The following is a 57671-nucleotide window of genomic DNA, read 5'->3' on the forward strand; positions in this document are numbered from 1 at the left end:
TGTCCTGATGTTCCACCGTGCCGCTCAGCACGTAGGTCAGGATTTCCATGTCTTTATGCGGGTGAGTACCGAAACCCTGCCCTGCATCGATCATATCTTCGTTGATCACCCGCAGCGCCTTCCACTTCGAACACCATGATCAGGGAGCCGGTTTTCACTTTGTCGCCGGTCGCGATCTTGATCTCTTTCACGGTACCCGCGAACGGCGCTGGCACTTCCATGGAGGCCTTGTCGCCTTCCACGGTGATCAGAGACTGCTCGGCGGCAACCTTGTCGCCCACCTTAACCATCACCTCGGTCACTTCGACTTCGTCACCGCCGATATCCGGCACGGCGACGTCTTTGGCCGCAGAGGCCGCAGGCGCTGCAGCGGCGGCAGGAGCTTCAGCCGCAGCCGGGGCCGCAGCAGAAGCGGCGCCAGCCACTTCGAACACCATGATCAGGGAACCGGTTTTCACTTTGTCGCCGGTCGCGATCTTGATCTCTTTCACGGTGCCCGCGAACGGCGCAGGGACTTCCATGGAAGCCTTGTCGCCTTCCACAGTGATCAGGGACTGCTCGGCTTCCACCTTGTCGCCCACTTTCACCAGGATCTCGGTCACTTCGACTTCGTCGGCGCCGATGTCCGGCACAGCAACGTCTTTGGCCGCAGCGGCAGCCGGGGCAGCTGCTGCTGCCGCCGGTTTTTCTTCCGCTTTCGCCGCCGGTGCAGCTTCCGCTGCGCCTGCCGCTTCGAAGATCATGATCAGTTTGCCGGTTTCGGTTTTATCGCCGACCGCCACTTTAATCTCTTTCACCACGCCCGCCTGAGGGGATGGCACTTCCATGGAGGCCTTGTCGCCTTCCACGGTGATCAGCGATTGTTCCGCTTCAACTTTATCGCCGACCTTCACCAGAATCTCGGTGATTTCGACTTCATCTGCACCGATGTCCGGTACGTTGATTTCGATAGACATTATTCAGTACCTCTTAGGCCAGACGCGGGTTAACTTTTTCCGGGTTGATGTCGAATTTCTTGATTGCATCAGCAACCACAGAAGCTTCGATCTCACCGCGTTTAGCCAGTTCACCCAGAGCAGCAACCACCACGTAGGACGCATCGACTTCGAAGTGGTGACGCAGGTTTTCGCGGCTGTCCGAACGACCGAAGCCGTCGGTGCCCAGTACGCGATAATCGCTGGCCGGCACATAAGTACGAACCTGTTCAGCGAACAGTTTCATGTAGTCGGTAGACGCTACCGCTGGCGCGTCGCTCATCACCTGAGCGATGTACGGCACGCGTGGCGTTTCGGTTGGGTGCAGCATGTTCCAGCGCTCGCAATCCTGGCCGTCGCGCGCCAGTTCGGTGAACGAGGTCACGCTGTAGGTGTCGGAACCCACGCCGTAGTCCTTCGCCAGGATCTGCGCAGCTTCGCGCACGTGGCGCAGGATAGCGCCGGAGCCCAGCAGCTGTACCTTGCCTTTGCTGCCTTCCAGCGTTTCCAGCTTGTAGATACCCTTGCGGATACCTTCTTCCGCACCCTGCGGCATCGCAGGCATGTGGTAGTTTTCGTTCAGCGTGGTCAGGTAGTAGTACACGTTTTCTGGGTTGTCGCCATACATGCGCACCAGACCGTCGTGCATGATCACCGCCACTTCGTACGCGTAAGCCGGATCGTAAGAGATGCAGTTAGGGATGGTCAGAGACTGAATGTGACTGTGGCCATCTTCGTGCTGCAGACCTTCGCCGTTCAGGGTAGTACGGCCCGAGGTCCCGCCGATCAGGAAGCCACGCGCCTGTTGGTCGCCCGCTGCCCAGCACAGGTCGCCGATACGTTGGAAACCGAACATCGAGTAGTAGATGTAGAACGGAATCATCGGCAGATCGTTGGTGCTGTAGGAAGTCGCTGCGGCCAGCCAGGAAGAGGCTGCGCCCAGTTCGTTGATGCCTTCCTGCAGGATTTGACCTTTCTCGTCTTCTTTGTAGTAAGCAACCTGCTCACGGTCCTGCGGGGTGTACTGCTGGCCGTTCGGGCTGTAGATACCGATCTGACGGAACAGACCTTCCATACCGAAGGTACGCGCTTCGTCGGCGATGATTGGCACCAGGCGATCTTTGATCGACTTGTTCTTCAGCATCACGTTCAGGGCACGCACGAAGGCGATAGTGGTGGAGATCTCTTTGTTCTGCTCTTCCAGCAGCGAGCTGAAATCTTCCAGCGCCGGCATTTCCAGCTTCTGGGTGAACTCCGGCAGACGGGTTGGCACGTAGCCTTTCAGCGCCTGGCGACGTTCGTGCAGGTATTTGTACTCTTCGGACTCTTTCTCGAAGGTGATGTACGGCAGTTTTTCGATGTCAGCATCGGCAACCGGCACATTGAAACGATCGCGGAAGTGGTGAACCCCTTCCATGTTCATTTTCTTCACCTGGTGAGCGATGTTTTTACCTTCCGCGGTTTCACCCATGCCGTAACCTTTGATGGTGTGGGCCAGGATAACGGTCGGTTTGCCTTTGGTGTCCTGCGCTTTTTTCAGTGCAGCGAAGATTTTCTTCGGATCGTGACCACCACGGTTCAGCGCCCAGATTTCGTCGTCGGTCATGTCTTTGACCAGCGCCGCGGTTTCCGGGTAACGGCCGAAGAAGTGCTCGCGCACGTAAGCGCCGTCTTTGGATTTGAAGGTCTGGTAGTCGCCGTCCAGGGTCTCGTTCATCAGCTGAACCAGTTTACCGCTGGTGTCTTTGCGCAGCAGCTCGTCCCAACGGCCGCCCCAGATCACTTTCAGCACCTGCCAGCCTGCGCCGGAGAAGATACCTTCCAGTTCGTTGATGATCTTGCCGTTACCGGTGACCGGGCCGTCCAGGCGCTGCAGGTTGCAGTTGATGACGAACACCAGGTTGTCCAGCTTCTCGCGAGTCGCGATGGTGATGGCGCCTTTGGATTCCGGCTCATCCATTTCACCGTCGCCCAGGAAGGCGTAAACGGTCTGCTCAGAGGTGTCTTTCAGGCCACGGTGTTCCAGGTATTTCAGGAACTTCGCCTGATAGATGGCGCTGATTGGGCCCAGGCCCATGGATACGGTCGGGAACTGCCAGAATTCCGGCATCAGCTTAGGATGCGGGTAAGAGGACAGGCCGTTGCCGTGCACTTCCTGACGGAAGTTGTTCATCTGTTCTTCGGTCAGGCGGCCTTCAAGGAAGGCACGCGCGTAAACGCCCGGAGAGATGTGGCCCTGGAAGTACACCAGGTCGCCGCCGTCTTTCTCGTTGCGTGCGCGGAAGAAGTGGTTAAAGCAGACTTCATAGAAGGTCGCGGAAGACTGGAAGGAAGCCATGTGGCCGCCCAGCTCCAGGTCTTTTTTGGATGCGCGCAGAACGGTCATGATCGCGTTCCAACGGATCGCAGAGCGAATGCGGCGTTCCAGATCCAGGTTGCCTGGGTAGGCCGGTTCGTCTTCTACCGCGATGGTGTTGACGTAGTTGTGCGCTGCAGCACCGGCCGCAACGTTAACGCCGCCTTTGCGGGCTTCTCCCAATACCTGATCAATCAGAAACTGAGCTCGCTCAACACCCTCTTCACGGATGACCGATTCGATCGCCTGCAGCCAGTCGCGGGTTTCGATCGGATCCACGTCATTGTTTAAACGTTCTGACATGGTGGTATTCCTTATCTGTCTAATGGTTTGTTTGGAGCCTGTCTTCCTGTGCTCTGTGCAAAAACACACGAAGACAGGCCCATCAGTTTAGTTGCCGCTTAAGTACTTAACTAAGTACCTCGAACTTAACCCCCGCAGGCTGGTGTACCCTGAAGAGGACAGCTCTTAATCCTTGCGTTGCTGGAGACGCCGTAGCGATCTCTCGCGCCGAGTATGCTCCCGGCTGAGATCCAGCAAGATTTCCTCGATAAACGCCAAGTGGCGATGCGAGGCTTCACGGGCCTTTTCCGGCTCGCGTGCCACAATCGCCTCAAAAATTCCGGCGCGGTGGCTGCTCACTTTTGCCAACATCTCACGGCGCGAGTAGAGCAATTCAAAGTTCTGACGCACGTTCTGTTCCAGCATCGGCCCCATGCAGCGTAGCAGGTGAAGTAACACAACGTTGTGAGCGGCTTCAGTCACGGCGATTTGATACTGCATGACCGCATCGGCCTCGGCGTCGAGATCGCCGCTGTCTTGAGCCTGTTGAATCACGATGTGGCAATCGCGGATGCGCGCCAGATCTTCATCGGTGCCGCGCAGCGCCGCGTAATAGGCGGCAATGCCTTCCAGCGCGTGACGGGTTTCCAACAGATCGAACTGTGATTCGGGATGGTCGGCCAGCAGCTCGGCCAGCGGATCGCTGAAGCTCTGCCACAGATTAGTTTGCACGAAGGTGCCGCCGCCCTGACGGCGCAGGAGCAGCCCTTTCGCTTCAAGGCGCTGAATGGCCTCTCTCAGAGAAGGACGGGAGACATCAAATTGTTTCGCCAGCTCGCGCTCCGGAGGCAATTTTTCGCCTGGGCGCAGTGTCCCCTCGAGGATCAGGTATTCGAGCTGTTGCTCGATAACATCTGACAACTTGGGTTGGCGGATTTTGCTGTAGGCCATGAGTGAATTCTTCTCTGCGAATGGCGCGGAGTCAATTGGTAATACCAATTTCAAAAACGTGACGGTAAAGTAACAAAGTATTCACCTCCTGTCCATACGGGCCTTGATCGAAATCAGGTTACCCGCACATTTTAACACCCCGCTGAAAACCCCGCTGCAAACCGGTAACGCCGTGATGGTATTACCATTTACGCGATGGGTTTGGGATTTAACTTTTACCAAACCTTACGCAAGGCAGAGTGCAAACTTTTTGCCCGAGTTTTATTGCATGGTTATGACGCTTTAATGAATGGCTATTTGGCGAGCAGCGCAACGGCGGTTCGTTCATTATTTGAACGCACCCCACCGTTCAGATCTACGTTATTTTTGCGCATTATGTGATTTGTTGCTTATTTCATGCACTGAATCCCCCCCGCCGTCACACAACCCGCATTTTGTTTCCTAAACTGCTGCAATCTTAATCACTCACACGACAAAGCAGGTGCAAACCGACGCGCATAACATTATTCTCTGCCAAACGGTAGCGGCGCCGTGGAATTAATAGCTATAACGCCGTAAATAAAACAAAACACACATCGTAACCACTGCTTTACAGGCAGATGGGCATTCACAACGACAGAGGGTTAGATTGATGGATGGTCAACAGCAGGGTGACCAGCTGAAACGCGGCCTGAAAAACCGCCATATTCAGCTCATCGCCTTAGGTGGCGCAATCGGTACCGGGTTATTTCTCGGTATCGCTCAAACAATAAAAATGGCCGGCCCGTCAGTGCTTCTCGGCTACGCCATCGGCGGCTTCATCGCGTTTCTGATCATGCGCCAGCTGGGGGAAATGGTGGTGGAAGAGCCGGTCGCCGGTTCCTTCAGCCACTTCGCCTACAAATACTGGGGCAACTTCGCCGGCTTCGCCTCCGGCTGGAACTACTGGGTGCTGTATGTCCTGGTGGCGATGGCGGAGCTGACCGCGGTCGGCATCTACGTGCAGTACTGGTGGCCGGAGATCCCGACCTGGGTCTCCGCCGCGGTATTCTTCCTGGCGATCAACGCCATCAACCTCGCCAACGTTAAAGTTTACGGCGAGATGGAGTTCTGGTTCGCCATCATCAAGGTGGTGGCGATTATCGGCATGATCGTGTTCGGCGCCTACCTGCTGTTCAGCGGCATGGGCGGCCCGGAAGCCACCGTCACCAACCTGTGGGCGCAGGGCGGGTTCTTCCCGAACGGCGTCATGGGCCTGGTGATGGCGATGGCGGTGATCATGTTCTCCTTCGGCGGCCTCGAACTGGTTGGCATCACCGCCGCCGAAGCCGACAACCCGCAAAAGAGCATTCCGAAAGCCACCAATCAGGTGATCTACCGCATCCTGATCTTCTATATCGGTTCGCTGGCCATTCTGCTGTCGCTGTACCCGTGGGGCAAAGTGGTCGAAGGCGGCAGCCCGTTCGTGCTGATCTTCCACGCGCTGAACAGCAACCTGGTGGCGACCGTGCTGAACGTCGTGGTGCTCACCGCCGCGCTGTCGGTGTACAACAGCTGCGTCTACTGCAACAGCCGCATGCTGTACGGTCTGGCGCAGCAGGGCAACGGCCCGAAAAGCCTGCTGAAGGTCGACGGCCGCGGCGTGCCGGTGGTGGCCATCGGCATCTCCGCCCTCGCCACCGCGCTGTGCGTGCTGATTAACTACCTGATCCCGGGCCGTGCCTTCGAACTGCTGATGGCGTTGGTGGTGTCGGCGCTGGTGATCAACTGGGCGATGATCAGCCTGGCGCACCTGAAGTTCCGCGCCGCCAAAAACCGCGAAGGCGTGGTGCCGAAGTTCAAAGCGTTCTGGTACCCGTTCAGCAACTACCTGTGCCTGCTGTTCATGGCCGGCATCCTGGTGATCATGTACCTGACGCCGGGCATTCAAATCTCGGTGCTGCTGATCCCGGTATGGGTGGCGATCCTGGCCGTCGGTTACGCCATCAAACAGCGCAGCCAACGCGTCGACGGCGTCACCAGCCGTTGAATCCCGTGACCGCGCAATAAAATGGCCCGCAGATGCGGGCCATTTTTTTCGTCTGAACGCCGCTTACTTGCGCAGCGCTTTCACCTGCTCGGCGGTGACGTCCGCCGGCAAACCGCCCCAGGTCACCCGCAGGTAATTTACCAGTTCCGCCACGTCGGCATCGCTCAGACGCTCGCCGAAGCCCGGCATGCTCTGCATGCTTTCACCGTTCGGGAACTGCTGGGCCGGCAGGCCGTCCAGCACCGACACGATCAGGTTCTTGCCGTCCGCCTGGCGCAGCGTGGCGTTATCGCGCATCGCCGGTGCGACGTGCGGTTTGCCTTCGCCTTCGTGCGCATGACAGCCGGCGCACTGATCCAGATAGGTCATGCGCCCGGCATCGCTGCCCTGCCCCATTTTCACCGGCACCGCCGCTGGCGGCTGCTCGCCCATCAGATACAGCGCCAGCGCCTGATGGTCTTCTGGCGTCAAATGACGGGTGCTGAGATCCACCACCATATGCATCTCACTGAAGGCCGAACCCTGCGGCGCGAGGCCAGTGCCAAGGAAGCGGCTGACGTCCTGCGGTGTCCAGCCGCGCTGCGCCAGGCCGTGCGGCGTAATGTCCGGCGCCATGAAGCGGCCGAGATCGCCGCCCTGCATCGTCTTGCCGAGATCCATCTGCCCCAGCGCGCCGCGCGGCGTGTGGCATTCGCCACAGTGGCCCAGCACGTCGGCTAGATAGCGGCCGCGCTGCCATTGCGACGAGCTGCCCTGCGAGCTGGCCGGCAGCGGATCCTGGCTGCGGAACAGCAGGTTCCAGCCGATCAGCGCCATACGCTGGTTGAACGGGAACGGCATCTCGTTGGCCGGAATGGCCACGTCCACCGCCGGGCGCGTCATCAGGTAAGCGTAGATGTCATCGGCGTCCTGACGCGACATGCCCTTGTACGAGGTGTAAGGCATCGCCGGGTACAGGTGCCGTCCGCCCGGCGCCACGCCCTGCGTCAGCGCCAGGAAGAAGTCGTCCTTGCTCCAGCGCCCGATGCCGTGGTCGCCCGATGGCGTCAGGTTGCTGCCGTAAATCGTGCCGAACGGCGTGTCCAGCGGATAGCCGCCGGCCAACGGCGCCCCGCCGCTGGCGGTATGGCAGGCGGCGCAGTCGGCGGCCTGCGCCAGATAGCGGCCGCGCGCGATCTGTTCGGCGCTGGCGGTCACCTGCCGCACCGGGCCGTCGTAACGGCGGTTTTCCCGCCACCACAGCAGCGCAATCACCACGATCGCCACCAGCACAATCAACACTGCGAGACGTTTTTTCATTGCGCCGTCTCCTTCAGCAGGCCCGGCGTTTTCAGCACCACGTCGCGCACCGCTTCGTAGTAGCGCACGTAGCCGGTGCAGCGGCAGATGTGGCTGTCCAGCGCCTGCTCGATGGCGTTTTCCAGCTGTTCGCGGGCGATCGGCTCACGCTTGAGCTTTTCCACGAAAATGGTGGCGGCGTTGACGAAGCCCGGCGTGCAGTAGCCGCACTGGAAGCTGTAGTGCTCCAGAAACGCCTGCTGGATCGGCGACAGTTCAACCACCTCGCCCTGCTCGTCCACCTTGGCATGGCCTTCGACGGTACGCACTTTCTTGCCGTTGAAGAAATGCGCGCCGGTGATGCAGGTGCGCACCTCTTCGCTAGTGCCACTCGGGTGATCGACGATCGCCACGCAGGCGTGGCAAATGCCCTGCCCGCAGCCGAGGCGCGAACCGGTCAGGTCAAGGTACTCGTGCAGGAAATCGATCATCATCAAGCCTTCCGGCACCTCGATCGGGCCGTACTGCTTTTCGTTGATGGTCAGGGAAATCGGCTGGGTTTTAATGCTCATTGTAATACCTCACGAATATTTTCTGCACGAACGGGCAAATCACGGAAACGGTGGCCGGTGGCGTCGGCGATGGCGTTGACCAGCGCGGCCACGATCGGGATCATCACCACCTCCGCCATGCCTTTCGGCGGATCGGTTTCCGACAGCGCCGGCAGGATGTCGCCGCTCTGCTTCCACACCGCCACGTCGCTAGCGCGCGGCAGGTGGTAACGGTTGAAGTTCCAGGTGCCGTTGCCCGGGCCGTCTTCGTACAGTGGTAAATATTCGTGCAGCGCATGGCCGATCCCCATCGCCAGCCCGCCCTGCAGTTGGCCGGAAACCAGTTCTGGCACGATCAGGTTGCCACACTCCATGATCGAGTGGTGATTCAGCAATTCCACCTGGCCGGTGGCGATATCCACCGCCACTTCCGCCAGCGTGCCAACGGCGCTGTAGTAGGTCACCGCCGCATTGTTGCGCTGGGTCGGCGGATAATAGACCTGCCCGCGCGCCAGCGGTTTGAATTCGCCGCTGGCGTTGCGCAGCGCCATGCCGTCGACCGGCAGGCGCTCGCTTTTGCCGTTCAACGTGAAATCGGCCTCCGCCCACTGCCAGCGGTTGAACACGTGCACCGCCGCGCCGGTGACGCCGCCCATCTGATAAGCCGTCTTGGCCAGCAGCTCGAGGCTCAGCACCGACATGCCCGCCGCCGTCAGGCCGCCTTCGACCCAACGCGCATCTTCGCGCCGCACCACCAGCGGCGCCGCCTGGCCGCCGCCGATACCGGCCTGCCACAGCGCCATCGCCGCCGGCCACAGGCCGTGATCGAAGATCAGGCGCGCCGCTTCGCGGGTGCTGTGCGAGAAGTAATAGGCCGAATTGCTGGCGCTCGACGGCGAACAGTAGCTCGGCGTCCAGTTGGGGTTGGTTTGCAGCTTGTCCTGCTCTTCTTGCGACATCAGGTAAGGATCGCCGCTGGTGACCATCGGCAGTACCGACCAGTCGGTGACCGAGAAGTGCGCTTCGTCGGCCGGTTTGCCCAGCCACTGCGCGCACAGTACCGACTGCGAGGTCGACATGCCGGTGCCCATCTCCGCGCCGCTGTGATGCAGGGTGATGCGCCCGTCTTCGCTCAGCTCCACCCGGGCGAACGAGGTTTCCGCCCCGGTGCCGAAGTCTTTCTGCACGCAGCCGAAGCCAACGCCATAGCGCTTGCCGGGATAGCGGCTCTCAAACTCGGCCTTGCGTTCGGCGCGCTTGAGCCACATCTCATGCTTCGCCGCCTTCACCAGCACTTCATCGGCGCGGATCGCACCGGCCGGGATCGCCCCTTGGGTGTTTTTCATGCCGGATTTCAGCACGTTGCGCAGGCGGAACTCGATCGGGTCGATCTTCAGCTCGGCGGCCAGCTCATCCACCATCATCTCGGTGGCGGCCATGCTCTGCAGCGTGCCGTAACCGCGCGCCGAACCGGCGTCGATGGCACGTGAGGCCAGCCCGACCGACGACAGATCGCTTTTCGGGAAGTAGTAAATCGACTGGGCGGCGGTCGCGCCAACCATCACCACCGAAGGGGTAAAGTTGCTGCGGCCGCCGCCGTCCGCCGTCATGTCACCGAGGAACGACTGCATAACGCCGGTCTGGCGATTCACCGCGATGCGATAGTTCATGTCGAACGCGTGGCGCTTCAGCGCCGTCTGGAACTGCTCGAAGCGGTCATTGGCCAGGCGCACCGGGTGGCCGTCGCCGTACATCGCCGCCACTGCGCCGTAATAGGGGAAGTTGTAGTGATCTTTCGAGCCGTAGCCCACGGTGTAGCACGGGTGCAGGATCAGCTGTTTCACCGGCGGGTTGCGCTTGGCCAGCATGCGCGGCATCTCGTCGGCCACTTCCTGCGGCGACTGGGTCGGCACCACCAGATGCAGGGTTTGCGTCTGCGCGTCGAACCAGCCGTTGGCGTTGTCCGGCTCCAGCGCCGAGGTATCGATCGACTGCGTGGTGTAGCGGCGTGACATCACCAGCCAGTCGGCCGGCGGGTTGGCCATCTCGTCGGCGATCTGGCCCGCATAGCGCATGCCTTCCTGATCCAGCTTGCCGCCCTCGCGCCCTTCCGGCCACACCGGCAGGTGCTTTTTCATCGATACCGGGAAGATTGGCGTGTCCTTCAGGCTGGAGAAGCGATCGTCGTCGAACGGTTGATCGCCCCCCACCCGCACATAGCGGAAGCTGCCCCAGGGATCGCGCTCCAGCGGGCCGGTGACCGCGCCGAATTTGATGGTCTCTTCACGGAATTTCAGCTTGTCCTTGGCAAAGCGGAATCGGGCGAAGTCGTGATAGATCAGGATCGCCACCGCCTGGCCGAGGTAGGCCGGGGTTTTGCCGCTCGGCAGCAGCATGTCGTCACCGTAGAACGCCGGGAAGGCCAGGCCATCGCGCGCCAGATCTTCCGCCGTCACCAGGCGATCCGGCTGCAGGTCGTCCCCCAACAGCGACAGATCGACCCCTTCGAACAGCCGGTCGGCTTTGGTGACGCGCAGAATGAAGGCGTGCGCCTGTTTCTGCGGCCAGTGCGGCATGTCCACCGCGCGGATATCGCGCGCGAACACCTTCTGCCCCATGACCTTGGCGCGGCCATCGATGCGGAAACGGACGCGTTTGGTCTGCGGATCCCAGTTGGGCGACTGGAGGATTTTTTGCTCGAACAGCGCGGCGTAGGCGCGGCTGTACAGGGGGGCGAGATACACAGACACCCCCGCAATCACGGCGCTTTTGATAAAGCGGCGCCGCGACGGGTTGAAATTGCTCATAAATAAGTCCTTCACGTCTTTCTTGTAATTGGTTTTTGTTCGCGGTGTTGTTGCGCAAACGCTGACGACCTTGCCGTAGACGTCATAAGCATATGCTTATAACTAAAATTATGTGATGATTAACAGGCTGTTTTCAACAAAAAAACATTTGCAAAACACAGGTAGTTTGTAGGCTAATAAATAATTTGCGCAAACGCGGACTTCAAGCATGACCACGGGCATTGTCATTACCGCCGCCGGACGCGGGGAGCGCTTTATCCAGGCCGGCGGCCAGGGCAACAAATTGAACGCCGGATTCGCCGATGCAGCGGGCGAGCAGCGATCGCTGTTCGAACACACTCTGCGCCAGGCGCTGGCTTCCGGCCTGCCGGTACAGGTGGTAACCCGGCCGGATAATCTGCCGGTGCTGGCAGCCTGCGCCGCCAAGCAAGTGCCGGTCACCCTGCTCGCCAGCGCGGGCCTCGGCGACTCGATCGCCGCGGGCGTTGCGGCCACGCCGCACTGGCAGGGCTGGCTGATCCACCTGGCCGATATGCCGTTCGTCGGCGCCGACGTTTTCCGACAGGTGGCGGATGCCTTACGGCAACACGCGATCGTGCGCCCCTGCTATGCGCAACAGCCCGGTCACCCGGTCGGCTTTTCCGCCCGATTGCGCAAACCGCTTTGCCAACTGCGCGGCGATAATGGCGCGCGTGAACTGCTGCAAGGCGCGGCGGTACACCTGCTGCCGCTTGAGCACCCCGGCGTCGTGCAGGATATTGATCTTCCATCGCAACTCCCGGCCAGCGAGTAAATTCACCTATGCAACATCTTGATGTCACCGTGGTCAGCCAGGCGATAAGCTGGCTGCAGCAACAGCCGGTCTGGTTATGCACCGTGCTCAGTACCTACGGCTCTTCGCCGCGGTCGCCGGGCGCGTTGATGGCCGCGACCCGAGACGGCCGCTACAGCGGTTCATTGTCGGGCGGGTGCGTGGAGGAGGACTTTCTACGGCGCGTAGCCGCCGGGGAGTATCAGGCGGCCAGCCAGGTGATCCGTTATGGCGAAGGCGGCATGACGCCCAACGTGGCGCTGCCCTGCGGCGGCGTGCTGGACGTGCTGATCGAGTATCTGCCGGCGGGAGAAGCCAGCGTCGCTTATCTGCAACGCATCGCCGGCGCGCTGGAAGGGCATCACGCGTTGATCAAACGCCTGACGCTGCCCCACGCCTGCCACAGCCTTGAGCAGAGCCACTTCACCAGCGCCACCCAGGTCGAACGCCGGCTCGAGCAGATCACCCTGCACATCGCGGCCGCGCCGCGCCTGCTGATCGCCGGGTTGTCCAGCGTGGCGCTGTACTGCGCCGACTTCGCCGTGGCGCTGGGGTTTGAGGTGCTGGTGTGCGAGAGCCGCCCGGAGGCGCTGGATAACTTCGCCGCCGAGCTGAAACCGGGCGTGACGCTGCTGCGCCAGTTTCCGGCCAAGTTCATTGAGGACGGCGGTTGCCACGCCAATACCGCCGTCGTGGCGCTGACCCACGATCCGCGCATGGACGACCTGACGCTGATGGAAGCGATCCACACCCCGGCGTTTTACATCGGCGCCATGGGCTCGCTCAGAAACAGCGCGCGGCGGCGCCAGCGTTTGCAGCAGATTGCCGAATTCACGCCGCAGGAGTTGGAACGCATTCATGCGCCGATCGGCCTGCCGCTGGGCAGCAAAACGCCGGCGGAGATCGCCCTGGCGGTGATGGCGGCGATCGTGCAGCAAAAAAACCGGCTGCCGGCCGCCGACGGGATCAGTGCAGCGGCACCACCGGCACCAGATGTTGCAGCTCCAGATGCAGCTCCTCTTTCCCGCTCAGCGAATAGCTGAATACCGTCATGTCCGGCCCGTCACCGCGGGCCAGCCCCATTTCGGGCAGTACCTGCGTGTAAATTTTAATGATGTGATCATTGAGCGCCACCGGCTTGCCGGAATAGCGAAAACGGCAAAACTCGCCGTGGATCTCCGGCAGCGGCTCCAGCGCCACGCCTTCGCGTAGCGGGTAGTCCGTCGTCACGCCCAGGGTATAATCGACCCTGACCCGCTCGCCGTCCGGCACCAGCTGGGTAAACGAATAGGTTTGTGCCGGGCGCTCACCCAACAAGGTGTAGAACTGCGCCCGAAGCGCGCTGCGCTGCGGCAGGTGCGACTTGTCCAGCTTCTCGATATCCAGATGGTACGCGTAATGTTTGCCGTGAAAGGCATATTGCCCTCTGGCGATGCTGACGCGTTCGACCTGAATATCGCCGGGCTGGCTGGCCGCCAGCGAACGCACCAGATTGCTGAAGTCCTGCTTGCGGGCATGGCGATACACGCTGGGCGATTCGGCGAAGTGCTTTTTGAAACAGCGCGAGAATGTCTGCTGATTATCGAATTGATATTCAACCGAAATGTCTAGAATGCTCTTCTGCGTGAAGCGCAAGGCGAAGGCGGCGAGGTAGAGGCGGCGAGCGCGGATATACGAGGCTAACGATAATCCGGTCTGCTTTTTGAACATGCGCTGCAGGTACCATTTCGTGTAGCCTGACTTGGCAGAAACGATATCCAACGACAGCGGATTGGTCAGGTTATCTTCAATCCAGACCAGCAATTCCTTGATGTGACTTTCCTGCGTTCCCATGTGCTTGCCGAACCTTCTGTTGCCGATATTCCATTAGTCGAATTTTAGTGCTACCCGCGTAGGGTATACAGGTTAAAACTCGACGTCCAGCAAGCTACAGGACTTTACACACTCCCCTTCACCGCCCGCGGGCGGCGAAGGGGGCAGCGATTATTTCAGACAGCTGGAGCACTGACCGGCCTGAATCTTCTGGAAGAAGTCATTGCCTTTGTCATCCACCAGGATAAACGCCGGGAAATCTTCCACTTCGATTTTCCAGATCGCTTCCATGCCCAGCTCAGGGTACTCCACGCACTCCAGGCTCTTGATGCTCTGCTGCGCCAGCACCGCCGCCGGGCCGCCGATGCTGCCGAGGTAAAAGCCGCCGTGCTTGTGGCAGGCATCCGTCACCTGCTGGCTGCGGTTGCCTTTCGCCAGCATGATCATGCTGCCGCCGTGGGATTGCAGCAGATCGACGTAGGAGTCCATACGCCCGGCGGTGGTCGGCCCCAAGGAACCGGACGCATAGCCTTCCGGCGTTTTGGCCGGGCCGGCGTAGTAGATCGGGTGATCCTTGACGTACTGCGGCAGGCCTTCCCCGCGATCCAGGCGCTCTTTCAGCTTGGCGTGCGCGATATCGCGGCCGACGATGATGGTGCCGCTCAACGACAGACGGGTGGAAACCGGGTACTGCGACAGCTGTTTGAGGATCTCGGCCATTGGACGGTTGAGATCGACTTTGATCGCCTCGCCTTCCCCGGCCTGGCGCAGCTCCTGAGGAATGAATTTACCCGGATTGTGCTCCAGTTTTTCCAGCCAGATGCCGTCGCGGTTAATCTTGCCTTTGATGTTGCGGTCCGCCGAGCAGGAGACGCCCATGCCGACCGGGCAGGACGCGCCGTGGCGCGGCAGGCGCACCACGCGGATATCGTGCGCGAAGTATTTACCGCCGAACTGCGCGCCCAGCCCCAGGTTCTGTGCTTCTTGCAGCAGTTCCGCTTCGAGTTCCAGATCGCGGAACGCCTGGCCATGCTCGTTGCCTTCGGTCGGCAGGCCATCGTAATACTTGGTCGAGGCCAGTTTGACGGTTTTCAGCGTCGCTTCCGCCGAGGTGCCGCCGATGACGAACGCCACGTGGTACGGCGGGCAGGCCGCAGTGCCCAGCGTGCGCATCTTGTCGACCAGGTAGTTTTTCAGCTTGCCCGGCGACAGCAGCGCCTTGGTTTCCTGATACAGATAGGTTTTGTTGGCAGAACCACCGCCCTTGGCGATGCACAGGAATTTGTATTCTTCGCCGTCCACGCTGTAGAGATCGATCTGCGCCGGCAGGTTGCTGCCGGTATTGACCTCTTTGTACATATCCAGCGCGGCGTTCTGCGAATAGCGCAGGTTCTCTTCGATGTAGGTGTTGTAGACCCCGCGCGACAGCGCTTCTTCATCGCCGCCGCCGGTCCAGACGCGCTGGCCCTTTTTGCCGACGATGATCGCCGTGCCGGTATCCTGGCAGGTCGGTAAAATACCCTTGGCGGCGATTTCTGAGTTACGCAGAAATTGCAGCGCAACGTACTTGTCGTTTTCGCTGGCGTCCGGATCGTCGAGGATATCGGCCACCTGCTGTTGATGCGCCGGGCGCAGCATGAACGAGGCGTCGTGGAACGCATGCTGGGCAAGCAGGGTTAACGCTTCAGGGGCAACTTTCAGTATTTCCTGGCCTTCAAACTCGCTCACGGAAACGTGGTCGCGGCTCAGCAGATAATATTCGGTATCGTCTTTCTTCAGCGGGAACGGATCTTGATAGTGGAACGGTTTATTCGACATTGATCTCTCACTTGCAACATCAGCTGCGTTAAATTCACACTTGTGGCGCGCGAGGCGGCGCCTTGTCAAAAAACTGCCTCCACCTTACGTATTTTTAATCAGTCAGTTATTGCGCCAAATCGCAAAATAACCGCTCTTTGCGTAAGGGATTACCACAGGCGGCGTTTCAACCTTGCTCGGTGAGAACTGCGGGTACAGGCTCATCATGCACGCTTTATTATCCCGCAGTTAACACATTGATTACAATCCATCGACGGCGATCGCTTTATCAATGTGGCGAAAAAACGCGGATGCGGATTTGCGTTGGAGCATATTGTCAGCCGCCGTGCCATTGCTTAAGCTAGCCGCAATGAACAAACCAAGAATCCCCATCGCGCTGCAACAAGCGGTGATGCGCTGCCTGCGAGAAAAGCTGCAGTTGGCACGCCAGCATTTTGCCGTCGAGTTCCCCGAACCCAGCATCGTCTATCAGCAACGCGGCACCAGCGCGGGCACCGCCTGGCTGCAAAGCTGGGAAATCCGTCTGAACCCGGTGCTGCTGCTGGAAAACCAACAGCCGTTTATCGATGAGGTGGTGCCGCATGAGTTGGCGCACCTGCTGGTGTTTCGCCAATTCGGCCGGGTGGCGCCGCACGGCCGCGAATGGCGCTGGATGATGGAAAGCGTGCTACTGACCCCCGCCAGCCGCACTCACCGTTTCGAAACCGCCTCGGTGCAAAGCAAAACCTTCCCCTACCGCTGCGGCTGCGGGCAGCACCAGCTCACCATTCGCCGCCATAACCGCGTGCTGCGCGGCGAAAGCGAATACCGCTGCCGCCGGTGCGGCGAAAAACTGAAATTTCTTGCTAGCGAGAACCTTTAGTTAAACGATTTATACGTTAAAACAAGCAAATATCGCCATTTGCCACTGCCGGCAAGTTCCGTTACCCTGCCTGCTTTTCCAATTTTGAGCTGTTTTGGAATATGCTTCGCAGAATTTTGTTTATGGCGGTTTTCGCCGCAGGCGCCGTACAGGCGCACGGCATCAATAACTTCTCTCAGGCCAAAGCGGCGGCGGCCAAGATTAATCAGGATGCGCCGGGCAGCTTTTACTGCGGCTGCCGCATCGACTGGCAAGGCAAGAAGGGTATCCCGGATCTCGCCGGCTGCGGCTATCAGGTGCGTAAAAACGCCCAGCGCGCACAGCGCATCGAATGGGAACACGTAGTGCCGGCCTGGCAGTTCGGTCACCAGCTGCAGTGCTGGCAGGACGGCGGGCGCAAAAATTGCAACAAGGACGCCACCTATCGCCAGATAGAAACCGATCTGCACAACCTGCAGCCGGCGATCGGCGAAGTGAACGGCGACCGCAACAACTTCATGTACAGCCAATGGAACGGCGGTGCAGGCCAGTACGGGCAATGCCCAATGAAGGTGGACTTCAAGAATAAACAGGCGGAGCCGCCCGCCCGCGCCCGCGGCGCCATTGCCCGCACCTACTTCTACATGCGCGATCGCTACCAGCTGCGGCTGTCACGCCAGCAAACCCAGCTGTTCGAGGTGTGGAACCGGCAATATCCGGTGAGCCAATGGGAATGTCAGCGTGAAGCACGTATCGCCAAGGTGCAGGGCAACCACAACCCCTATATTCAACAGGCTTGTCAGCAGCGGAAAAGCTAACCTACTATAGCCTTTATCTTTCATGGCGCCGCCAACCCGCGGCGCCGTTTCGTCAGGATCAGACTACCCATGCGCATACCCCGCATTTACCATCCGCAGCCGTTAACCGATCGGGCGGAGATCGCCCTCAGCGAGGACGCCGCCAACCACGTCGGGCGCGTGCTGCGCATGAGCGCCGGCCAGGCGCTGCAGCTGTTCGACGGCAGTAACCAGGTGTTCGACGCCGAGATAGTCCGGGTGGACAAAAAGAGCGTGCTGGTGCGCCTCGGCGACGGCCGCGTGGAGGACATCGAATCGCCGCTCAACCTGCATCTGGGCCAGGTGATCTCGCGCGGCGAGAAGATGGAGTTCACCATCCAGAAATCCATCGAGCTGGGCGTCAACGTCATCACCCCGCTGTTTTCCGAGCGCTGCGGCGTCAAGTTGGACGGCGAGCGTCTGGCGAAGAAAATCCAACAATGGCAAAAAATCGCCATCGCCGCCTGCGAGCAGTGCGGCCGCAACCGCATTCCCGAAATCCGCGAGGCGATGTCGCTGGAGGCCTGGTGCGCCGAGCAGGACGGCAGCCTGAAGCTCAACCTGCATCCGCGCGCCAGCCACAGCATCAACACGCTGCCGCAGCCGGTAGACCGCGTCCGCCTGCTGATCGGCCCGGAAGGCGGTTTGTCCGCCGACGAAATCGCCATGACCACCGACCACGGATTTACTGATATTCTGCTGGGACCACGCGTTCTGCGTACCGAAACCACAGCGCTCACCGCCATTACCGCTCTGCAGGTCCGCTTCGGCGACCTGGGTTAAAGGAGAAAAGATGATTAAGCTCGGCATCGTGATGGATCCTATCGATTCCATCAACATCAAGAAAGACACCAGCTTCGCCATGCTGCTCGAAGCGCAGCGCCGCGGTTACGAATTGCACTACATGGAGATGAACGATCTCTATCTGCACGCCGGCGACGGGCGCGCCCGTACCCGCCTGCTGAGCGTGAAGGAAGACAAGGAGAGCTGGTTCAGCTTCGGCGCCGAGCAGGATCTGGCGCTGCACGATCTGGACGTGATCCTGATGCGCAAGGATCCGCCGTTCGATACCGAATACATCTACGCGACCTACATTCTGGAGCGCGCCGAAGTCAAAGGCACGCTGGTGGTCAACAAGCCGCAAAGCCTGCGCGACTGCAACGAGAAGCTGTTCACCGCCTGGTTCCCTGAGCTGACGCCGGATACGCTGGTTAGCCGCAGCGCCGCACACATCCGCAAATTCCACCAACAGCACGGCGACATCATCCTGAAACCGCTGGACGGCATGGGCGGCGCGTCTATCTTCCGCGTGAAGCAGGACGATCCTAACCTGTCGGTGATCATCGAAACCCTGACCGAACACGGCAGCCGTTTCTGCATGGCGCAGAACTTCCTGCCGGCGATCAAGGACGGCGACAAGCGCATCCTGGTGGTGGACGGCGAGCCGGTGCCTTACTGCCTGGCGCGCATTCCGGCGCAGGGCGAGACCCGCGGCAACCTGGCGGCCGGCGGCCGCGGCGAAGCGCGTCCACTGAGCGAGAGCGACTGGAAAATCGCCCGTACCGTCGCCCCGACGCTGAAAGAGAAAGGGCTGATCTTCGTCGGTCTGGACGTGATCGGCGATCGCCTGACCGAGATCAACGTGACCAGCCCAACCTGCGCACGCGAGATCGAGGCGGCATTCCCTATCTCGATTACCGGCATGCTGATGGACGCGATTGAAAAGCGCCTGGCGGCGAAGTAATGCGTCATGCGGGCGGCATGCTGCCCGCTATCCTGTATCGCGCCTGCCAAAGCCCGCCTTTCCGGCAGCGGCTTGAAAGGCGGCGGGTATAGCCGCATACTGGCGGCTGTTTATTTTCTCACCCATTGATTACCTTATACTAACGCCATGAATTTACAGCACCATTTTCTGATCGCCATGCCAACGCTGCAGGATCCTCGCTTCAAGCGCTCGGTGATTTACATTTGCGAGCACAATGAAGAAGGCGCCATGGGTTTGGTGATCAATAAACCGGTGGAGCAGTTCACGGTAGCCACGGTGCTGAGCAAGCTGAAGATCATGCCGCCTGCGCGCGATCCGGCCATCAGCCTGGACAAGCCGGTGTTCGCCGGCGGCCCCCTGGCGGACGATCGCGGGTTTATCCTGCATACGCCGCGCCACGGCTTCGGCGCCAGCATTCAAATTTCGCCCAACACCATGATCACCACCTCGAAAGACGTGCTGGAAACGCTCGGCACGCCAGAGCAACCGGACGACGTGCTGGTGGCGCTGGGTTATGCGGGCTGGGAAAAGGGCCAGTTGGAGCAGGAAGTATTGGAAAACGCCTGGCTGACCATCGAAGCCAACACCGACATTTTGTTCCGCACGCCGATCGCCAGCCGCTGGCGCGAGGCGGGGAACCTATTGGGTATCGACATTCGCAGCATCGCCAACCACGCAGGACACGCCTGATGAGCAACCGCACCATTATCGCCTTCGACTTCGGCACCAAAAGCATTGGCGCGGCCATCGGCCAGGAGTTGACCGGCAGCGCCCGCGCCCTGCCGGCCTTCAAAGCGCAGGACGGCTCGCCGGACTGGCTGAAAATTGAAAAACTGCTAAAGGAGTGGCAGCCGGATTTGGTGGTGGTCGGCCTGCCGCTGAACATGGACGGCACCGAACAACCCGTTACCGCCCAGGCGCGCAAGTTCGCCAACCGCCTGCACGGCCGCTTCGGCATCCAGATCGATCTGCATGACGAGCGCCTGAGCACCGTGGAAGCGCGCGCCAACCTGTTCGACCGCGGCGGCTTCCGCGCCCTTGATAAAGGCAGCGTGGATTCCGCCTCCGCGGTAGTGATCCTCGAGAGCTGGTTCGAACGGCAGCTGGGCTAAACACCCGTTCCCTCCCCCGCACAGTCCCCCAACACACCGGCGTCAATCCGCTGCTGCAAACCTTGCTCAAAGGTTTGCATGCCGGACTGTGCGCCGGTTTGCAACACGCTCGCCAACTGATGCGTTTTCCCTTCGCGGATCAGGTTGCTGACCGCCGCCGTCGCCGTCAGCACTTCGAAGATCGCCACGCGTCCGCCGCCGGGCCGCCTCATCAGCTTTTGCGCGATCACCGCCTGCAGACTGCCGGCCAGCTGGGCGCGCACATAGGGTTTTTCTTCCGCCGGAAACACGTCCACTAACCGTTCCACTGCCTGCGACGCGCTGCGGGTGTGCAGCGTCGCCAGCACCAGGTGGCCGGTCTCCGCCGCGGTGAGCGCCAGCCGGATGGTGGTGGTATCGCGCAGCTCGCCCAGCAGGATCACATCAGGATCTTCGCGCAGCGCGGCGCGCAACGCCGCATCAAAGCTGTGGCTGTCGCGGCCGATCTCCCGCTGCTGGATCAGCGATCGCCGGCTGCGGTGCAGGAATTCAATCGGATCCTCCAGCGTCAAAATGTGCCGCTGCTGGTGCCGGTTGATCTCGTCGATCATCGCTGCCAGCGTGGTGGACTTGCCGCTGCCGGTGGCGCCGGTGACCAGGAGAAGCCCATCGTCGCGCCGCAGCAGCGCCGGCACGATGGCCGGCGCTGCCAGCTCGGCAAGCGAAGGCGATTGCCCGGCAATACGCCGCAACGCGAGAGAAATCCCCGCGCTTTGTTGAAAAATGTTGGCGCGCAACCGCTCCCCGCCCGGCCTGTGCAACGCCAGATCGACCTGCCCCAGCCGCCGCAGGCTCTCGCGCTGCTGCGCATTCAGCAATCCATCGCAGAGGGCCTGCGCGCCTTGCGCCGTCAGCGTTTGCGCCGCCGCCAGCGGCTGCAGTTCACCGTCGATGCGCAACATCGGCGGATGACCGGCACAAAGGTGCAGATCGGAAGCATTATGCTTTACACTAAGGGCCACGAATTCATCGATATCCATATCACTCTCCCGGGTCAATAATGAGCACTATCCAACAGAACCTGCAGGATGTCAGAAACCGCATCGCGGCCGCCGCGCAAAACTGCGCACGGTCGCCGGAAGAAGTTGCTCTGCTTGCAGTCAGCAAAACCAAACCTGTGGCGGCGATCGAAGAAGCCATCGCCGCCGGCCAGCGCGCCTTCGGCGAGAACTACGTGCAGGAAGGGGTAGACAAGATCCGGCATTTCGCCGAGTCGCCGCAGGGCGGTGAGTTGGTGTGGCACTTTATCGGCCCGCTGCAATCCAATAAGAGTCGGCTGGTGGCGGAACATTTCGCCTGGTGTCATACCGTGGATCGGCTGCGCATCGCCCAGCGCCTGAGCGATCAGCGCCCGGCCGACCTGCCGCCGCTCAACGTGCTGATTCAAATCAACATCAGCGATGAGCAGAGCAAATCCGGCATTGCATTAAGCGAACTGCCAGCGCTGGCCGAGGCGCTCGCTGCGCTGCCGAACCTGACGCTGCGCGGCCTGATGGCCATCCCGGCGCCGGAAGCGGATTACCAGCGGCAGTTGGCGGTATTCAACCAGATGAACGACGCCTTTCTCGCCCTGCGCCAGCGTTATCCGCAGGCCGATACGCTGTCGATGGGCATGACGGACGATATGGCGGCAGCGATTGCCGCAGGCAGCACCCTGGTGCGCATCGGCACCGCAATTTTTGGCGCCCGCGACTACTCGCAGGCCTGACAAACAGACGAGGGATTTGATGCAACATCGCAAGATTACCTTTATCGGCGCCGGCAACATGGCGCGTGCAATCATCGCCGGCCTGGTGGCGGGCGGCTATCCGGCCAAATCCATCAGCGTCTGCGCCCCTTCGGCGAAAAACCGTGACGCGCTGGCGGCGGACTACGGCATCGTCAGCAGCGGCGACAACGTCGCCTGCGCGCGTGAAGCCGAGGTGGTGGTGCTGGCGGTCAAACCGCAGATGATGGCCGACGTGTGTCAGCCGCTGCGCGAACAGGTCGATTTCGGCGGCAAACTGGTGCTGTCGATCGCCGCCGGTATTCAGGTCAGCCGTTTCTATCAGCTGCTCGGCGACCAACTGGACATCGTGCGCATCATGCCCAACACCCCGTCGCTGGTCGGCAAGGGCATGAGCGGGCTGTACGCGCCGGCGCAGGTCAGCCAACAGGATCGCGACTACACCGGCGATTTAATGGCGTCGGTCGGTAAAGTTTGCTGGGTAGATGACGAAAATGGCATCAACGGCGTGATCGCCGCCGCGGGCAGCGCCCCGGCTTATTTCTTCCTGTTTATGGAAGCGATGCAAAAAGAGGCCGAACGCATGGGCTTCGACAGCCAGACCGCGCGCGATCTGGTGCAGCAGGCCGCTTCCGGTGCTGCCGCCTTGGTGGAAGCCAACCCGGATACGCCGCTGGGCACGCTGCGCGAGCAGGTGACTTCCAAAGGCGGCACCACCGCCGAAGCGCTGCGGGTGTTCAACGAACGCCAACTGCCGGAAACCGTGGCGCAAGCGATGCAGGCCGCCGTTTCTCGTGCGCAAGAAATGGAAAAATTATTTTAAATAACCATGAGTTAAGGAGAAGGACCACTTCATGCTAACGCTGACTTTCCTGGTCAAGACCGTTATTGATCTGTACGTGATGGTGCTGTTGCTGCGCATTTGGATGCAATGGACGCGCACCGATTTTTATAACCCGTTCTCGCAGTTTGTGGTGAAGATCACCCAACCGGTGGTCGGCCCGCTGCGCCGCATCATCCCATCGCTGGGGCCTATCGACAGCGCTTCTCTGCTGCTGGCGTTCCTGTTGATGACCATCAAGTACCCGCTGCTGCTACTGATCCAGGGCGGCGCGATATCGCTCAGCCCGTATAACCTGCTGTTCGGCCTGATCTCGCTGGTCAAGTCCGCCGGCTACCTGATCTTCTGGGTGATGATCATTCGTGCGCTGATGAGCTGGGTAAGCCAGGGCCGCAGCCCGATCGACTACGTGATGTACCAGCTGACCGAACCGTTGATGGCGCCGATCCGTCGCATCATTCCGGCGATGGGCGGTATCGACTTTTCCGCCATGGTGGTGATCCTGATCCTCTATCTGATCAACTACCTGGGCATGGATCTGTTCGGCGAGATCTGGTTCCTGCTGTGAGTGCCGTCACTCCGGTGCTGGACGGGCTGGCGATCAGGCTATATATTCAGCCGAAAGCCAGCCGCGACCAAATTATCGGCTTGCATGGCGACGAACTAAAAGTCGCCATCACCGCCCCGCCGGTCGACGGCCAAGCCAACGCCCATTTGATCAAGTTTATCGCCAAGCAGTTCAAAGTGGCGAAAAGCAACGTCACCATCGAGAAAGGCGAACTGGGGCGGCATAAACAGTTACGCATCGTGAATCCGCAACAGATCCCCGCCGTGGTCGCGGCGCTCATCGAATAATTTTCAAGGTAGTCATTATGCAAAAAGTCGTTCTTGCCACCGGTAACCCGGGCAAAGTGCGCGAACTTGCCGACCTGTTGGCCGATTTCGGCCTGGACGTGGTCGCGCAAACCGATCTGGGCGTGGAATCCGCCGAAGAGACCGGCCTGACGTTTATCGAAAACGCCATTCTGAAAGCGCGCCATGCGGCACAGGTCACCGGCCTGCCAGCGATCGCCGACGACTCCGGTCTGGCGGTCGACGCGCTGGGCGGCGCGCCGGGCATCTACTCCGCACGCTACGCCGGTGAAGACGCCGACGATCGGCAGAACCTCGACAAGCTGCTGGCGGCGATGAAAGACGTGGCGCTGGGCAAGCGCGGCGCGCAATTCCACTGCGTGCTGGTCTATCTGCGCCATGCGGCAGACCCGACGCCGCTGGTGTTCCACGGCAGTTGGGCCGGCGAAATCACCGAACAGGCCGCCGGTGAAGGCGGCTTCGGTTACGACCCTGTCTTCTACGTGCCGGAACTGGGGCGCACCGCCGCCGAGCTGAGCCGCGACGAGAAGCGGGCGATTTCGCACCGCGGCAAGGCGCTGAAGCTGATGTTGGAAGCCATGCGCAATGCTTAAGCTGCCCCCGCTGAGTCTCTACATCCACATCCCGTGGTGCGTGCAGAAATGCCCGTATTGCGACTTCAACTCCCATGCGCTGAAGGGTGACGTACCGCATCAGGAGTACGTCGATCATCTGTTGGCGGATCTGGATGCCGACCTGCCGCTGGCCGGCGGCCGGGAAATCAGCACTATCTTTATCGGCGGCGGCACCCCCAGCCTGCTGAGCGCCGAGGCGATGCAGGCCTTGCTGGACGGCGTGCGGGCGCGCATTCGCGTCGCCGACGACGCCGAAATCACCATGGAGGCTAACCCCGGCACCGTGGAAGCCGATCGCTTCAGCGGCTACCAGCGCGCCGGCGTCAACCGCATCTCCATTGGGGTGCAAAGCTTCAGCGCCGAGAAGCTGACCCGCCTGGGGCGCATCCACGGCCCGGAAGAAGCCAAACGCGCGGCGACGCTGGCGACCGGCCTTGGCCTGCGCAGCTTCAACCTCGATCTGATGCACGGCCTGCCGGATCAGTCGCTGGAAGAGGCGCTGGACGATCTGCGCCAGGCGATCGCCCTCAATCCGCCGCACCTGTCGTGGTATCAGCTGACCATCGAGCCGAACACCCTGTTCAGCTCACGCCCGCCGGTCTTGCCGGACGACGACGCGCTGTGGGACATCTTCGAGCGCGGCCACCAGCTGCTGAGCGCCGCCGGATACCAGCAGTATGAAACCTCGGCCTACGCCAAGCCGGGCTACCAATGCCAGCACAATCTCAACTACTGGCGCTTCGGCGACTATCTGGGGATCGGCTGCGGCGCGCACGGCAAGGTGACCTTCAGCGACGGACGCATCCTGCGCACCGCCAAGACCAAGCACCCGCGCGGCTTTATGCGCGGCGACTACATGGACAAGCAGCATGAGGTGGCGGCGGCGGATCGGCCGTTCGAGTTCTTCATGAACCGCTTCCGCCTGCTGGAAGCCGCGCCGCGCGCCGACTTCGTCAACTACACAGGGCTGGCGGAAAGCGTTATTCGCCCGCAGCTGGACGAAGCGCTGGCCAAAGGCTATTTGGAAGAAACCGCGGAGCATTGGCAAATTACCGAGAAGGGCAAGCTGTTCCTCAACTCGCTGCTGGAACTGTTCCTGGCGGACGACGAGTAAAAAAAAAGCGCTGAATGATCAGCGCTTTTTTTCATGTTCAGGCGGCATTATGAGGGCGGTGCGTCACGTCGCCACGCCCCTTCAGCAATCCCTCAACGGAAACATCCTCGTCCAACGCGTCCCAATGGATGCCGCGAGCGCTGAGCTCATACCCCGCCCGCTGTTCTTCCGTCGCGTTCAACAAACGGGGAAACCAGGCCAGCGGCACGCCAATAATTCTGGCGTCACTTAGTTCGACCCACATCGTCGTATCGTCAAAGCTGACGCGTTTAGCCGAAATACTCATGCCAAGCCTCCAAAAACAATGCCTGATAGGTATCAACCAGACCAGCCAACTCTTTTAGCGTTCTGGCGTTAAAGCCATCATTACGCGCCAACTGCACGCCAGGAACCAACCAAAATTTCGCTTCAGCCTCAGCGTCTCTGATATGAACATGCGGCGGCTCAAGCGGGTCACCCTCATTTGAATAAAAAAAGAACCTATAGCCTTTATAACGGAATATCACTGGCATCAATGCAAAATCCTTTTGCCGATTGATTATAGTTTAGCCAGTTTCTCAGATAGCCGTCGTGAGGTCAAAGAACGCACGGCGGCTATGCCTATCCGTTACTTCAACGCCTTCAGCAGATCCTTGCGCTGGGTTTCCAGTGCGGTGACGCGGTTGCACACGTCATGACCGAAGTTCTGGAAGTCCTGCTCCTGGTTGTTCCATTCGTTCTGGATCGCCTTCTGCAAGCCGCCCAGGTTGCCCATGATCGCCTGCAGCGGGTTGCCGCCGCTGTTGGCGGCCTGTTTGACGCCCATCTCGTTCAGGCTGTCCTGCAGCACCCCGCCCATGCTCTGCTGCACGATGTTGCGGCCGTCCTGTTCCACCTGGTCAATCGCCTGGTGGTGGAAGGTCAGACCGTCGCTGCGGTGTTCGATGATGCGGTTCATCTGCTGTTTCAGTTGGCCATTCAGGGTGGTCAGCCGGTTGCGCACGTTACTGTTGCTGCCCAGCTCTTTAACGATCACCTTATCCAGCGCCGAGCGGGCTTTCTCCAGGTGTTTCTGCGCGCCGTCGTCGATCCACGGCAGCTGCTTGCGCAAGGCGCTCTGGTAACTGAAGGCTTTCTGCCGCTGGCTGTCGTTCAAGCTTAGCGCCTGGCCGTTGCGGATCACGTCGCCATCCGGCGATATTTGCAGGTCGCCACTGGCGCCTTTCACCTGCACGCTCTGCGGGCTGATGATCACATCATCCTGGGGTTTAACGCTGCATTGGTACTCAGCGTGGGCCTGTGCGGCAGTCGCCGCCAGCAGCAGTAAGGCTAACCCGGTTTTCTTCAACATAGCTTCTCCTGACTCCCATCCAGATTGGGATTAAAAAATCGAACGACCGATACGTTGAGACAACAGTTCCAGCGCCGCAGTTCCCGCCAGTGAGTTGCCGGAGGCATCCAGCTCCGGCGACCAGACGACGATCGACAGCTCGCCCGGCACGATGGCCACGATGCCGCCGCCCACGCCGGACTTGCCCGGCATCCCCACCCGATAGGCGAATTCGCCGGCGCCGTCGTACATGCCGCTGGTCATCATCAGGGCGTTGATCTGCCGGGCCTGCAGCGGGCTGATCACCGCCTCGCCGCTGAGATCGCGGCCGTGATTGGCCAGATAGACGAAGCTGCGCGCCAGCTCCACGCAGCTCATGCGCAGCGCGCAGTAGTGGAAATAGGTTTGCAGCACGGTAATCACATCGTTCTCGAAGTTGCCGAACGACTTCATCAGATAGGCGATGGCCGCATTGCGATCGGAGTGTTCGAACTCGGAGCGCGCCACCCGCAGGTCATAGGCCAGGTCGTCTTCGCCGGCCAGCTGGCGCACCACCTCCAGCATGCGCTGCTTGGGGGCGCTGAGCCGAGTTTGCAGCATGTCGCACACCACCAGTGCGCCGGGGTTGATAAACGGATTGCGCGGTTTACCCTGCTCCATCTCCAGCTGCAGCAGCGAGTTGAACGGCAGGCCGGAAGGCTCTTTGCCGACGCGCCGCCAGATCTCAGGCTCCTGATAGCGCGTCAGCGCCAGCGTCAGGCTCAGCACTTTGGAGATCGACTGAATGGAGAAGCGCTCCGCGGCGTCGCCGGCCTGGAACAGTTCGCCGTCCACCGTGCAGACGGCGATCGCCAGCCGATCGGCGGGCACTTCCGCCAACGCCGGGATGTAGTCGGCCACTTTCCCCTGGCCAATCAGCGGGCGCACCTGTTGCAGGATCTCCTCCAGCAGCGCGTTATCCAATGTTGTTACCACCTCGGTCACACTCCGGGCAAAACAAAGGCGCCGTTAAGGCACCTTAAATCCATCCCCGTCATACTTGAATCCGCATCTGTGTTGGCTGCGAGCGCTCACCCCAGTCACTTACTGAAGTAAGCTCCTGGGGACTCACACTCTTGCCGCCGTGATGCAAATCCAATTATTTAGGGGGAAATAAGCGGCGCGAAGCCGCGCTCATCGGGCAAGCGCGATCAATCCCACCAGATATCGAACAGATCGCTGACCTTAACGTCGGACAGTTTGCGCGCTTCCAGCCAGTTTTTCACCAGTTCGCGATGCTCGTCGGTGCAGTGGCCGATCTTCTGCAGGCAGATCAGACCTTCCCACTGCAGGTAGCCGCTGCCGTCAAACGCCAGACCGTTCGGCTCGATCACTTCATCGATGAAGGTATCGAGCGTGCTGTCGATATCTTCCACCGACGTGCCTTCGGCGAAGCGCCAGGCTACGGAGAAACCCAGCTCCTGAAATTCTTCAATGTGCAACTTTTTACGTAAACGACGACTGCGGTTCTTAGCCATTATTCTTTCCTCTCAAACATCAAGTCCCAAACGCCATGTCCCAGGCGCTGGCCGCGTAATTCAAATTTCGTCAGTGGGCGCGAATCCGGACGCGGCACATAATCATTATCGCTGGAAAGATTACGGTAGCCTGCGACCCCGTTCATAACCTCTAACATATGTTCCGCATAAGGTTGCCAATCGGTGGCCATGTGGAAGACCCCGCCGGTCTTCAGCTTGCGCAGCACCAGTTCGACAAACGGCGTTTGCACGATGCGGCGCTTGTTGTGGCGCGCCTTGTGCCACGGATCGGGGAAGAACAGCTGCACCATGTCCAGCGAGCCGTCCGGGATCATGTTTTCCAGCACTTCAACCGCATCGTGGCACATCACGCGCAGGTTGCTCAACTTCGCCTCGTGGGCGTCGGCCAGGCAGGCACCCACGCCCGGCGAGTGCACTTCGATCCCTAAAAAGTTCTGCTGCGGGTTGTTGCCCGCCATGGTCACCAGCGAGGCACCCATGCCAAAACCGATCTCCAGCACCGTCGGCGCTTCGCGGCCAAACAGCGCAGCGAGATCGACAGCGTCAGTCTGATACTCCACGCCCATCACCGGCCAATAGTTCTCCAGCGCGTGCTGCTGGCCTTTGGTCAGCCGCCCCTGGCGGCGGACAAAACTGCGGATACGGCGCATCGCGCGGCCGTTCTCATCAAATTCCGGGGAGATGACGTCATTAATCATAGTGCTTTCTGTCTGTTTGGCTGCCAATTAGGGAAACGCGCATTATGCAAAGATACATTGGTTTAGCAAGTGTTCATCTTCTGTACCCGCCGTGCGGCGTCGGAAAGTTCCGGTTTACAGCATCATGACTCTATGCTGCAATCTCGCTTCATTTTCTGCCGGATAACGACGCTGCTCATGATGCAAGCACAACAATTCGCACAGGTGGTGCTTGACTGGTACCAGCGCTACGGCCGCAAGACCCTGCCATGGCAGCTGGAGAAAACCGCCTATCAAGTATGGCTCTCCGAGGTGATGTTGCAACAGACCCAGGTTGCCACCGTCATTCCTTATTTTCAGCGCTTTATGGCCCGTTTTCCTAACGTGCGCGCGCTGGCGGAGGCCCCGCTGGACGAAGTGCTGCATCTGTGGACCGGTCTCGGCTATTACGCCCGCGCCCGTAACCTGCACAAGGCGGCGCAGACCATTGTCTCACAGCACGGCGGCGAGTTCCCGACAACCTTCGCAGAAATCGCCGATTTGCCGGGCGTTGGCCGCTCTACCGCCGGCGCGGTGCTGTCGTTGGCGCTGGGCCAACACTATCCGATCCTCGACGGCAACGTGAAGCGCGTGCTGGCCCGCTGCTACGCGGTGGAAGGCTGGCCGGGCAAGAAAGAGGTCGAAAACCGGCTGTGGAAAATCAGCGAAGAAGTCACCCCGGCCCAGGGCGTCGGCCAGTTCAACCAGGCGATGATGGATCTGGGTGCCATGGTCTGCACCCGCTCCAAGCCCAAGTGTGAACTCTGCCCGCTCAACGTCGGCTGCCTGTCTTACGCCAATCACAGCTGGGCCAACTATCCCGGCAAGAAACCCAAGCAGACCCTGCCGGAAAAAACCGCCTACTTCTTATTGCTGCAGCACGGCAACCGCGTGTGGCTGGAGCAGCGCCCGGCGGTGGGCCTGTGGGGCGGCCTGCTCTGCTTCCCGCAGTTCAGCGCGCGCGTGGATTTGGAACTCTGGCTGCAGCAGCGCGGTCTGAAAGGCAAGCGCCTGGAACAGCTGACCGCGTTTCGCCACACGTTCAGCCATTTCCATCTCGATATTGTGCCGATGTGGCTGTCGCTCGACGCGGCGGGCAGCGGCATGGATGAGGGCGCGGGTCTCTGGTATAACTTAGCGCAGCCGCCGTCGGTCGGGCTGGCAGCGCCGGTAGATCGCCTGTTGCAACAGCTGGCGAAGCAGCCCCCGATCCAACAAAACTTATATGGCGATAGCGCCATCGATGAGGAATTAGCATGAGCCGCACCATTTTTTGTACTTTCCTGCAGCGCGACGCCGAAGGCCAGGACTTCCAGCTTTATCCCGGCGACGTCGGCAAGCGCATCTACAACGAGATCTCCAAGGAAGCCTGGGGCGAGTGGATGAAGAAGCAGACCATGCTGATCAACGAGAAGAAGCTGAACATGATGAACGTGGATGACCGCAAGCTGCTGGAAGAGGAAATGATCAAGTTCCTGTTCGAAGGGCACGACGTACACATCGAAGGCTATACGCCGCCGAGCGAATAATGCTGTTGGGGCCAGGCGCTGGCCCGCTTCAATCCTCTTATACTTCTTCCAAACGGCTTTAAGATGAAGAAAATTTTAGCTTTGCTCGTAATAGCGCCTTTGCTGATCTCCTGTTCCGGCAAAAAAAGTGAAGAAATCAACGAAGCCTGGATCAAAGATACCAACGGCTTCGACATTCTGATGGGCCAATTTGCCCACAACATCGAGAACATCTGGGGTCTGAATGAAGTTCTGATCGCCGGGCCGAAAGACTACGTTAAATATACCGACCAATACCAAACCCGCAGCCACATCAACTTCGACACCGGCGCCATTACCATCGAGACCATCGCCACCACCGATCCGGCTGCGCACCTGCGCCAGGCGATCATCAGCACGCTGCTGATGGGTGACGATCCGGGTTCGATCGACCTCTATTCCGACGCCAACGATATCCAGATCAGCAAAGAGCCGTTCCTGTACGGCCAGGTGCTGGATAACAAAGGGGCGCCGATCCGCTGGGAATGGCGCGCGGCGCACTTCGCCGATTACCTGCTGCAAACCAAGCTGCAAAAACGCACCTCCGGCCTGCACGTGATCTACTCGGTCACCATCCAGCTGGTGCCGAACCACCTGGACAAACGTGCGCACAAATACCTGCCGATGGTGCGCAAGGCGTCGGAAAAATACGGCGTGGACGAGTCGCTGATCCTGGCTATCATGCAGACCGAATCGAGCTTCAACCCGTATGCGGTGAGCGGTTCGGACGCGCTGGGCCTGATGCAGGTGGTGCAGCACACCGCCGGTAAGGATGTGTTCCAGATGCGCGGCAAATGGGGCACCCCGAGCCGCAGCTACCTGTTCGATCCGGAGAACAACATCGACACCGGCACCGCCTATCTGGCTATCCTGCAGAACAACTACCTGGGCGGCATTCAGAACCCGACCTCGCGCCGCTATGCGGTGATCACCGCTTACAACGGCGGCGCAGGCAGCGTGCTGCGGGTGTTCTCCAGCGACAGAACGCGTGCGGTGGGCATCATCAACGGCATGCAGCCGGGCGACGTGTACCAAACGCTGACCACCAAGCACCCGGCCGCCGAGTCGCGCCGCTATCTGGTGAAAGTAAATACCGCGCAGAAGAGCTACCGCAGAAAGTAACGCTTCCCGCGTGGATAAATGAGAAGGGCCGGTGCGAGCCGGCCCTTTTTCTATGGCTTGATCATATAGCCGAAGATGCGCTTCCAGCCGTGATCTTTTTTCTCGATGTAGACCCCCTGCAGCTCCGGCGAGAAGCCCGGCAGGCGGTTGATGCCCTCTTCCAACGCCAGGAAATAGCGCTGCACCGCGCCGCCCCACACTTCGCCCGGCACCACGCACAGCACGCCCGGCGGGTACGGCAAGGCCCCCTCCGCCGCGATGCGCCCTTCCGCCTGGCCGATCGGCACCAGCTCGACGTTGTCGCGGATAAACTCCACGTTGGCATCCTGCGGGTTCATCACCACCGGCGGGAAATGATCCTGGCGGAACATCTCTTTTTGCAGCTGCTTGACGTCGAAGCTGACGTACAGATCGTGCATCTCCTGGCACAGCCGGCGAATGCTGTAGCCACGATAGCGCTGCTCGTTCTTGCGGTACACCGTTGGCAGCACCACGCTCAGCGGCGCGTCTTCTGCAACATAGCGCTCGAACTGCGCCAGCATCTCCACCAGCTGTTCCATCTTGGCCGGGTTTTCCGCCGGAGTCAGCAGGAACAGGATCGAGTTGAGATCGCACTTCTCCGGCACGATGCCGTTCTCGCGCAGGAAGTTGGCCAGAATGGTGGCCGGCACGCCGAACTCGGTGTATTGGCCAGTCGCGGCGTCAATCCCCGGCGTGGTCAGCAGCAACTTGCACGGATCCACCAGATACTGATCCTGGGCATAGCCTTCGAAGCCGTGCCACGTTTCCCCCGGTACGAAGGTGAAGAAACGCGCGTCGTTGGCAATCAGATCGGTATCGTAATCCTGCCAGTCCTTGCCCGCCACCTGCAGCGGAATAAACGGCTTCAGCTGCGAGCAGCGCGTGAGCAGCTGTTTACGCGTCTCGATGCCCAGCTTGACGCAGTCCATCCACATGCGACGTCCGGCGGCGCCGGCATGCATCTTGGCGTTGACGTCCAGCGCGGCGAACAGCGGATAGAACGGGCTGGTCGACGCATGCAGCATGAACGCATTGTTCAGATGCTTATGGTTGCAGTGGCGCTTCTGCCCTTTGATATGGTCGTCTTTCTTGTGGATCTGCGAGGTCTGCGAGAACCCCGCCTGCTGTTTATGCACCGACTGGGTGACAAAAATGCCCGGATCGTGCTCGTCCAGCTCCAGCAGCAGCGGCGAGCACTCTTTCAGCATCGGAATAAAGCCTTCGTAGCCCACCCAGGCGGAGTCGAACAGGATGTAATCGCACAGGTGGCCGATGGTGTCGATCACCTGGCGAGCGTTGTAAATCGTGCCGTCGTAGGTACCGAGCTGAATGATCGCCAGCCGGAACGGCCGTGCCGCTGCGGCTTTCTCCGGCGCCACTTCGCGGATCTGCTCGCGCAGGTAGCGTTCGTCGAAGCAGTGCGCATCGATACCGCCGATAAAGCCGAACGGGTTGCGGGCGGTTTCCAGATAGACCGGCGTGGCCCCAGCCTGGATCAGCGCCCCGTGGTGGTTGGATTTGTGGTTGTTGCGATCGAACAGCACCAGATCGCCACGAGTCAGCAGCGCGTTGGTCACCACCTTGTTGGCCGCCGAGGTGCCGTTGAGCACGAAGTAGGTTTTATCGGCGTTGAACACCCGCGCCGCGTGCTTTTGCGCATCCTTGGCCGATCCTTCGTGGATCAGCAGATCGCCCAGCTTGACGTCGGCGTTGCACATATCGGAACGGAACAGGGTTTCACCGTAGAAATCGAAGAACTGCCGGCCGGCCGGGTGTTTGCGGAAGAACTCTCCGCCCTGATGCCCCGGGCACGCAAAGGTCGAGTTTTCCATTTCGACGTAGGTCTTCAGCGTTTTGAAGAACGGCGGCAGCAGCACCTGCTCGTAGGCGTCGGCGGCGGCCTCCAGCTGCGCCATGTAGAATGGCTTGCTGGCGCCGGCCAGCAGCGCGAAGACCCCGCTGACAAACGGCAGATAATCCGGGGAAAGATGCTCGTCCCCTTCCACCGCCACGAAGGTCGGAATATCGAACCCCGTCGCCTGCAAGCGCGCCAGAATGCCGGCGTCCACGTCAGCGACCGACACCACCACCGCCGCCACGTCGGTGTAGTCCGTCTGCTCTACGCGCACGATCTGGCGCAGCGTCTCAATGGTGGCGACCAGGCTGGCGCTGGTCGCGATTTTCAATTCTTTCATCATGCTGACTCTCAAACGGTGAAGGATGAGGGTGTGCCACCGGCACGGTAATGAGATAACGCGGTTATCCCGGTAAAAGCGATACCCGGGCACGGCAGCATAAGCGGCGTGCGTGACCGGCTCATGATCGGGGGATCATCAGGCGGCTATCGGGGGAACTGGTCTTGGCAGCATCCGACAGGCATCAGTAAAATCAGGGCAGAAGCGCTGGCTTTACGCATGCCTAACAGCGAGCATCAGGCGGCCTTACCGCATGATCGGCAGGCGTATTCGGACGGATGGCGTTCGGAGCAAGCAAAGACGGAAAGGTGGCGTCAGAGGTCTGGTGCGCGACAGCGCTTGAGCGACAAAACCAGTCATGCCAATAACCCTCTGACTTATAAGAAGCGGGAACACCGTCAGGGAACGGAGAGTGTTAAAATTTGCGCAATGATTGCATGATTCGTTGCGGGGTTCAAGCAAGAATCGTCTTGATTGAATGCCTATTGAACCAAGCATAACTAATTGTTATTTAATTTAAAAAAAAGAAATCACGCATTTTAAAGTGGTATAAATACACGTTTTATATGCATATTTATTGAGTAGCGTTGGCTCCCTGCGCCACTCCCTTTTTGGTTATCTGCCTGAAAATAGAGCAACCGATCGGCTTTGTGACAGAAAGCGATTGACGCCATCCGGCCAATACGGTTTAATGCGCCCCGTTGCCCGGATAGCTCAGTCGGTAGAGCAGGGGATTGAAAATCCCCGTGTCCTTGGTTCGATTCCGAGTCCGGGCACCATATTCAGAAGAACCCGCCTATGGCGGGTTTTTCGCTTTCTGGAGTACGGACTCTCCATCGAACTGCGTTCGATTATTCGGTCTGAAGACCTCACCCTGCGGGCCAGCGCTGAAGCGCTGTTCAACACGGCGCCAGCGCCGGTTGTCCGAGTCCGGTCGCCCTATTCAGAAGAACCCGCCTATGGCGGGTTTTTCGCTTTCTGGAGTACGGACTCTCCATCGAACTGCGTTCGATTATTCGGTCTGAAGACCTCACCCTGCGGGCCAGCGCTAAAGCGCTGTTCAACACGGCGCCAGCGCCGGTTGTCCGAGTCCGGTCGCCCTATTCAGAAGAACCCGCCTATGGCGGGTTTTTCGCTTTCTGGGGTACGGACTCTCCATCGAACTGCGTTCGATTATTCGGTCTGAGACCTCACCCTGCGGGCCAGCGCTAAAGCGCTGTTCAACACGGCGCCAGCGCCGGTTGTCCGAGTCCGGTCGCCCTATTCAGAAGAACCCGCCTATGGCGGTTTTTTCGCTTTCTGGGGTACGGATTCCCCATCGCTTCATCCGATGGGGTGTAACTTCGCATTACAGGTGGACTCTCTCGAAAGAGCGCCCCCAATCCCCAACTACCCGAACGTCAAACGAACGCGCTCATATTCCGTGTTTATTAAGTGTTTTATTGTCGAACGGTGATGGGATACAGTTACGAACATATAACCGCATCCCATTGTTAAATAATAATATATTGCACAAAAACTAGGAACATTCCGAATAAAAACGACATTACTGTCAATTCATTCATATAGGGCTATGCTGAATTTTACCCATTGATAAGGCATTTTTAACCTATTCCGCTGCCAACACGAAATAATGGAGGATCCGGCGACAATGGCCATTGATATGTATATGAAAGTTGAAGGAATGACGGGCGAGTCCCAAGACAGCAATCATAAAGGATGGACCGACGTACTTTCGTTTAACTGGGGCGCTTCACAGCCAGGAAATATGGCTGTTGGCGGCGGGGGTGGCTCCGGAAAAGTGAATTATCAAGACCTCCGTATTCAAGCCCTTATCGACAAATCTACGCCCGCTATTCTCAAATATTGTTCCAGTGGAAAACATGTCGCGAAAATCGAGCTTTCCGTATGCAAAGCGGGCGGCAACCAGGTGGAGTATTCCAAAATCGTTCTCGAAGACGTTCTGGTGACGCAAACCGATTTTAACGGTGTAGGCCAAAATGATGCGATCGTGGTTGATTACGCCTTCCAGGCGTCAAAAGTCACCATGAGTTACTGGGAACAAGGCAGCAGCGGCACTAAAGGCGCGGAAAGCAAATCTGGTTGGGATATCAAGCAGAATAAAGAGAGCTAAGCGCATTCTGGCACCTAACAATACGTTAATGATCGGGTGATAAAATCATGGCAATGGATATGTTTTTAAAAGTTGAAGGCATTAATGGTGAATCGAAAAATGCGAATCACAAGCAATGGATCGATGTCTTTTCCTTTAACTGGGGCGCGCGACAGCCTGGCAATATGGCCGTTGGCGGCGGCGGCGGTGCGGGTAAAGTGAACTTTCGCGATCTGACCGTACAGGCTCTGATAGATAAAGCGACACCTGCCTTATTGAAATACTGCTCGGCCGGTAAACATCTCGCCAAGGTGCAGTTGTCTCTTTGCAAAGCCGGTGGGCAGGAAGTGGAATATACCCGCATTACCCTGGAAGATGTATTGGTGACTCATACCGACTTCATCGGTGTCGAGCACGGTTCCACGCTAGGCATTGAGTACTCTTTTCAGGCCGGTAAAGTGTCGATGGAATACTGGGAGCAAGCGAAGCAAGGTAATAAAGGGGCTTCGGTGCAGATGGGCTGGGATATTAAGCAAAATAAAGAAAGCTAATCACATTACGGTGCATATCGTAATGACGGGGGCATTATGGCATTTCCTAAGTCACATGAAATTTTAGCTCTGACATCGCAACACGAATCGAATAATCGGGTGTCGGCCAACTTTTTGACCCGCGAGATTTTAAATGAGGCGCTGATCCTCGTCAGGTCTCTGTCACCAGAAGAAGTCTTTCGATTAACAAAAACGGAGACCGGCCAGATCGCGTTTACGCTGGGTGAACTCAAAGATGAAAACAACCGCCGGTTGACAGCCAATACTATTGAGTCAGGACAACGACCAGGCGGAAGAATTAATCACCTGGATAACCGAATTAATGTCTCTTTTCCCGGAACCTCATGGCAAATGGGAGCCCGTGTTCAGCATTTTGAGAATATCGCATCGAGTACCGTAGGCGGGGCCGGTCTGGTTTTGATCGCGGGATTATGGACGGGAGCCGGTTCTGGCGTTGGCAGCATTTTAGGCCGAAATGCCGCCCAGCTCGCTGTAGTGACAGGCACTTATTTGGGTAAACGCTTCGTGACCAATAAAACCATGGTCGTGAATCAGATGGCGGCGCATATCAAAAACCTTGCCGATATGTTTAACTCTACCCACAATGCCTTTAATGATTTCAAGTTTGAAAGCGCAGCCAAACGCGCACAATACAGCCCCGATCCTCAAGCAGAGTACCCTATTACATTTGAACAAAAAGTCACGGATAATAATGCAGTTCCTGCTAACTATGCCGAGACCATTCAGGCCATCGTGCGCCGTTTTGTAACGGGAACCTACGAGCGTGTAGATATCGTCGGCCAGGGCGATATGTTTATAAAAGTTTTTTTCAGCGATGGGGAACTGGACATTTCGAAAGCTCAGTATGACTATCTCAGCAATTTGAAGCTCCCGTGATTGATCAACCTGGCAGGTCTTCACGCTTGTGGCGCAACGGTAGCCATTCAGTCCAGGGGGCAAAAATGCCTCGAGCTGACCAAAAGATTTTTATTGTCGGTAAGAATGGTCAATGATGATGACAAGGCAGATTGCCGGATCGGATTCAACCGTTGCGCCAGCGTGGCCAGGTTTTTCACACTCGCCTCGAGCAAGCGTCCTCTCCGGCCAGCCTTTGCCCGGCATTAATTAAACGAACCCTAACACCGGTAGTTAACGCGAACCATCCGCGCCCATAGGGTGATGCAACTCGGGGTAAAATATTGCCGTTCGGGGGGCAACAAGAAGAGATAAAGGTACAGAAGTGTGCGTATCACCTTAGTGAAAGAGTGTGATACCCTGCCGCAAAAAACAAAATAACACATTGAATTTAATGATAAAAACTAAATCACAACGCGCAGATTTCATAATTTCACTTCCGATTTCATCTTTGCAAAAAGCATCCTGCCTCTAATATCACGTTATTTCACCTTCCCCGTGCCTATTTTAAGGCTATTCTAAGCAACGAATACACCGATCCCGGCAATGCAATGGCATAGACACCAGAAAAGCAGATAAGAACTCATACGGTGGGCATCCTCCCTGGTGGCCGTTTTCATGGCTTGATGAATCAGGGAGAGATCGGATTTTTACTTAGGAATATTCATTAAATACACGCGCAAAACCTTCATAGGAATTTTCATGGAAAGAAATACACCCGTAGCCTTTACCTAATGCGCTACCGAATTCTAAACGGGCATTTAAAAGTGCGGTATTTTTGGCCAGCACACCGTTTAATTACATTTAATTCGTGAAGCTTACTTATAAGAAAAAGGCAGCCTGGTTGCTATAAGCCACCCTATCTGCGGCCGTATTTCTGGGTATTATTCTCATTATACTGGAGCTTATTAATGAATCAGCATTTGGATATCATCGGTATTGGCCTTGGCCCGTCGAATCTTAGCCTGGCAGCCTTAGGAAGTGAAATAGAGGGATTTACGGGACAATTCCTTGAACGCAAACCTCATTTCTCCTGGCACCCAGGGATGATCCTGGCGGACTGCAGTATGCAGACCAACTTTTTAAAAGATTTAGTGAGCGCGGTTGCCCCAACCAATCGCTACAGCTTTCTCAACTATCTGGTAAAAAACAGAAAATTTTATCGTTTCCTGACGACGGAGCAGCGCACCGCATCGCGCGAAGAGTTCGCCGATTACCTCACCTGGGCCGCCGCCGGGATGGGATCATTGGCATTCAATCAAGACGTTCAGCGGGTCGAATTTGACGATCGGCAGCGCCAGTTCGTGGTGACCACCTCGAATAAGGTCTTCCACGCCAGGCACGTAAGTATCGGTATTGGCAAGAAAATAAAGCTGCCTGATTGCGTGACAACGCAAAGCGATCGCTGTTTCCACGCCAGCGAAATGATGCTGCGCAACCCCGATCTGACCGGCAAACGCGTGGCGATCGTCGGTGGCGGCCAGAGCGGCGCAGACCTGTTCCTCAATATTTTTAAAGGGGAATGGGGGCAACCGGAGCAGCTCGACTGGATATCGCGCCGCAACAACTATAATGCGCTCGATGAAGCGGCCTTTGCCAACGAATACTTCACGCCCGATTACGTCGAGAGCTTTTACTCACTGGATAGCGCGGCCAAACGGCATATGCTGGCCGAACAGAAAATGACCTCAGACGGCATCACCAGTGAGTCGCTGCTAGCGATTTATCGCGCCATGTACCACCGCTTCGACGTCCTGCGCGAGAAATTATGGGTGCGCCTGCTGCCCAGCCGTTCGCTGACGGCCGTGAAACACACGCTGGATAACGCCTACCAACTCGAAACGCGTCATCATCTCGATCACGGCGAAGAAACCTTCAAGGCGGACGTGGTGATCTTTGCCACCGGTTATCAATCGGCCACGCCAGAGTTCCTTGAACCTTTGGCCCACCGCTTACTAACCACTGCGGAGGGCGAATACCGCATCGCCCCAGACTTTACCTTTGAGTGGGAAGGCCCGGCGGAGAACTGCTTATTCGCCATGAACGCCAGTATGCACAATCACGGCATTGCCGATCCGCAGTTGAGCCTGATGGCGTGGCGGTCGGCTCGCATTCTTAATCGGGCGTTAGACCACAAGCCATTTGATCTGGGAACAACGCCGACAGCCATTCAATGGCGCAGTGAAAGCGCACCACCCGCGTTTTAAATACAAGAACGACTTAATCATTGTCACTACGCTTTGATGGAATTACGTATATGAAAAGACAAGTCATTAAATTTATTACGAAGCAGCTGGCCGTATTGGCCCCCGAATTCAAGGCCAGATTGCTCTACAAAAAAGCATTTGGCAAACCGTTAAACTTGCAGGCGCCGTCCACCTGGAATGAAAAGATCAATCACCTGAAATTGAATGGCTATAGTCACAATGCGTTGGTGAAGCAGTGTGCAGATAAATATGCGGTAAGACAGTACATCAAAGATCAAGGGTGCGAAGAGATCCTTAATGAATTGTACTTTGCCTGTGATTCAGTAAACGATATTCCGTGGGACGCATTGCCGGATAAGTTTGTGATCAAAGGGAATCACGGTTCCGGGTATAACCTGATTTGCCAGAATAAAAAATTGCTGAATATCAAGAGCGCAAAAAAATTGATCGACGGTTGGATGAAAGACGATTATTGGAAAACTTATGTAGAGCTCAACTACAAAGGGATACAAAAAAAGATCATTGGGGAGAAATATATCGAATCGGCCAATGGTCACGGACCTGAAGACTATAAAATCTATTGTTTCCGCGGTGTACCTTACTGCACGTTGCTGTGTGTCGGCAGAGAAACCGGGTCGCCGAAGTATTACTTCTTTGACAAAGATTTCAAGTTTCTGTGCTACAGCGATGACTGCCTGGCCTTGAGCCAGGAAGAAATAGACGCCTTCGTGAAGCCAGAAGGCTACGATGAGCTGTTTGAGTACGCCTCACGCTTGTCCGCGCCCTTCGAGTTTGTTCGCGTTGATTTCTACATCTCCAAAGGCCAAATCATTTTCGGCGAATTGACCTTTACCCCATCCGCCGGGCTGGATACGGATATTCTGCCGCCAACCGATGTTTTGCTTGGCGAGATGTTGACGTTGCAACAGCACTGATTTTCACCTGGTCCCACATCCCACAGTGAAGATCGGCTGCGCCTGAGGATAAATACCGGCCGGCCTTTTTGCAGCCCGCGGGCCGGTATTGCCCTGAGGGATATCGGGCCGATGACCTCGCCTGTTCATGCCACCGTTACAGCAAAATCTCTGCTGCCTATCCCTGGCAGCCCACACCCGACCCAAGTGCAATACGCCAGTCAGATCACATAACCATTTGAAAAACAATGGTATTAAATGATTAATAAGAATCACTTACATATTTATAATAAAATGTTCTATATGTATAGGAAGCTATAATATAAGATACAGGAAAGTTTCCCTGGTGTTGTTGTGTGTCTTTGCCCTATTTTATAGGGCTTTTTTCGCTAAAAATCGTTGATAACCGTGTGTTTTTACCTACCTTCACCATTTCCCCCTCCATAAAAACCATAACCATTTCTAATTAATTGTAATCCCTCTTATTCCTGACTTACCAATAATAACAATGAGTTGCTATTAACCTGGCAAAGCAACGGCTGGCAGCGCTTCGCGACCGGAATGCCCGCCCTAAAGGTAGGTTTTTACCGGGCGCGAACGGATGCTACTATCGGCCTTTTTCGAGGATGTTGATCCGCATGTTATTGTCCAACCGGCATTTTATCTCCGCGCTTCTGGCGCTCGCCATCGGCCTTTGGCTGCCGGGCTCCGTGATGGCCAGGCCCGATTTGGAACGCAAGATCGGCACTACCGTAGCCGATAGCGATACTGCGGATTACCGCTTCAGCGATCTGCGATTCACCTCCGCCGATGGCCAACGGCATTATCGTGTTCGCATCGCCCAACCGCGTCAGGCGCCTGTGCCAGACGGCTATCCAACGGTTTATTTCCTCGACGGCAATGCGGTGCTGATGGAGTTGAACGCCGCCTTACTGGCCAAATTGGCAGCAACGAAGCGGCCACCGGTGCTGGTGATGATCGGCTATGACAACGATCTGCGCATCGATGCCGCCGGCCGCACCTACGACTATACGCTCCCTCTGCCGGCAGGCATGAAGAAACCGCCGCGGGCCGTCGGGGGCGCGGATGCGTTCCTGCAATTGATTGAGACCCAGATCAAACCGGCGATCGCCGCCAAACTGGCGGTCGATCCTCAGCGGCAAACGCTGTGGGGGCACTCCTACGGCGGGCTCTTCGTTCTGCATACGTTGTTCACCCATCCCACCGCCTTTCAGCGCTACATCGCCGTGGAACCCTCGCTGTGGTGGGGCAACGGCATGATCCTGCAAGAAGCGCAGCAGATGACAGAACGGCGCGCGGCGCCGGCGGCCAGGTTGCAACTGTGGGTTGGCCTGGCAGAACGCGATCGCGCTGCCCCGCCCGGCGTGAAGAGCCCCGCTCTGCCGGCGGACGCAACGCGTTTATTGGCCGAACACCTGGCACAGCTCGACGGTCTCACCGTCGGCTATCGCGAATGGCCTGCCCTGGGACACGGCGCCATGCTGGGCGCGGCCATCGAGCCGGCGCTGGGCAGCGTCATTGCAGAGGACTAAATCAGCGGATCAGAAGCTATCGGCCATATTTTCATCTGCGGCGCATATCTTCTGATAAGAAGAGTGTTTACTATCTGAGACAGCGAATGACGGGCGCGGGTGGGGGCGTCAAAAAACAAAGTGGCTCCCCCGTCGGCAAGTGAGCTTGCTCTATCCGGTGGAGCCATACAGTACTGCAGTTTTCCCGGTGGGGCCCTGGTGAGGCGCAAGTAGGAAAAGATGGTGTTAGCAGGGCATTTCAGCGTTTTAATACCGCCTGTTTCACTATTTTCTTCTCCCTGTGGCACCTACTATAAGCGGCCTCTCACCTGGCGGAAAAGGGTGAAAACCACCCTTGAAATACATTAATGAAAGTGATATTAGAAGCGGTTAGGGCGAAAGCGCCTAGTTCAGTTTTGAATAATTAAATCAGGGAATTATATTAAAAATGAATATTAATATCACCGACAAACCCAACCCGCAGGATGAAGAGTTCGTTATCGACAGCCTCTGGGCTCACAACCATAAAACCCAGCCCGTAGACATTCACCCACTGTTCCTGACCGTCACTGACGACAACCAGCAGATCGTCGGTGGCCTGGTCGCACGCACCTGGTGGGGCGGCCTGGAAGTGCAGTATCTGTGGGTCGGCGATCAATGTCGCAAAAGCGGTTACGGCCGCCAGCTGATGCAACTGGCCGAAGAAGAAGCCCGCAAGCGCGGTTGCCATATGGCCTATGTCGATACTTTCGATTTCCAGGCCCGAGGCTTCTACGAAAAACTGGGCTACCGGGTCTACGGCGAGCTGGGCGACTACGCGCATCGCCACACCCGCCATTACCTGGCTAAAAGCCTGTAACGCGGCCTGAGCGGCGCAGAGGTAGGTATGGATTCATCGCATAAAAATAATGAATCTTATTTTAAGGGCCTCATCACCATGATGGAGCACCTGAGCGAGCCCTGGGGCATCAAAGACCAGCTGTCCCGCCACCTCTATATGAACCGTGCCGCTTATCTCTATACCAATACGCCGCTGAATTTCGACGTCGCCGGCAAATATGACCACGAATTCCCCGCCGACTGGGCCGACTCCGCCGCCGACTTTATCGAGCATGACAAGATGACCGAAGCAGCGCGCGATCGGGTCACGGTCATAGAAACCCACTACTGGTACGGCAAAGACAGCCTGACGCCGTTTATCAGCGAAAAGCTACCGGTGTACAACGATGACAAACAGGTGATTGGCGTGATCTGGAACGCCAAGCCGATGAACAGCCTGTCACCGCTGAAATACATCAATCAGCAAAAACCCAGCGTGTTGACCACCGAAGTCAATAACGAGCTGTTCACCCGTGCCGAACTCGATGTCATTTTTCTTATGCTGCAACGATTTACGGTAAAAGAGATCGCAAAAATCTATAACGTCAGCAATAAGACCATCGAAAACCGCATTTATAACATTTACCAGAAGGCCAACGTGCATACTCAGCAACAATTTGAGGAATACTGCAAATACGCCAATCTGGATAACTACATTCCCGATCGCCTGATAACCAAAGGCATTCAGTTTATTTGAACCGCAAGGAAGATCTCACCGTGATAAAGATCGAAGATTATCCGCTCACCCGGGTGCCGCAGGATAAAAGAGTCTCGTTTTTAAGCGTGGCCATCGTGCATATGGGCATGTTGACCGCGCTGGACCAGTTCATGCTCGGCGCCGTACTCGGCAACTCCATGACGCTGATTGACGCTTTCACCGCCATTTTCGTCGGCAGCCTGATCTTCGGCGTGGTGACCTACGGCCTGGGGCTGGCGGGCATGCGTGAAGGCATTTCCGGCAGCCTGCTGGCGCGCTGGTGCGGCTTCGGCCGTCTGGGCTCGGTGCTGATCGGCGTGGTGGTGGCCGTCAGCCTGCTGGGATGGTTCGGCATTCAGAACGCCATTTTCGCCAAGTCGCTCGACTTCGCGCTCGGCAATAAGCTGGGCTTTGGCTTGGCCGCCGGGCTCTCGGGCACGCTGTTGACTATCCTGGTGGCATTCGGTTTCAAGGCGCTGCGCATCGCCGCACGTATCGCGGTGCCGATGTTCATCATGCTGGTGGCCTTTATTTCAGTGACCGCGCTTTCCGGGCATAACCTGCAGGAGATCATCCAGCTGGCGCCGCCGGGTGAACCGCTGACCATCAGCGCCGGCATCACCATCGTCGTCGGCGGCGCCATCGTGGCCAGCCTGATGACCCCCGATCTGACCCGTTACTCCAAAAACGGCAAGCACGTGCTCGGCGTCACGCTCTTCACCATCATCGCCGGCGAGTTCGTGGTAAACGGCCTGGCGATCCTGATCGCCAAAACCCTGGGCACCGCGGATGTAGTCACCATCATGTCACAAGCGGCCGGCGGCGCCGGTTTGCTGGTAGTGGTGTTCTCCACCCTGCGCGTCAACGATCTCAACCTGTATTCCTCTTCGCTGGGCATCGTCAACGCGGTGGAAGGCATCACCGGCAAAAAGCTGAAGTACACCTACACCACGTTGGTGATCGGGATTCTGGGCACTACGCTGTCGGTGCTGGGCATTCTCGACCGCTTCGTCGACTTCCTGACGGTGCTTGGCGTGGTCTTCCCGCCGATTATCGGCATCATGTTGGTGGACTATTACCTGCTGCGCAGCCACCGCAAGATCCTGGACGAGAGCCGCCGCATGGGCCAGTTGCCGAACGAAACGCCAACCATCGGCTGGGCGGCGATCGTCGCCAGCATCGCCGGCGGCGCCGTTGGCCTGGCGACCGAATGGGGCGTACCGACCATCAATTCCCTGGTAGCGGCCAGCCTGCTGTATTGGGTGCTTAAACTGGCCTTCAGTCGGGCGCAAAAACCGCTGGCCTCGCAGAAGTCTCTCTGATTTTCGCGCACGCGGTAATGCACTCCTCCGGTATCGGGGGAGTGTTTGACGCTCGAAAAGGGGATTCAATGCAAAAGATGGGGGCCGATCGCGCAGACAAACGGCCGTGGTGTTTAGGGTCCCTGGTGTCGGTAGCAAGCTATCCATTTATGCTCAGAGTGTGGCAATGCCCCCTCTGAGCTTTTTATTATAAAAACTGTCGGCTTCCGTATTTTGATCGTAAAGAAAAACTTCAGCTTGCATGAACAGTAGCCCATGAAATCGGCTTTGGTCAACATAAAAGTAAACATAAAACCGGCTTTTGTGTTCACTTTTCTATAAGTAAAACCTAATCAATTGATTTGCACGGCTTTATCTTTCTCGCAGAGGAAGCAGGCTACCCCCGCTGACATCACTGCGCTAAACGGCTGACGGTAAACAATAATTACCGCTAATAATCAGTTCGTTACCCGCTCGTCTGCGCCTTTTTATCTGGACAACGCCAATGCGTAAGATATAGTGAAGCCTGCGTAATGTTTGTAAGGACAGCCAATGAAAACCACCAACGCACAGCGCAAAATCAACATCATTAAAAATATTGAATATCTGATGCGTACCCGCGGTGAAACCAAGGCTTCCTTTTCCAATCGCAGCGGCCTGACGCGCACTACCCTCTACAAAATTCTTGACGGAAGAGTGAACAACGTTCAGCAATCCACCGTGAATCGGATCTCCGACTTCTTCGGTGTCTCCTGTGAAGAGATCGAAGACTACGATCTGGAAAAACTGGAGCTGCTCAACGAAACGCTGTCCACCGAAGGCAACAAGAACCCTTCCGCCATTCCGGTGATCCCCCAGTCGCGCTATCTGGCCGTCTCGCAGCGCAAGATCGGGCAGCTGGTCACCGAGTTTCCTCTGACTTATTTCTTCGGCGATGAGTCGAACATGTTGGCAATGAAAATAGAGACCGAAATTAAAGGGTCATTTATTCCCGGCGAGGTCATCATCATCAAAAGGCCGCCGGTACTGATTTGCGATTCACCTTTGCTGTATCACTCGGGAAAACGCGGCTTCTTTGTGGTTGACGACAAAGACAGCGAAAGCATGGACAAACGCCCTCAGGACACCGTGCAATTCCTGGGTTACATCGTTGGAGAAAGGTTATAAATGGAACCGAATCAGAAGTTCAAGCTGTTGGGCTTCACCCGGCATGGCACCATCGCGGCCAATGTCATGGTATTGGCCACCGGCAAAACCATTACCATGGGGCTGAATGAGCTGGCCGACAGCGAAATATCAGAAGATCTGAGCCGGCACGAGCTGCAGGCGCTGTACCGCAAACTCTATGGCGATAACCAACAAAAAACCGCCTACGAGCTCAGCGATCGCCACGAACGCTCCTGGTACGCCTACCTGATTATTACCGTGGCGCTCAGCGTGATTTATATTTTCTCAACGCTGTGCGGCGTCAAGCCGATCCAAATCCCGGTGCTGAATCTCATCACGCCGCCGGCGATCTTCATCTACCCGCTCACGTTCATTCTGGTGGACATACTTAACGAATTCTATGGGTTGCGGCTGGCTCGGCGCACCATCATCATCTCGTTTATCGCCAACCTGACCTTCGTCCTGGGGGTCTGGGTAACAACGCTGGTGCCGAGTATTCCGCAGTGGGAGTACAGCGAGACCTACAACGGTATCGTGCACAGCATCATGGCGGTGCTGGTGGCCTCGTCGGCGGCCTATCTGATCTCCGAGAACGTCAACTCCTACCTGCTCTGCAAAATCAAAGAGTTGACCAACTCCCGCTACCTGTTTGTGCGCGTGATCACCAGTACCGTAGTGGCGTCGGCCATCGACAGCGTGGTGTTCTGTACGCTGGCGTTCTACAACGTGCTGAGCTGGGACATCATCAAAACCATGATCCTGTCGCAGTTCCTGATCAAGGTGGTTTACGCCCTGCTGGGCGTCGGGCCGATCTACGCCACCCGCAGTCTGTTTAACCGCTACATCAATACCGAACAAGCAAAGGGCAATGAATATGCATATCCAAAAGCAAGATAAGATCACCCATCTTGGCGCGAACTCCGATTATCCGGATCAATATGCTCCCGCATTGCTCGAAGCCCTGCCGCGCGCGCGCGGCCGCGATCTGATCGGCGTGGACGAGCAGCAGCTGCCATTCAGCGGCTTCGATCTGTGGACCGCCTTCGAGTTGTCGTGGCTCAACGGCAAGGGCAAACCGGTGGTGGGCATCGGCGAATTTACCTTCCCGCACTCTTCTTCCAACCTGATCGAATCCAAATCGTTCAAGCTGTATCTCAACAGCTTCAACCAAACTCGCTTCGACAGCGTGGAACAGGTGAGCGCCGCCATGCAGAAGGACCTGTCGCAGGCGGCCAATGGCCAGGTCACCGTCAAACTCTATCCGGGGCTGGAAGGTTACCCCGCGCAGATCGATCGCCTGCCGGGCATCAACATCGACGATCTGGATATCGCGGTCGACGACTTCGCCTTCAAACCGGAGTACCTGAGCGGCGCGGCCGATCAAGGGGAACCGGTGTCGGAGACGCTGTCTTCCAATCTGCTGAAATCCAACTGCCTGGTCACCAACCAGCCGGACTGGGGCAGCGTGGTGATCCGCTATGAAGGCCGCAAAATCGATCGCGAAAGCCTGCTGCGCTACCTGATCTCCTTCCGCCAGCACAACGAATTCCACGAGCAGTGCGTCGAGCGCATTTTCAACGACATCAAGCAGAGCTGCCGCCCGGAAAAACTCAGCGTGTTCGCGCGCTACACCCGCCGTGGCGGCCTAGACATCAACCCCTTCCGCAGCGATTTCGAAACGGCGCCAGCGCTCGGCCGCCTGATCAGGCAGTAAGCGTTACCCCCCAATGCTCCCGCCAGGGAGCATTGTTTCCTCGCTTTCATCTCCCTGTTATTTTTCGCCATTATCGTCATCAGCGGCTATCTTCAAAGCACACTGACGGAGATTAACGACGCATGCCTGACCTTTCTCGCAGAGACCTACTGCGGGCCGCCGCCATTGGATCGGCTTTCACGCTGTTGCCCGCCTCGATTCGCAAAGCGCTGGCCATTCCCGCCAATAACCGCACCGGCACCCTGCGCGACGTCGAACACGTGGTGATCCTGATGCAGGAGAATCGCTCTTTCGACCACTACTTCGGCACCCTGCCGGGTGTACGCGGCTTCAGCGATCGCTTTACCATCCCATTGCCCGGCGATCGCCTCGTCTGGCAGCAGCAGGGCGCCGAGCGGCTGGTGCTGCCCTACCATCTGGACAGCAAACGCGGCAACGCACAGCGCGTCACTGGCACGCCGCACTCGTGGGTGGATGAGCAAGCCGCCTGGGATCACGGCCGCATGAGCGCCTGGCCCACCTACAAAACGCCGGCCTCGATGGGCTACTACCGCCAGCAGGAGCTGCCGTTCCAGTTCGCACTGGCCAACGCCTTTACCCTGTGCGACGCCTATCACTGCGCTATCCACGCCGGCACCAACACCAACCGGCTGTTCCACTGGACCGGCACCAACGGCCCGTCCGCCGCCGACGTGGCGGTGGTGGTCAACGAGTGGGACAGCCCCGGCCCGGCGGAGATCGGCTACCAGTGGACAACCTATCCGGAACGGCTGGAGGCGAGCGGCGTCAGCTGGAAGGTGTACCAATTCCTGCCGGACAACTTTACCGACAACCCGCTGGCGGGCTTCCGCCAATACCGCGCCGCCAGCATTCAGGTGGGCAACCCGGCGCGGCCGCCGAAAGGCTTCAACGCCTTCGTACCTTATCGCGACGAGCTCAACGCGACCGCGCCGCTGTACAAGGGCAACGGCAACACCCTGCCGGCCGCCGACGGCAACGATCTGGACGCCATGCTGGCCGGATTCCGTGCCGACGTGCAGCAGGGCAAACTGCCGCAGGTCAGTTGGATCATCGCGCCGGCGGCCTATTCGGAACATCCCGATCCCTCCAGCCCGGTGCAGGGCAGCTGGTTCACGCAAGAGATCCTCAACGCGCTGACCGATAACCCGGAGGTGTGGAGCAAAACCGTCCTGCTGGTCAACTACGACGAAAACGACGGCTTTTTCGATCATATGCCTTCGCCTTCCGCGCCGTCGCTGCGCGAAGACGGCAGCTTCGCCGGTAAATCGACGGTGCCGTTCGATACCGAGATCTTCCAGCACGTGGCGCCGCCCGGCTCGCAGGATCAGCCGCCGCCGGACGGCCGCATCTACGGCCCCGGCCCGCGGGTGCCGATGCTGGTGCTATCGCCCTGGAGCCGCGGCGGCTGGGTCAATTCGCAGGTCTTCGATCACACCTCGGTGCTGCAATTCCTGGAAAAGCGCTTTCAGGTGCATGAACCCAACATCAGCGCCTGGCGCCGCGCGGTGTGTGGCGATCTCACCTCAGCGTTCAATTTTGTCGACCCTAACGGCGAAGCGCTGCCAAGCCTGCCCGCCACCAGCCGCCACGCCGCCGATGGCCTGCGCCAGCGCCAGGAACAGCTGCCGCAGGTGCCGCTGCCATCGCCCGCCCACCAGCGTTTGCCGCACCAACGCCGCCTGGCGCGCCCTTCCCGCGCACTGCCCTACCAGCTGCACGTCGAGGCCACCGTCGCGACCGAGCAGCGCCGCGTGACGGTGAACCTGTTCAATACCGGCGAGCAGGGAGCGGTATTTCACGTCTACGACCGGCGAGACCTGACGCAAATCCCGCGCCGCTATACCGTCGAGGCCGGCAAGGCGGTCAGCGACGACTGGCAGGCGGACAATGAGTACCATCTATGGCTGCTCGGCCCCAACGGCTTTCATCGCGAGCTGCGCGGCGTCCTGAGTCGGCCGCAGCCGGAAGTGCGTTTGCGCCCAACGGGCCGCAGCCTGCAGCTGCAGTTGAATAATCCGGGCACCGAAGCGATAGCGGTCACCCTCGAACGCTGCCCTTACACTCAGCAAGGCCCGTGGCCTATTACGCTGCCTGCGGGCGGCAGCCACCAGCAAACGTTTGACGCCCGCACCAGCGGCGGCTGGTATGATCTTACGCTGCGAGGCCCCGGCTGGCTGCGACGCCTGGCGGGGCGGCTGGAGGACGGTGAGCACAGCGTCAGCGACCCGCTGATGGGCCAGGGATGATCTATCGGCATCAAGGGAGTTCAAAAAGCGAAAGGATATCGCTTATCATTGCGTTCTCGTTCTTCGCCGATTACCCAAGGATCTTCATGCCCGCTGTTCTTATCGCTAAAGCCGGCCGCTGGTTGGCCGCCTGTGTGTTGCTGTTGGCCGGCACCGCTCAAGCCGCGCCGATCGTCGTCACCGATGTCGCCGGCCGCCAGGTCACCCTGCCGCAACCGGCCAAACGCGTTATCCTGGCCGATGCCCGTGCGCTGCTGGCGCTGAATATTCTGCATCCGCAGGAGCCGCTGAAAAACATCATCGCCTGGGACAACTCGCTGAAGGTCAAAGCGCCGGATCTGGTGGAGGCCTACGCGAAAAAATTCCCGCAGGTCATGCAGATCCCCACCTTCGACAACCCCTACACCAGTGATTTCAGCGTGGAAAGCGCGGTGGTGCGCCAACCGGATCTGATCATTTTCGACATCGGCCTGCTGAGCAAATTGAAAGACAGCGGCGTGCTGACCCAGCTGGAAAAAGTCGGCATCCCAGTGCTGATCATCGATTTTCGCCAGCAGCCGCTGACCAACACCGTCGCCAGCATGGCGCTGTTGGGAAAAGTGTTTGACGAGCAGCCCAACGCCGATGCTTTTATCCGCCTCTATCAGCAACGCCTCGAACTGGTGCGCCAGCGGGTCGCCACGCTGAAACCGGAGCAGCGCCCCAGCGTCTTCATCGAGCGCAGCGCCGGCATCAAAGGCGAACAGTGCTGCAACACCTTCGGCAAAGGCAGCTTCGGCCAGTTCATCGATACCGCCGGCGGCAACAATATCGGCAGCAAGCTGTTTTCAGACATGGGCGGAGAAGTGAACGTCGAGCAGGTGATCAGCAGCAACCCGGATTTCTATCTGCTGACCGGCGCCGACTGGAGCCGTGGCCATCGCGGCACGCTGGCGGTACCGCTGGGTTACACCACCGATATGGCCACCAGCCAAAAGAAACTGGCGCATCTGCTGGATCGTACCGGTATTAACGTGCTGAAAGCGGTGAAAGAAAAACGCGTGATGGCGATTTATCATCAATTTTACGACACACCGCTCAACTTTATCGCGGTTGAAGCGATCGCCAAATTCCTGCACCCGGCGCTGTTTAAAGATATTGATCCGCAAGCGGATATCGAAATGGTGCACCAGAAATTCACCGCGCTGGATTACAGCGGCGTCTTCTGGCTTACGCCACAATAACCTCCCGCAGGGCCCGCCAGTCGGGTCCTGTTTCCCGCATTCATTATTTAGTTACCCACTTAACTATCCCGTAACAATTCTATTTACTTGCCAATAATTATCATTAAGATTGTCTTTTCTAAAAAAACACATCCGGGTCTGAAACTCTTAAGGCATTATTATGTCACCTCTTTTTCGGCTTTCCCTGCTGACGGCTTCCATCGCCGTCGCATTCCCTGTCCTTGCTACTGATAACTCATCTCAGAACGATACCGACACCGTGACCGTCGTCGGCAACTGGCTGGACAACCCTGATACCAGTTCGGTGCTGCTCAACCATCCGGGCGCGCGTTCCATCGTCACCCAGCAGCAGATGCACGAACAAGGCGACCAAACCATCGCCGATAGCCTGCGCGGCATACCCGGCGTGCAGGTGCGCGACAGCAACGGCACCGGCGGCAGCGATATTTCGCTCAACGTCGGCGTGCGCGGCCTGACATCGCGTCTTTCTCCGCGCTCCACCATTCTGATGGATGGCGTCCCGCTGGCGGTTGCGCCTTACGGCCAGCCGCAGCTGTCGATGGCGCCGCTATCGATCGGTAACCTGCAATCGGTGGACGTGGTGCGCGGCGGCGGTGCGGTGCGCTACGGGCCGCAAAACGTCGGCGGCGTGATCAACTTCGTTACCCGCGACATTCCCAAAACGTTTGGCGGCACCGCCAGCGTACAAACCCAGGGCGCCAGCCACGGCGGCCTGAAGACCCTGACCAGCGCCTCCGTGGGCGGAACCGCAGACAACGGCCTCGGCGCCGAGCTGCTCTATTCCGGCCTGCACGGCCAGGGCTACCGCGACAACAACGACAACACCGACATCGACGATTTCATGCTGAAAACGCGTTATGCGTTCACCGATCGCGACGAACTGCTGGCCAATTTCCACTACTACGACGCCAAAGCCGGCATGCCGGGCGGGCTGAGCAGCGCGCAATACGCGCAGAACCCGTTCCAGTCCACGCGGCCGTGGGATCAGTTCGAAGGCCGCCGCAAGGATATGTCGTTCAAATACAAACATCAGGAAGACGACAAGCAGTTCGAAGTGTTGACCTACTTCACCGACAGCTACCGCGGCAGCAACATCGAATCGGAAGGCACCGGCAAAAACGCGGGCCAGCGGCGCATGGTCTCCTATCCGCGCCACTATTCAACCTGGGCGATCGAACCAAGCTATTCGCAGCTGTTTCGCTTCTGGAATATGGCGCACGAGATCACCCTCGGTTACCGCTACCTGAATGAAACCATGGACGAAAAAGCATCGCGTTCCGCCTGGTATAATCCGGCGAATATCGGCTCGACGCCGGATACCCCGGACTATTACCAGCATACCTCCGGCGGTACCGCAGCCAACGCGTTCTATATCGACGACACCATTAACGTCGGCAACTGGACGGTCACGCCGGGCCTGCGTTATGAAAGCATTCGCACCCACGTGGACGATTCGTTCAACAACATCAGCCGCGAGAAAAGCTACAGCGAGCCGCTGCCGTCATTGAACGTGATGTACCACCTGTCCGACGCCTGGAAACTGTTCGCCAACGCCAACACCTCGTTCGGCAGCATGCAGTATTTCCAACTGACCAAAGGCGGCAACGGCAACCAGCCGGCGCCGGGGCTGACGGCGGAAAAAGCGCGCACCTATGAATTCGGCACCCGCTACGACGACACCGTGGTCAAGGCCGAGGCCACGCTGTTCTACATCGACTTCGATAACCAGCTGCAGTACATCAGCAACGACGTGGGCTGGACCAACATGGGCGCCACCAAGCACAAAGGCATCGAGCTGGCGCTCAGCTACGATCTCAGCGAGCTGAATCGGGCGCTCGACGGCGCCAGCGTCTACACCAGCTATACCTACACCAAAGCCAGCACCGACAAGGGCGACTTCGCCGGTAAAGATCTGCCGTTCTACTCGCGCCAGGTCTATACCGTCGGCACGCGTTACGCCACCGGCAGCTGGGTATGGAATCTGGACGGTTATGCGCAATCGAAACAGCATTCGCCGGGCACCGGGCCGGAGTACATCACGCAGGAAAGCGCCGATGGCCAGTTCGGCAACATCGCCGGTTACATGGTGTGGAATATGCGCGGGGAATATAACTTCGGGCCGCAGCTGTCGAACCTGACGCTGGGCGCCGGGGTGAAAAACCTGTTCGATCAGCGCTACTTTACCCGCTCCAACGACAATAACTTCGGCAAGTACGTCGGTGAACCGCGCACCTTCTTCGTGCAGGGGTCGATCGCCTTCTGATACCCGGGCCCCCGATGGGGCTTCGGTATCACCGACAGTAAAGACGAAACAGGCGCGCCAAGTGCGCGCCCATCGGCGTCAAGGTGGTGTCCTTGCGTTGGATAAGATAAAACGTCGCTTTCGGCAGACTCTCTTCCAGCTCAAGCGGCACCAAATGCTTGCCCAGAATCGGATCCGAAATCACGTCCACCGACAGAATGCTGACAAAATCGCTCTGCGCCACCAGGCTGGTACAGGCCATAAAGGTCTCGCAGGTCACGCTGATCGACGGCGCCATGCCCAAGTCCCCGAACAGATCGTGCAATAGCCGGTAATAACTGCCTTTCGGCGTCGGCATGGTCCAGTCGCAGTGCTGCAGCTGTTTCAGCGAGGTTGCCCCTTCCATCGGATGCCCTTTACGTACCACCACCCGATACTCTTTTTCCATCAGCCGTTCGTACTGCAACTCGTTGTCGAGGCTGCTGGGGTAGTAGGTATTGACGGTAAAATCCAGCTCGCCCTGTCGCAGTTCAGGGATCATCGACACCAGCTGCCCCTCGACGATGCGCACCTTCACGTTGGGATACTCACGATGAAACTGAGTGACCACCTGCGGCATCACAGTGCGCGCAATGCTGCCACCAACGCCGATATTCACCGTGCCGCCTGCCAACCCCAGCCGCTGCTGGATATCTTCCTGCGCCACCCGCAGCTCCTCAAGGATCAGGCTGGCATGCTGGAAAAAGTTATCGCCACAGTCGGTCAATACCACACCCTGGCTACGGCGAATAAACAACTTGGCGCCCAGCACCTCTTCCAGCTCCTGAATGGCTTTGGTCAGTGCAGGCTGGGAAAGGCGCGAGGTACGGCTAGCGGCGCGGATGCTGCCCTGGCGGCTAACGTCCACAAATGCACGTAATTGGTGCAATTTTATCGAGGCTGGCATAGGCGAAAGGCGATAACCGTTATTTATCAATAGCAAGATATTGGCATCTTATTTAGCCAGATTCCATTGTGTACATTCGGAAAAAACATAATAAATAACCAAATTCTTATTTCGCTTAATTAAGCGCATTTTCTGCGCCAATAAGCGCCATTCACGGCAGTTAGTAACCAAATACACCTTTTTATTTGCAAGAGCATCACCGTCTGATTTCAGTTCAGAGCATAACTGCTGCCTGGAGCAATCCAGCGCGCGATAACTTATGAGATATCACTATGACTAATTCGCTTTCGATGTTGGTGGCCGATCTGTACCCGCAATTGCAGGCCTGGCGCCGCGACTTCCACCGCTATGCCGAATCCGGCTGGTTTGAGCTCCGCACCGCCACCCTGGTGGCGGAAGAACTCGATCGGCTGGGTTACCGCCTGCAGCTAGGCCGCGAGGTCATCAAGGCCGAGGCGCGCATGGGACTGCCCTCGTCCGATGAGCTGGAGGCGCAGGAACTGCGCGCCCGCAATCAGGGCGCGTTGGAAAAATGGTTGCCGCATTTTTCCGGCGGCTTCGCCGGCATCGTCGCAACGCTCGATACCGGCCGCCCCGGCCCGACTATCGCCTACCGCGTGGATATGGACGCCCTCGATCTCAACGAATTGCTGGAACCCGAACACCTGCCGTTCCGTGAAGGCTTCGCCTCTTGCAACAGCGGCATGATGCATGCATGCGGTCATGACGGCCATACCACCATCGGCCTGGGGCTGGCGCACGTGTTCAAAAGCCTGGAGTCCCAGCTTAGCGGCACCGTCAAACTGATCTTCCAGCCGGCGGAGGAAGGCACACGCGGCGCAAAATCGATGGTGGAGGCCGGCGTGGTGGACGACGTCGATTTCTTCACCGCGGTGCATATCGGCACCGGCGTGCCGGCCGGTGAGCTGGTATGTGGCAGCGACAGCTTTATGGCCACCAGCAAGCTGGACGTTACCTTCCGCGGCGTCGCCTCCCACGCCGGCGCCAAGCCGGAAGACGGTCGCAACGCACTGCTGGCGGCGGCGCAGGCTGCGCTAGGGCTTTACGCCATCCCGCGCCACAGCGAAGGCAGCTCACGCATCAATGTCGGCGTGCTGCAGGCCGGCACCGGCCGCAACGTGATCGCCGATCGGGCGTTTATGAAGGTGGAGACGCGCGGCGCCACCAATGAGATCAATACGTTCGTCTATCAGCAGGCCCTGAACGCCATCGAAGGCGCCGCCAAAATGCACGGCGTCGCCTGCGACATCGCGCTGATGGGCGCGGCGCAGAGCAGCAAACCGACCCAACCGTGGGTGGATTATATCCGCCGCCAGGCGCAGCAGATAACCGAGCTGACCTCGGTGGTCGATCGCCGCGAACAGGCGGCGGGTTCAGAAGACGCCACCTACATGATGGAACGGGTGAAATCCCGCGGCGGCCAGGCCTCATACGTCATTTTCGGCACCGAGCTGAGCGCCGGGCACCATAACGAGAAATTCGACTTCAACGAACAGGTGATGGCGGTGGCGGTGAAAACGCTGGCGTCGCTGGCGCTGAACCTGCCGACATTCGGGAGCGGAGCATGAGCAACTCAGAACTGCAGGCATTTATCGACGACTACATTGACCAACGTCAACCCCGCTTCAGCACGCTGAGCGACGCGATTTGGGATCACCCGGAAACGCGCTTCAACGAGACCTATTCCGCCACGTTGCTGGCCGATGCGCTGGAACAGGAAGGCTTCTCGGTCGAACGCGGCGTGGGCGACATCGAGACGGCGTTTATCGCCAGCTACGGCAGCGGCCACCCGGTCATTGCGCTGCTGGGCGAGTACGACGCGCTGGCCGGGCTGAGCCAGCGGTCCGGTTGCGCCACGCCGCAGCCGCTGGTGGAAAACGGCAACGGCCATGGCTGCGGCCACAACCTGCTGGGCACTGCGGCGCTGGCGGGCGCCTTCGCCGCCAAGGCGTGGATGCAGCAGAACCGGCTGACCGGCACCCTGCGCTTCTACGGCTGCCCAGGCGAAGAAGGCGGCTCCGGCAAAACCTTTATGGTGCGCGAAGGTCTGTTCGACGACGTCGACGCCGCCCTCACCTGGCACCCAGAAGGCTTCAGCGGCATGTTCAACACCAGCACACTGGCCAACATTCAGGCGGCGTTTCACTTCAAGGGCGTCGCCGCCCATGCCGCCAACTCGCCACACCTGGGGCGCAGCGCGCTGGACGCGGTGACGCTGATGAATACCGGCGCCAACTTCCTGCGCGAACATATCGTGCAGGAAGCGCGGCTGCACTACGCGGTCACCCACACCGGCGGCAGCTCCCCCAACGTGGTGCAGGCCGACGCCGAGGTGTTGTACCTGATCCGCGCACCGCAGCTCGACCAGGCGCAGGACATTTACCAACGGGTGATTAACATCGCCAAGGGCGCAGCGCTGATGACTGACACCCAGATGGACGTGCGCTTCGACAAAGCCTGCTCCAACTATGTGCCGAACCGCAGTCTGGAACGCGCGATGTATCAAAACCTGTGTGATTTCGGTCTGCCCGAGTACAGCGACGCCGAACGCCGCTTCGCCGAGGAAATCCGCCAGACGCTGAGCCGCGACGATCTGCGCAACGCCAAACTCAACATAGCCCGCACCGGTGGCGCAGCCGGGCGCGAGTGGGTACAACTGCTGGGAGATAAGGTGCTGATGGACGAGGTCGCTCCTTATGTGGAGTCCGACGACCTGCTGTACGGTTCTACCGACGTTGGCGACGTGAGCTGGGTGGCGCCAACCGCCCAATGCTTTAGCCCCTGTTTCGCACTCGGCACTCCTCTGCACACCTGGCAACTGGTGGCGCAGGGCCGCACCGCTATCGCCCATAAGGGCATGTGCCTGGCCGGCAAGGTGATGGCGGCGACCGCCATCGATCTGCTGAGCGACAGCGCCCTGCTGGCGGGCTGCCGCAGCGAGTTTGAGCACCAGCGCGCCGAACAGCCGTATCGATGCCCTATCCCACAGGGGGTAAAACCCTCCCCATTGAAATAGCATGAACAGACAGGGCCCGGTTCACCGGGCCACTAAGCATAATTATAAATAAATCAAATAATAACAATCACACAACAGAGCAAACACA

Annotated in this window: 51 protein-coding genes, 1 tRNA gene and 2 pseudogenes; 36 read left to right on the forward strand and 18 right to left on the reverse strand. The window is 58.5% G+C overall.

Features of this window, described 5'->3' with window-relative positions:
• The 4 genes and pseudogenes from ACJ8HA_RS17565 to pdhR all read right to left on the reverse strand — a co-directional run.
• Positions 1–124: pseudogene (locus ACJ8HA_RS17565) on the reverse strand (pirin family protein); the annotation flags it as partial.
• Positions 111–956, reverse strand: a pseudogene (locus ACJ8HA_RS17570) (biotin/lipoyl-containing protein); the annotation flags it as partial. The pseudogenes ACJ8HA_RS17570 and ACJ8HA_RS17565, both read right to left, overlap by 14 nt.
• A 13-nt stretch (positions 957–969) precedes the next feature.
• Positions 970–3633 (reverse strand): pyruvate dehydrogenase (acetyl-transferring), homodimeric type, encoded by a 2664-nt coding sequence (gene aceE, locus ACJ8HA_RS17575; RefSeq protein ID WP_025304233.1) that lies wholly within the window; start codon positions 3631–3633, stop codon positions 970–972.
• 165 nt (positions 3634–3798) lie between these two features.
• Positions 3799–4563: a pyruvate dehydrogenase complex transcriptional repressor PdhR gene (pdhR, locus tag ACJ8HA_RS17580; RefSeq protein WP_004937490.1), complete on the reverse strand. Its 765-nt coding sequence runs from the start codon at positions 4561–4563 to the stop codon at positions 3799–3801.
• A 631-nt stretch (positions 4564–5194) separates the two neighbouring features.
• On the opposite strand from pdhR, the gene ACJ8HA_RS17585 reads away from it, so the two are divergent.
• Entirely contained in the window at positions 5195–6571 is a 1377-nt protein-coding gene (locus tag ACJ8HA_RS17585; protein ID WP_025304234.1) for an amino acid permease, read from the forward strand.
• A gap of 63 nt (positions 6572–6634) precedes the next feature.
• On the opposite strand, the gene ACJ8HA_RS17590 is transcribed toward ACJ8HA_RS17585, so the two are convergent.
• The 3 genes from ACJ8HA_RS17590 to ACJ8HA_RS17600 are packed head-to-tail and all read right to left on the reverse strand — an operon-like array spanning position 6635 to position 11207.
• A complete protein-coding gene (locus ACJ8HA_RS17590) occupies positions 6635–7870 on the reverse strand; it encodes a c-type cytochrome (protein WP_442515421.1) in 1236 nt (411 codons plus the stop codon).
• Positions 7867–8421, reverse strand: a complete 555-nt coding sequence (locus tag ACJ8HA_RS17595; RefSeq protein WP_025304236.1) for a (2Fe-2S)-binding protein — start codon at positions 8419–8421, stop codon at positions 7867–7869. The genes ACJ8HA_RS17590 and ACJ8HA_RS17595 overlap by 4 nt, the downstream gene beginning before the upstream one ends.
• Complete coding sequence (locus ACJ8HA_RS17600; RefSeq protein WP_164064272.1) at positions 8418–11207, reverse strand: xanthine dehydrogenase family protein molybdopterin-binding subunit; 2790 nt, start codon at positions 11205–11207, stop codon at positions 8418–8420. The genes ACJ8HA_RS17595 and ACJ8HA_RS17600 overlap by 4 nt, the downstream gene beginning before the upstream one ends.
• Before the next feature lie 208 nt (positions 11208–11415).
• Here ACJ8HA_RS17600 and ACJ8HA_RS17605 point away from each other — a divergent pair, with 208 nt between their 5' ends.
• Positions 11416–12000, forward strand: a complete 585-nt coding sequence (locus ACJ8HA_RS17605) for a nucleotidyltransferase family protein (protein WP_049204219.1) — start codon at positions 11416–11418, stop codon at positions 11998–12000.
• A gap of 8 nt (positions 12001–12008) precedes the next feature.
• Positions 12009–13061, forward strand: a complete 1053-nt coding sequence (locus ACJ8HA_RS17610; protein ID WP_442515422.1) for an XdhC family protein — start codon at positions 12009–12011, stop codon at positions 13059–13061.
• Here ACJ8HA_RS17610 and ACJ8HA_RS17615 read toward each other — a convergent pair.
• Both ACJ8HA_RS17615 and fumA read right to left on the reverse strand, forming a co-directional pair.
• Positions 12985–13851 (reverse strand): helix-turn-helix domain-containing protein, encoded by an 867-nt coding sequence (locus ACJ8HA_RS17615; protein ID WP_049296235.1) that lies wholly within the window; start codon positions 13849–13851, stop codon positions 12985–12987. The two genes, ACJ8HA_RS17610 and ACJ8HA_RS17615, sit on opposite strands and share 77 nt — an antisense overlap.
• A 150-nt stretch (positions 13852–14001) precedes the next feature.
• Positions 14002–15648, reverse strand: a complete 1647-nt coding sequence (gene fumA / locus ACJ8HA_RS17620; protein ID WP_025304241.1) for a class I fumarate hydratase FumA — start codon at positions 15646–15648, stop codon at positions 14002–14004.
• A gap of 349 nt (positions 15649–15997) precedes the next feature.
• Here fumA and ACJ8HA_RS17625 point away from each other — a divergent pair, with 349 nt between their 5' ends.
• The 6 genes from ACJ8HA_RS17625 (at position 15998) to ruvX (ending at position 20202) form a co-directional block, all read left to right on the forward strand.
• Positions 15998–16510: a SprT family zinc-dependent metalloprotease gene (locus ACJ8HA_RS17625; RefSeq protein ID WP_004937462.1), complete on the forward strand. Its 513-nt coding sequence runs from the start codon at positions 15998–16000 to the stop codon at positions 16508–16510.
• Between the two features lie 101 nt (positions 16511–16611).
• A complete protein-coding gene (endA, locus tag ACJ8HA_RS17630; RefSeq protein WP_025304243.1) occupies positions 16612–17307 on the forward strand; it encodes a deoxyribonuclease I in 696 nt (231 codons plus the stop codon).
• Positions 17308–17376: 69 nt separating this feature from the next.
• Positions 17377–18108, forward strand: coding sequence for a 16S rRNA (uracil(1498)-N(3))-methyltransferase (gene rsmE / locus ACJ8HA_RS17635; protein ID WP_025304244.1), 732 nt, complete (start codon positions 17377–17379; stop codon positions 18106–18108).
• Between the two features lie 10 nt (positions 18109–18118).
• Positions 18119–19069 carry a glutathione synthase gene (gene gshB / locus ACJ8HA_RS17640; RefSeq protein WP_025304245.1) on the forward strand — a complete coding sequence of 317 codons (951 nt, stop codon included), beginning with the start codon at positions 18119–18121 and terminating at the stop codon, positions 19067–19069.
• A 147-nt stretch (positions 19070–19216) separates the two neighbouring features.
• Positions 19217–19780, forward strand: coding sequence for a YqgE/AlgH family protein (locus ACJ8HA_RS17645; RefSeq protein WP_004937452.1), 564 nt, complete (start codon positions 19217–19219; stop codon positions 19778–19780).
• Complete coding sequence (gene ruvX / locus ACJ8HA_RS17650; protein WP_025304246.1) at positions 19780–20202, forward strand: Holliday junction resolvase RuvX; 423 nt, start codon at positions 19780–19782, stop codon at positions 20200–20202. Before ACJ8HA_RS17645 ends, ruvX begins: the two co-directional genes overlap by 1 nt.
• Here the strand turns inward: ruvX and ACJ8HA_RS17655 are convergent.
• Positions 20199–21221: a type IV pilus twitching motility protein PilT gene (locus ACJ8HA_RS17655; protein WP_049204215.1), complete on the reverse strand. Its 1023-nt coding sequence runs from the start codon at positions 21219–21221 to the stop codon at positions 20199–20201. The two genes, ruvX and ACJ8HA_RS17655, sit on opposite strands and share 4 nt — an antisense overlap.
• A 20-nt stretch (positions 21222–21241) precedes the next feature.
• Here ACJ8HA_RS17655 and ACJ8HA_RS17660 point away from each other — a divergent pair, with 20 nt between their 5' ends.
• Genes ACJ8HA_RS17660 through hemW form a run of 6 tightly spaced genes read left to right on the forward strand, consistent with a single transcriptional unit; the run spans position 21242 to position 25409 of the window.
• Complete coding sequence (locus ACJ8HA_RS17660; protein WP_151429370.1) at positions 21242–21949, forward strand: YggS family pyridoxal phosphate-dependent enzyme; 708 nt, start codon at positions 21242–21244, stop codon at positions 21947–21949.
• Between the two features lie 19 nt (positions 21950–21968).
• Positions 21969–22790 carry a pyrroline-5-carboxylate reductase gene (proC, locus tag ACJ8HA_RS17665; RefSeq protein ID WP_025304249.1) on the forward strand — a complete coding sequence of 274 codons (822 nt, stop codon included), beginning with the start codon at positions 21969–21971 and terminating at the stop codon, positions 22788–22790.
• Positions 22791–22821: 31 nt separating this feature from the next.
• The gene (locus ACJ8HA_RS17670) at positions 22822–23376 is read left to right on the forward strand and encodes a YggT family protein (protein WP_025304250.1); all 555 of its coding nucleotides are present in this window, start codon (positions 22822–22824) and stop codon (positions 23374–23376) included.
• A complete protein-coding gene (yggU, locus tag ACJ8HA_RS17675) occupies positions 23373–23663 on the forward strand; it encodes a DUF167 family protein YggU (RefSeq protein WP_004948014.1) in 291 nt (96 codons plus the stop codon). The genes ACJ8HA_RS17670 and yggU overlap by 4 nt, the downstream gene beginning before the upstream one ends.
• A 17-nt stretch (positions 23664–23680) precedes the next feature.
• Complete coding sequence (locus ACJ8HA_RS17680) at positions 23681–24274, forward strand: XTP/dITP diphosphatase (protein WP_043141349.1); 594 nt, start codon at positions 23681–23683, stop codon at positions 24272–24274.
• Complete coding sequence (gene hemW / locus ACJ8HA_RS17685; RefSeq protein ID WP_033635947.1) at positions 24267–25409, forward strand: radical SAM family heme chaperone HemW; 1143 nt, start codon at positions 24267–24269, stop codon at positions 25407–25409. The genes ACJ8HA_RS17680 and hemW overlap by 8 nt, the downstream gene beginning before the upstream one ends.
• 37 nt (positions 25410–25446) lie before the next feature.
• Here hemW and ACJ8HA_RS17690 read toward each other — a convergent pair whose 3' ends face one another.
• From ACJ8HA_RS17690 to trmB, 6 genes are all read right to left on the reverse strand, one after another.
• On the reverse strand, positions 25447–25695 hold the full coding sequence (locus tag ACJ8HA_RS17690) for a DUF2442 domain-containing protein (RefSeq protein ID WP_025304253.1): 249 nt from the start codon (positions 25693–25695) through the stop codon (positions 25447–25449).
• Positions 25679–25921 (reverse strand): DUF4160 domain-containing protein, encoded by a 243-nt coding sequence (locus ACJ8HA_RS17695; protein ID WP_004937418.1) that lies wholly within the window; start codon positions 25919–25921, stop codon positions 25679–25681. The genes ACJ8HA_RS17690 and ACJ8HA_RS17695 overlap by 17 nt, the downstream gene beginning before the upstream one ends.
• 95 nt (positions 25922–26016) lie before the next feature.
• On the reverse strand, positions 26017–26739 hold the full coding sequence (locus ACJ8HA_RS17700) for a DUF2884 domain-containing protein (RefSeq protein WP_043141352.1): 723 nt from the start codon (positions 26737–26739) through the stop codon (positions 26017–26019).
• A 30-nt stretch (positions 26740–26769) separates the two neighbouring features.
• Positions 26770–27693: a glutaminase B gene (gene glsB, locus ACJ8HA_RS17705; RefSeq protein WP_044031973.1), complete on the reverse strand. Its 924-nt coding sequence runs from the start codon at positions 27691–27693 to the stop codon at positions 26770–26772.
• A gap of 215 nt (positions 27694–27908) precedes the next feature.
• A complete protein-coding gene (locus ACJ8HA_RS17710) occupies positions 27909–28235 on the reverse strand; it encodes a YggL family protein (RefSeq protein ID WP_025304256.1) in 327 nt (108 codons plus the stop codon).
• Entirely contained in the window at positions 28235–28954 is a 720-nt protein-coding gene (gene trmB, locus ACJ8HA_RS17715; protein WP_049204213.1) for a tRNA (guanosine(46)-N7)-methyltransferase TrmB, read from the reverse strand. Before trmB ends, ACJ8HA_RS17710 begins: the two co-directional genes overlap by 1 nt.
• Positions 28955–29131: 177 nt before the next feature.
• Here trmB and mutY point away from each other — a divergent pair, with 177 nt between their 5' ends.
• From mutY to mltC, 3 genes are all read left to right on the forward strand, one after another.
• On the forward strand, positions 29132–30232 hold the full coding sequence (mutY, locus tag ACJ8HA_RS17720) for an A/G-specific adenine glycosylase (RefSeq protein WP_442515423.1): 1101 nt from the start codon (positions 29132–29134) through the stop codon (positions 30230–30232).
• Positions 30229–30501: an oxidative damage protection protein gene (locus tag ACJ8HA_RS17725; RefSeq protein ID WP_004937404.1), complete on the forward strand. Its 273-nt coding sequence runs from the start codon at positions 30229–30231 to the stop codon at positions 30499–30501. Before mutY ends, ACJ8HA_RS17725 begins: the two co-directional genes overlap by 4 nt.
• Positions 30502–30564: 63 nt before the next feature.
• Positions 30565–31641, forward strand: a complete 1077-nt coding sequence (gene mltC, locus ACJ8HA_RS17730; protein WP_004937402.1) for a membrane-bound lytic murein transglycosylase MltC — start codon at positions 30565–30567, stop codon at positions 31639–31641.
• A gap of 50 nt (positions 31642–31691) precedes the next feature.
• Here the strand turns inward: mltC and speF are convergent, their stop codons facing one another.
• Positions 31692–33857, reverse strand: a complete 2166-nt coding sequence (speF, locus tag ACJ8HA_RS17735; protein WP_089196552.1) for an ornithine decarboxylase SpeF — start codon at positions 33855–33857, stop codon at positions 31692–31694.
• Positions 33858–34560: 703 nt separating this feature from the next.
• On the opposite strand from speF, the gene ACJ8HA_RS17740 reads away from it, so the two are divergent.
• The 16 genes from ACJ8HA_RS17740 (at position 34561) to ACJ8HA_RS17815 (ending at position 53621) form a co-directional block, all read left to right on the forward strand.
• Positions 34561–34636: transfer RNA gene (locus ACJ8HA_RS17740), tRNA-Phe, on the forward strand.
• A gap of 872 nt (positions 34637–35508) precedes the next feature.
• On the forward strand, positions 35509–35991 hold the full coding sequence (locus tag ACJ8HA_RS17745; RefSeq protein WP_025304260.1) for an Hcp family type VI secretion system effector: 483 nt from the start codon (positions 35509–35511) through the stop codon (positions 35989–35991).
• Positions 35992–36038: 47 nt separating this feature from the next.
• Positions 36039–36521: an Hcp family type VI secretion system effector gene (locus ACJ8HA_RS17750; RefSeq protein ID WP_025304261.1), complete on the forward strand. Its 483-nt coding sequence runs from the start codon at positions 36039–36041 to the stop codon at positions 36519–36521.
• Between the two features lie 36 nt (positions 36522–36557).
• Complete coding sequence (locus ACJ8HA_RS17755; protein WP_225735547.1) at positions 36558–37418, forward strand: hypothetical protein; 861 nt, start codon at positions 36558–36560, stop codon at positions 37416–37418.
• Positions 37419–38347: 929 nt separating this feature from the next.
• Positions 38348–39643 carry a lysine N(6)-hydroxylase/L-ornithine N(5)-oxygenase family protein gene (locus ACJ8HA_RS17760; RefSeq protein WP_089196267.1) on the forward strand — a complete coding sequence of 432 codons (1296 nt, stop codon included), beginning with the start codon at positions 38348–38350 and terminating at the stop codon, positions 39641–39643.
• A 50-nt stretch (positions 39644–39693) separates the two neighbouring features.
• Positions 39694–40578, forward strand: a complete 885-nt coding sequence (locus ACJ8HA_RS17765) for an ATP-grasp fold amidoligase family protein (protein ID WP_043142145.1) — start codon at positions 39694–39696, stop codon at positions 40576–40578.
• Between the two features lie 617 nt (positions 40579–41195).
• Complete coding sequence (locus ACJ8HA_RS17770) at positions 41196–42110, forward strand: alpha/beta hydrolase (RefSeq protein ID WP_049208423.1); 915 nt, start codon at positions 41196–41198, stop codon at positions 42108–42110.
• Positions 42111–42537: 427 nt separating this feature from the next.
• Entirely contained in the window at positions 42538–42948 is a 411-nt protein-coding gene (locus ACJ8HA_RS17775; protein WP_019453029.1) for a GNAT family N-acetyltransferase, read from the forward strand.
• Positions 42949–42975: 27 nt separating this feature from the next.
• Positions 42976–43665: a helix-turn-helix transcriptional regulator gene (locus ACJ8HA_RS17780; protein ID WP_025304266.1), complete on the forward strand. Its 690-nt coding sequence runs from the start codon at positions 42976–42978 to the stop codon at positions 43663–43665.
• 20 nt (positions 43666–43685) lie between these two features.
• A complete protein-coding gene (locus tag ACJ8HA_RS17785) occupies positions 43686–44987 on the forward strand; it encodes a cytosine permease (protein ID WP_060434746.1) in 1302 nt (433 codons plus the stop codon).
• A 531-nt stretch (positions 44988–45518) separates the two neighbouring features.
• A complete protein-coding gene (locus tag ACJ8HA_RS17790; protein WP_025304268.1) occupies positions 45519–46133 on the forward strand; it encodes a helix-turn-helix domain-containing protein in 615 nt (204 codons plus the stop codon).
• Positions 46134–47030: a queuosine precursor transporter gene (locus ACJ8HA_RS17795; protein WP_004937338.1), complete on the forward strand. Its 897-nt coding sequence runs from the start codon at positions 46134–46136 to the stop codon at positions 47028–47030.
• Positions 47008–47847: an NADPH-dependent 7-cyano-7-deazaguanine reductase QueF gene (queF, locus tag ACJ8HA_RS17800; RefSeq protein WP_025304269.1), complete on the forward strand. Its 840-nt coding sequence runs from the start codon at positions 47008–47010 to the stop codon at positions 47845–47847. The genes ACJ8HA_RS17795 and queF overlap by 23 nt, the downstream gene beginning before the upstream one ends.
• Before the next feature lie 122 nt (positions 47848–47969).
• Complete coding sequence (locus ACJ8HA_RS17805; RefSeq protein ID WP_049296246.1) at positions 47970–50114, forward strand: phosphocholine-specific phospholipase C; 2145 nt, start codon at positions 47970–47972, stop codon at positions 50112–50114.
• 86 nt (positions 50115–50200) lie between these two features.
• Positions 50201–51337, forward strand: a complete 1137-nt coding sequence (locus tag ACJ8HA_RS17810; RefSeq protein ID WP_025304271.1) for an ABC transporter substrate-binding protein — start codon at positions 50201–50203, stop codon at positions 51335–51337.
• Between the two features lie 160 nt (positions 51338–51497).
• Positions 51498–53621 carry a TonB-dependent receptor family protein gene (locus ACJ8HA_RS17815; RefSeq protein ID WP_049204435.1) on the forward strand — a complete coding sequence of 708 codons (2124 nt, stop codon included), beginning with the start codon at positions 51498–51500 and terminating at the stop codon, positions 53619–53621.
• A gap of 28 nt (positions 53622–53649) precedes the next feature.
• Here the strand turns inward: ACJ8HA_RS17815 and ACJ8HA_RS17820 are convergent, their stop codons facing one another.
• Positions 53650–54546, reverse strand: a complete 897-nt coding sequence (locus tag ACJ8HA_RS17820) for a LysR family transcriptional regulator (RefSeq protein ID WP_025304273.1) — start codon at positions 54544–54546, stop codon at positions 53650–53652.
• Between the two features lie 272 nt (positions 54547–54818).
• On the opposite strand from ACJ8HA_RS17820, the gene ACJ8HA_RS17825 reads away from it, so the two are divergent.
• Complete coding sequence (locus tag ACJ8HA_RS17825; protein ID WP_148123762.1) at positions 54819–56135, forward strand: M20 family metallo-hydrolase; 1317 nt, start codon at positions 54819–54821, stop codon at positions 56133–56135.
• A complete protein-coding gene (locus ACJ8HA_RS17830) occupies positions 56132–57583 on the forward strand; it encodes an amidohydrolase (protein WP_197765036.1) in 1452 nt (483 codons plus the stop codon). Before ACJ8HA_RS17825 ends, ACJ8HA_RS17830 begins: the two co-directional genes overlap by 4 nt.
• Positions 57584–57671: the final 88 nt, after the last annotated feature.

The organism is Serratia sp. CY33802, from assembly GCF_052169095.1.
GTDB lineage: Bacteria > Pseudomonadota > Gammaproteobacteria > Enterobacterales > Enterobacteriaceae > Serratia > Serratia bockelmannii.

What these genes read in the sequence shown, in the direction of transcription:
- aceE (WP_025304233.1), bottom strand. Translation starts at nt 3,633, where the DNA reads ATGTCAGAACGTTTAAACAATGACGTGGATCCGATCGAAACCCGCGAC.
- pdhR (WP_004937490.1), bottom strand. Translation starts at nt 4,563, where the DNA reads ATGGCCTACAGCAAAATCCGCCAACCCAAGTTGTCAGATGTTATCGAG.
- ACJ8HA_RS17585 (WP_025304234.1), top strand. Translation starts at nt 5,195, where the DNA reads ATGGATGGTCAACAGCAGGGTGACCAGCTGAAACGCGGCCTGAAAAAC.
- ACJ8HA_RS17590 (WP_442515421.1), bottom strand. Translation starts at nt 7,870, where the DNA reads ATGAAAAAACGTCTCGCAGTGTTGATTGTGCTGGTGGCGATCGTGGTG.
- ACJ8HA_RS17595 (WP_025304236.1), bottom strand. Translation starts at nt 8,421, where the DNA reads ATGAGCATTAAAACCCAGCCGATTTCCCTGACCATCAACGAAAAGCAG.
- ACJ8HA_RS17600 (WP_164064272.1), bottom strand. Translation starts at nt 11,207, where the DNA reads ATGAGCAATTTCAACCCGTCGCGGCGCCGCTTTATCAAAAGCGCCGTG.
- ACJ8HA_RS17605 (WP_049204219.1), top strand. Translation starts at nt 11,416, where the DNA reads ATGACCACGGGCATTGTCATTACCGCCGCCGGACGCGGGGAGCGCTTT.
- ACJ8HA_RS17610 (WP_442515422.1), top strand. Translation starts at nt 12,009, where the DNA reads ATGCAACATCTTGATGTCACCGTGGTCAGCCAGGCGATAAGCTGGCTG.
- ACJ8HA_RS17615 (WP_049296235.1), bottom strand. Translation starts at nt 13,851, where the DNA reads ATGGGAACGCAGGAAAGTCACATCAAGGAATTGCTGGTCTGGATTGAA.
- fumA (WP_025304241.1), bottom strand. Translation starts at nt 15,648, where the DNA reads ATGTCGAATAAACCGTTCCACTATCAAGATCCGTTCCCGCTGAAGAAA.
- ACJ8HA_RS17625 (WP_004937462.1), top strand. Translation starts at nt 15,998, where the DNA reads ATGAACAAACCAAGAATCCCCATCGCGCTGCAACAAGCGGTGATGCGC.
- endA (WP_025304243.1), top strand. Translation starts at nt 16,612, where the DNA reads ATGCTTCGCAGAATTTTGTTTATGGCGGTTTTCGCCGCAGGCGCCGTA.
- rsmE (WP_025304244.1), top strand. Translation starts at nt 17,377, where the DNA reads ATGCGCATACCCCGCATTTACCATCCGCAGCCGTTAACCGATCGGGCG.
- gshB (WP_025304245.1), top strand. Translation starts at nt 18,119, where the DNA reads ATGATTAAGCTCGGCATCGTGATGGATCCTATCGATTCCATCAACATC.
- ACJ8HA_RS17645 (WP_004937452.1), top strand. Translation starts at nt 19,217, where the DNA reads ATGAATTTACAGCACCATTTTCTGATCGCCATGCCAACGCTGCAGGAT.
- ruvX (WP_025304246.1), top strand. Translation starts at nt 19,780, where the DNA reads ATGAGCAACCGCACCATTATCGCCTTCGACTTCGGCACCAAAAGCATT.
- ACJ8HA_RS17655 (WP_049204215.1), bottom strand. Translation starts at nt 21,221, where the DNA reads ATGGATATCGATGAATTCGTGGCCCTTAGTGTAAAGCATAATGCTTCC.
- ACJ8HA_RS17660 (WP_151429370.1), top strand. Translation starts at nt 21,242, where the DNA reads ATGAGCACTATCCAACAGAACCTGCAGGATGTCAGAAACCGCATCGCG.
- proC (WP_025304249.1), top strand. Translation starts at nt 21,969, where the DNA reads ATGCAACATCGCAAGATTACCTTTATCGGCGCCGGCAACATGGCGCGT.
- ACJ8HA_RS17670 (WP_025304250.1), top strand. Translation starts at nt 22,822, where the DNA reads ATGCTAACGCTGACTTTCCTGGTCAAGACCGTTATTGATCTGTACGTG.
- ACJ8HA_RS17680 (WP_043141349.1), top strand. Translation starts at nt 23,681, where the DNA reads ATGCAAAAAGTCGTTCTTGCCACCGGTAACCCGGGCAAAGTGCGCGAA.
- hemW (WP_033635947.1), top strand. Translation starts at nt 24,267, where the DNA reads ATGCTTAAGCTGCCCCCGCTGAGTCTCTACATCCACATCCCGTGGTGC.
- ACJ8HA_RS17690 (WP_025304253.1), bottom strand. Translation starts at nt 25,695, where the DNA reads ATGAGTATTTCGGCTAAACGCGTCAGCTTTGACGATACGACGATGTGG.
- ACJ8HA_RS17695 (WP_004937418.1), bottom strand. Translation starts at nt 25,921, where the DNA reads ATGCCAGTGATATTCCGTTATAAAGGCTATAGGTTCTTTTTTTATTCA.
- ACJ8HA_RS17700 (WP_043141352.1), bottom strand. Translation starts at nt 26,739, where the DNA reads ATGTTGAAGAAAACCGGGTTAGCCTTACTGCTGCTGGCGGCGACTGCC.
- ACJ8HA_RS17710 (WP_025304256.1), bottom strand. Translation starts at nt 28,235, where the DNA reads ATGGCTAAGAACCGCAGTCGTCGTTTACGTAAAAAGTTGCACATTGAA.
- trmB (WP_049204213.1), bottom strand. Translation starts at nt 28,954, where the DNA reads ATGATTAATGACGTCATCTCCCCGGAATTTGATGAGAACGGCCGCGCG.
- mutY (WP_442515423.1), top strand. Translation starts at nt 29,132, where the DNA reads ATGATGCAAGCACAACAATTCGCACAGGTGGTGCTTGACTGGTACCAG.
- ACJ8HA_RS17725 (WP_004937404.1), top strand. Translation starts at nt 30,229, where the DNA reads ATGAGCCGCACCATTTTTTGTACTTTCCTGCAGCGCGACGCCGAAGGC.
- mltC (WP_004937402.1), top strand. Translation starts at nt 30,565, where the DNA reads ATGAAGAAAATTTTAGCTTTGCTCGTAATAGCGCCTTTGCTGATCTCC.
- speF (WP_089196552.1), bottom strand. Translation starts at nt 33,857, where the DNA reads ATGAAAGAATTGAAAATCGCGACCAGCGCCAGCCTGGTCGCCACCATT.
- ACJ8HA_RS17745 (WP_025304260.1), top strand. Translation starts at nt 35,509, where the DNA reads ATGGCCATTGATATGTATATGAAAGTTGAAGGAATGACGGGCGAGTCC.
- ACJ8HA_RS17750 (WP_025304261.1), top strand. Translation starts at nt 36,039, where the DNA reads ATGGCAATGGATATGTTTTTAAAAGTTGAAGGCATTAATGGTGAATCG.
- ACJ8HA_RS17755 (WP_225735547.1), top strand. Translation starts at nt 36,558, where the DNA reads ATGGCATTTCCTAAGTCACATGAAATTTTAGCTCTGACATCGCAACAC.
- ACJ8HA_RS17760 (WP_089196267.1), top strand. Translation starts at nt 38,348, where the DNA reads ATGAATCAGCATTTGGATATCATCGGTATTGGCCTTGGCCCGTCGAAT.
- ACJ8HA_RS17765 (WP_043142145.1), top strand. Translation starts at nt 39,694, where the DNA reads ATGAAAAGACAAGTCATTAAATTTATTACGAAGCAGCTGGCCGTATTG.
- ACJ8HA_RS17770 (WP_049208423.1), top strand. Translation starts at nt 41,196, where the DNA reads ATGTTATTGTCCAACCGGCATTTTATCTCCGCGCTTCTGGCGCTCGCC.
- ACJ8HA_RS17775 (WP_019453029.1), top strand. Translation starts at nt 42,538, where the DNA reads ATGAATATTAATATCACCGACAAACCCAACCCGCAGGATGAAGAGTTC.
- ACJ8HA_RS17780 (WP_025304266.1), top strand. Translation starts at nt 42,976, where the DNA reads ATGGATTCATCGCATAAAAATAATGAATCTTATTTTAAGGGCCTCATC.
- ACJ8HA_RS17790 (WP_025304268.1), top strand. Translation starts at nt 45,519, where the DNA reads ATGAAAACCACCAACGCACAGCGCAAAATCAACATCATTAAAAATATT.
- ACJ8HA_RS17795 (WP_004937338.1), top strand. Translation starts at nt 46,134, where the DNA reads ATGGAACCGAATCAGAAGTTCAAGCTGTTGGGCTTCACCCGGCATGGC.
- queF (WP_025304269.1), top strand. Translation starts at nt 47,008, where the DNA reads ATGCATATCCAAAAGCAAGATAAGATCACCCATCTTGGCGCGAACTCC.
- ACJ8HA_RS17805 (WP_049296246.1), top strand. Translation starts at nt 47,970, where the DNA reads ATGCCTGACCTTTCTCGCAGAGACCTACTGCGGGCCGCCGCCATTGGA.
- ACJ8HA_RS17810 (WP_025304271.1), top strand. Translation starts at nt 50,201, where the DNA reads ATGCCCGCTGTTCTTATCGCTAAAGCCGGCCGCTGGTTGGCCGCCTGT.
- ACJ8HA_RS17815 (WP_049204435.1), top strand. Translation starts at nt 51,498, where the DNA reads ATGTCACCTCTTTTTCGGCTTTCCCTGCTGACGGCTTCCATCGCCGTC.
- ACJ8HA_RS17820 (WP_025304273.1), bottom strand. Translation starts at nt 54,546, where the DNA reads ATGCCAGCCTCGATAAAATTGCACCAATTACGTGCATTTGTGGACGTT.
- ACJ8HA_RS17825 (WP_148123762.1), top strand. Translation starts at nt 54,819, where the DNA reads ATGACTAATTCGCTTTCGATGTTGGTGGCCGATCTGTACCCGCAATTG.
- ACJ8HA_RS17830 (WP_197765036.1), top strand. Translation starts at nt 56,132, where the DNA reads ATGAGCAACTCAGAACTGCAGGCATTTATCGACGACTACATTGACCAA.